This window comes from Microbacterium sp. KRD172 (assembly GCF_017168295.1).
Classification (GTDB): domain Bacteria; phylum Actinomycetota; class Actinomycetes; order Actinomycetales; family Microbacteriaceae; genus Microbacterium; species Microbacterium profundi.
Window position 1 is genome coordinate 1 of record NZ_JABFAS010000022.1, and the last position, 42,444, is coordinate 42,444.

At 67.1% G+C, this 42,444-nt stretch carries 49 protein-coding genes; 35 read left to right on the top strand and 14 right to left on the bottom strand.

The window, feature by feature from the left end; genetic code table 11:
• The 10 genes from J1M43_RS16230 to J1M43_RS16275 form a co-directional block, all read left to right on the top strand.
• A partial coding sequence (locus J1M43_RS16230; RefSeq protein WP_206477494.1) for a hypothetical protein occupies window positions 1-316 on the top strand: 316 nt, incomplete at its 5' end.
• Between the two features lie 377 nt (window positions 317-693).
• Window positions 694-942 (top strand): glutaredoxin domain-containing protein, encoded by a 249-nt coding sequence (locus J1M43_RS16235; protein WP_206477495.1) that lies wholly within the window; start codon window positions 694-696, stop codon window positions 940-942.
• A gap of 59 nt (window positions 943-1,001) precedes the next feature.
• A complete protein-coding gene (locus J1M43_RS16240; protein ID WP_068483738.1) occupies window positions 1,002-1,418 on the top strand; it encodes a hypothetical protein in 417 nt (138 codons plus the stop codon).
• A gap of 49 nt (window positions 1,419-1,467) precedes the next feature.
• Entirely contained in the window at window positions 1,468-1,725 is a 258-nt protein-coding gene (locus J1M43_RS16245) for a hypothetical protein (protein WP_124093347.1), read from the top strand.
• 48 nt (window positions 1,726-1,773) lie between these two features.
• On the top strand, window positions 1,774-2,004 hold the full coding sequence (locus J1M43_RS16250) for a hypothetical protein (protein ID WP_206477496.1): 231 nt from the start codon (window positions 1,774-1,776) through the stop codon (window positions 2,002-2,004).
• Between the two features lie 52 nt (window positions 2,005-2,056).
• Window positions 2,057-2,440: a single-stranded DNA-binding protein gene (locus J1M43_RS16255; protein WP_206477497.1), complete on the top strand. Its 384-nt coding sequence runs from the start codon at window positions 2,057-2,059 to the stop codon at window positions 2,438-2,440.
• Window positions 2,441-2,539: 99 nt separating this feature from the next.
• Window positions 2,540-3,337 carry a ParA family protein gene (locus tag J1M43_RS16260; protein ID WP_206477498.1) on the top strand — a complete coding sequence of 266 codons (798 nt, stop codon included), beginning with the start codon at window positions 2,540-2,542 and terminating at the stop codon, window positions 3,335-3,337.
• Entirely contained in the window at window positions 3,334-3,738 is a 405-nt protein-coding gene (locus J1M43_RS16265) for a hypothetical protein (RefSeq protein WP_206477499.1), read from the top strand. The genes J1M43_RS16260 and J1M43_RS16265 overlap by 4 nt, the downstream gene beginning before the upstream one ends.
• 1 nt (window position 3,739) lies before the next feature.
• On the top strand, window positions 3,740-3,982 hold the full coding sequence (locus J1M43_RS16270) for a hypothetical protein (protein WP_206477500.1): 243 nt from the start codon (window positions 3,740-3,742) through the stop codon (window positions 3,980-3,982).
• Between the two features lie 16 nt (window positions 3,983-3,998).
• Window positions 3,999-4,376 (top strand): hypothetical protein, encoded by a 378-nt coding sequence (locus J1M43_RS16275; RefSeq protein ID WP_206477501.1) that lies wholly within the window; start codon window positions 3,999-4,001, stop codon window positions 4,374-4,376.
• On the opposite strand, the gene J1M43_RS16280 is transcribed toward J1M43_RS16275, so the two are convergent.
• Window positions 4,377-4,652, bottom strand: a complete 276-nt coding sequence (locus J1M43_RS16280; RefSeq protein ID WP_206477502.1) for a hypothetical protein — start codon at window positions 4,650-4,652, stop codon at window positions 4,377-4,379.
• Window positions 4,653-4,800: 148 nt separating this feature from the next.
• On the opposite strand from J1M43_RS16280, the gene J1M43_RS16285 reads away from it, so the two are divergent.
• Window positions 4,801-5,163 carry a cupin domain-containing protein gene (locus J1M43_RS16285; RefSeq protein ID WP_206477503.1) on the top strand — a complete coding sequence of 121 codons (363 nt, stop codon included), beginning with the start codon at window positions 4,801-4,803 and terminating at the stop codon, window positions 5,161-5,163.
• Window positions 5,164-5,307: 144 nt separating this feature from the next.
• Here J1M43_RS16285 and J1M43_RS16290 read toward each other — a convergent pair whose 3' ends face one another.
• Together J1M43_RS16290 and J1M43_RS16295 are read right to left on the bottom strand one after the other, a co-directional pair.
• Window positions 5,308-6,072 (bottom strand): SDR family NAD(P)-dependent oxidoreductase, encoded by a 765-nt coding sequence (locus J1M43_RS16290; protein WP_206477504.1) that lies wholly within the window; start codon window positions 6,070-6,072, stop codon window positions 5,308-5,310.
• Between the two features lie 57 nt (window positions 6,073-6,129).
• Complete coding sequence (locus J1M43_RS16295; RefSeq protein ID WP_206477505.1) at window positions 6,130-7,602, bottom strand: FAD-binding oxidoreductase; 1,473 nt, start codon at window positions 7,600-7,602, stop codon at window positions 6,130-6,132.
• Between the two features lie 239 nt (window positions 7,603-7,841).
• Between J1M43_RS16295 and J1M43_RS16300 the strand changes: the two genes are divergently transcribed.
• From J1M43_RS16300 to J1M43_RS16355, 12 genes are all read left to right on the top strand, one after another.
• The gene (locus J1M43_RS16300; RefSeq protein WP_206477506.1) at window positions 7,842-9,263 is read left to right on the top strand and encodes a substrate-binding domain-containing protein; all 1,422 of its coding nucleotides are present in this window, start codon (window positions 7,842-7,844) and stop codon (window positions 9,261-9,263) included.
• Window positions 9,264-9,330: 67 nt separating this feature from the next.
• Entirely contained in the window at window positions 9,331-10,311 is a 981-nt protein-coding gene (locus J1M43_RS16305) for an ABC transporter permease (RefSeq protein ID WP_206477507.1), read from the top strand.
• The gene (locus J1M43_RS16310) at window positions 10,308-11,372 is read left to right on the top strand and encodes a hypothetical protein (protein ID WP_206477508.1); all 1,065 of its coding nucleotides are present in this window, start codon (window positions 10,308-10,310) and stop codon (window positions 11,370-11,372) included. Before J1M43_RS16305 ends, J1M43_RS16310 begins: the two co-directional genes overlap by 4 nt.
• Before the next feature lie 46 nt (window positions 11,373-11,418).
• Window positions 11,419-13,002, top strand: coding sequence for a sugar ABC transporter ATP-binding protein (locus tag J1M43_RS16315; RefSeq protein ID WP_206477509.1), 1,584 nt, complete (start codon window positions 11,419-11,421; stop codon window positions 13,000-13,002).
• Entirely contained in the window at window positions 12,999-14,090 is a 1,092-nt protein-coding gene (locus J1M43_RS16320; RefSeq protein ID WP_206477510.1) for a glycerol dehydrogenase, read from the top strand. Before J1M43_RS16315 ends, J1M43_RS16320 begins: the two co-directional genes overlap by 4 nt.
• The gene (locus J1M43_RS16325; RefSeq protein ID WP_206477511.1) at window positions 14,087-14,971 is read left to right on the top strand and encodes a MurR/RpiR family transcriptional regulator; all 885 of its coding nucleotides are present in this window, start codon (window positions 14,087-14,089) and stop codon (window positions 14,969-14,971) included. Before J1M43_RS16320 ends, J1M43_RS16325 begins: the two co-directional genes overlap by 4 nt.
• A gap of 33 nt (window positions 14,972-15,004) precedes the next feature.
• A complete protein-coding gene (locus tag J1M43_RS16330; RefSeq protein WP_206477512.1) occupies window positions 15,005-16,003 on the top strand; it encodes an aldose 1-epimerase family protein in 999 nt (332 codons plus the stop codon).
• Window positions 16,004-16,031: 28 nt separating this feature from the next.
• Entirely contained in the window at window positions 16,032-17,510 is a 1,479-nt protein-coding gene (locus tag J1M43_RS16335; RefSeq protein WP_206477513.1) for a xylulokinase, read from the top strand.
• Between the two features lie 598 nt (window positions 17,511-18,108).
• Entirely contained in the window at window positions 18,109-18,351 is a 243-nt protein-coding gene (locus J1M43_RS16340; RefSeq protein ID WP_005053860.1) for an antitoxin VbhA family protein, read from the top strand.
• Window position 18,352: 1 nt separating this feature from the next.
• Complete coding sequence (locus J1M43_RS16345) at window positions 18,353-19,171, top strand: Fic family protein (protein ID WP_206477514.1); 819 nt, start codon at window positions 18,353-18,355, stop codon at window positions 19,169-19,171.
• 9 nt (window positions 19,172-19,180) lie between these two features.
• Window positions 19,181-19,510, top strand: a complete 330-nt coding sequence (locus tag J1M43_RS16350) for a hypothetical protein (RefSeq protein ID WP_206477515.1) — start codon at window positions 19,181-19,183, stop codon at window positions 19,508-19,510.
• Window positions 19,507-20,094, top strand: a complete 588-nt coding sequence (locus J1M43_RS16355; RefSeq protein ID WP_206477516.1) for a recombinase family protein — start codon at window positions 19,507-19,509, stop codon at window positions 20,092-20,094. The genes J1M43_RS16350 and J1M43_RS16355 overlap by 4 nt, the downstream gene beginning before the upstream one ends.
• Here J1M43_RS16355 and J1M43_RS16360 read toward each other — a convergent pair.
• The 3 genes from J1M43_RS16360 to J1M43_RS16370 all read right to left on the bottom strand — a co-directional run bounded on the left by J1M43_RS16360 (window position 20,075) and on the right by J1M43_RS16370 (window position 21,170).
• On the bottom strand, window positions 20,075-20,323 hold the full coding sequence (locus J1M43_RS16360; protein WP_206477517.1) for a helix-turn-helix transcriptional regulator: 249 nt from the start codon (window positions 20,321-20,323) through the stop codon (window positions 20,075-20,077). The genes J1M43_RS16355 and J1M43_RS16360 overlap by 20 nt on opposite strands.
• Window positions 20,320-20,544: a hypothetical protein gene (locus tag J1M43_RS16365; RefSeq protein ID WP_206477518.1), complete on the bottom strand. Its 225-nt coding sequence runs from the start codon at window positions 20,542-20,544 to the stop codon at window positions 20,320-20,322. The genes J1M43_RS16360 and J1M43_RS16365 overlap by 4 nt, the downstream gene beginning before the upstream one ends.
• A gap of 254 nt (window positions 20,545-20,798) precedes the next feature.
• Window positions 20,799-21,170: a hypothetical protein gene (locus J1M43_RS16370; protein WP_206477519.1), complete on the bottom strand. Its 372-nt coding sequence runs from the start codon at window positions 21,168-21,170 to the stop codon at window positions 20,799-20,801.
• A 254-nt stretch (window positions 21,171-21,424) separates the two neighbouring features.
• Between J1M43_RS16370 and mobC the strand changes: the two genes are divergently transcribed.
• The 3 genes from mobC to J1M43_RS16385 are packed head-to-tail and all read left to right on the top strand — an operon-like array spanning window position 21,425 to window position 24,411.
• A complete protein-coding gene (mobC, locus tag J1M43_RS16375) occupies window positions 21,425-21,823 on the top strand; it encodes a plasmid mobilization relaxosome protein MobC (RefSeq protein ID WP_206477520.1) in 399 nt (132 codons plus the stop codon).
• A complete protein-coding gene (locus J1M43_RS16380) occupies window positions 21,820-23,553 on the top strand; it encodes a relaxase/mobilization nuclease domain-containing protein (protein WP_206477521.1) in 1,734 nt (577 codons plus the stop codon). The genes mobC and J1M43_RS16380 overlap by 4 nt, the downstream gene beginning before the upstream one ends.
• 15 nt (window positions 23,554-23,568) lie before the next feature.
• Window positions 23,569-24,411: a hypothetical protein gene (locus J1M43_RS16385; protein WP_137772230.1), complete on the top strand. Its 843-nt coding sequence runs from the start codon at window positions 23,569-23,571 to the stop codon at window positions 24,409-24,411.
• Window positions 24,412-24,475: 64 nt separating this feature from the next.
• Here the strand turns inward: J1M43_RS16385 and J1M43_RS16390 are convergent, their stop codons facing one another.
• The 8 genes from J1M43_RS16390 to J1M43_RS16425 are packed head-to-tail and all read right to left on the bottom strand — an operon-like array spanning window position 24,476 to window position 33,502.
• Window positions 24,476-25,237, bottom strand: a complete 762-nt coding sequence (locus J1M43_RS16390) for a DUF4913 domain-containing protein (protein ID WP_206477522.1) — start codon at window positions 25,235-25,237, stop codon at window positions 24,476-24,478.
• Window positions 25,237-27,024 carry a TraM recognition domain-containing protein gene (locus tag J1M43_RS16395; protein WP_206477527.1) on the bottom strand — a complete coding sequence of 596 codons (1,788 nt, stop codon included), beginning with the start codon at window positions 27,022-27,024 and terminating at the stop codon, window positions 25,237-25,239. Before J1M43_RS16395 ends, J1M43_RS16390 begins: the two co-directional genes overlap by 1 nt.
• Complete coding sequence (locus J1M43_RS16400; RefSeq protein ID WP_206477528.1) at window positions 27,021-28,649, bottom strand: ATP/GTP-binding protein; 1,629 nt, start codon at window positions 28,647-28,649, stop codon at window positions 27,021-27,023. The genes J1M43_RS16395 and J1M43_RS16400 overlap by 4 nt, the downstream gene beginning before the upstream one ends.
• Window positions 28,649-30,160, bottom strand: a complete 1,512-nt coding sequence (locus J1M43_RS16405; RefSeq protein ID WP_171011048.1) for an SCO6880 family protein — start codon at window positions 30,158-30,160, stop codon at window positions 28,649-28,651. Before J1M43_RS16405 ends, J1M43_RS16400 begins: the two co-directional genes overlap by 1 nt.
• Complete coding sequence (locus J1M43_RS16410) at window positions 30,160-31,812, bottom strand: hypothetical protein (protein WP_241245555.1); 1,653 nt, start codon at window positions 31,810-31,812, stop codon at window positions 30,160-30,162. The genes J1M43_RS16405 and J1M43_RS16410 overlap by 1 nt, the downstream gene beginning before the upstream one ends.
• Window positions 31,813-31,815: 3 nt before the next feature.
• The gene (locus J1M43_RS16415) at window positions 31,816-32,568 is read right to left on the bottom strand and encodes a hypothetical protein (protein WP_206477529.1); all 753 of its coding nucleotides are present in this window, start codon (window positions 32,566-32,568) and stop codon (window positions 31,816-31,818) included.
• Between the two features lie 11 nt (window positions 32,569-32,579).
• Window positions 32,580-32,882, bottom strand: a complete 303-nt coding sequence (locus tag J1M43_RS16420; protein ID WP_137772224.1) for a hypothetical protein — start codon at window positions 32,880-32,882, stop codon at window positions 32,580-32,582.
• Between the two features lie 11 nt (window positions 32,883-32,893).
• Window positions 32,894-33,502, bottom strand: coding sequence for a DUF6668 family protein (locus J1M43_RS16425; RefSeq protein ID WP_206477538.1), 609 nt, complete (start codon window positions 33,500-33,502; stop codon window positions 32,894-32,896).
• A 153-nt stretch (window positions 33,503-33,655) separates the two neighbouring features.
• Here J1M43_RS16425 and J1M43_RS16430 point away from each other — a divergent pair, with 153 nt between their 5' ends.
• The 9 genes from J1M43_RS16430 (at window position 33,656) to J1M43_RS16470 (ending at window position 42,295) form a co-directional block, all read left to right on the top strand.
• Complete coding sequence (locus J1M43_RS16430) at window positions 33,656-33,943, top strand: helix-turn-helix domain-containing protein (RefSeq protein ID WP_124093341.1); 288 nt, start codon at window positions 33,656-33,658, stop codon at window positions 33,941-33,943.
• 1 nt (window position 33,944) lies between these two features.
• On the top strand, window positions 33,945-34,484 hold the full coding sequence (locus J1M43_RS16435; protein WP_206477531.1) for a hypothetical protein: 540 nt from the start codon (window positions 33,945-33,947) through the stop codon (window positions 34,482-34,484).
• Window positions 34,484-35,566: a M23 family metallopeptidase gene (locus J1M43_RS16440; protein ID WP_124093360.1), complete on the top strand. Its 1,083-nt coding sequence runs from the start codon at window positions 34,484-34,486 to the stop codon at window positions 35,564-35,566. Before J1M43_RS16435 ends, J1M43_RS16440 begins: the two co-directional genes overlap by 1 nt.
• A gap of 14 nt (window positions 35,567-35,580) precedes the next feature.
• Complete coding sequence (locus J1M43_RS16445) at window positions 35,581-36,942, top strand: AAA family ATPase (protein WP_124093343.1); 1,362 nt, start codon at window positions 35,581-35,583, stop codon at window positions 36,940-36,942.
• A gap of 32 nt (window positions 36,943-36,974) precedes the next feature.
• Window positions 36,975-37,808 (top strand): FHA domain-containing protein, encoded by an 834-nt coding sequence (locus J1M43_RS16450; protein ID WP_206477532.1) that lies wholly within the window; start codon window positions 36,975-36,977, stop codon window positions 37,806-37,808.
• A gap of 62 nt (window positions 37,809-37,870) precedes the next feature.
• Entirely contained in the window at window positions 37,871-38,146 is a 276-nt protein-coding gene (locus J1M43_RS16455) for a hypothetical protein (RefSeq protein ID WP_206477534.1), read from the top strand.
• A gap of 250 nt (window positions 38,147-38,396) precedes the next feature.
• A complete protein-coding gene (locus tag J1M43_RS16460) occupies window positions 38,397-40,406 on the top strand; it encodes a hypothetical protein (RefSeq protein ID WP_307823575.1) in 2,010 nt (669 codons plus the stop codon).
• Between the two features lie 336 nt (window positions 40,407-40,742).
• Entirely contained in the window at window positions 40,743-41,624 is an 882-nt protein-coding gene (locus J1M43_RS16465) for an ArdC-like ssDNA-binding domain-containing protein (protein ID WP_068484200.1), read from the top strand.
• Window positions 41,625-41,671: 47 nt separating this feature from the next.
• Entirely contained in the window at window positions 41,672-42,295 is a 624-nt protein-coding gene (locus J1M43_RS16470; RefSeq protein WP_068484202.1) for a DUF6349 family protein, read from the top strand.
• Window positions 42,296-42,444 lie beyond the last annotated feature (149 nt).

A 42,444-nucleotide genomic window follows, 5' to 3' on the forward strand; every position in this document is an offset into this window, starting at 1 on the left:
CAGCATGGACACCCTCACAGAATCCGACGTCGCCGACCTCCTCGACGACCTCGCGCAGCTCCTCCCCTTCCCCACGACGCTCTACACCGACATGGGCGCGGATAGCTGGGCTCCACAGCTCTACTTCGGCCCCGTCGACCCGTCATCAGACCTCGCAGCCCACCGCGCCGGAATCGACGCCGACACCGTACGCCCGGTGTGGTGGATCGACCTCGACGGCGGAACGCGAACGATCCTCCTCGACGAGGTAACCCCCGACGACGTGTGCAACGTCGCCGCCCGAATCGCGCAGCTCTACCCCGAACACCGGCAATAACTCCAATACCGTTCCGAGCGGCCCCGCAATAGGGTTGGTGGCGTCGGCAGCCCCGGCACCCGCTCCCCGCCGCCATGTCGCCCCCCAGACCGCGCGGCGGGGAGCCTCTACAGCGGCCGACGCCGGACGGAGCCGGCGCCGGCTAACGGACGGCCGGACGGAGCCGGCCGACTGCAGGGGCCTGTCGGCCCGTTCTTTTGCCGTGAAGCCTTCGGCAGCGTACGGTCGGCCAACCTGCGCGCTAGTGCTTTCGCGGCATATCCTCCCTCGCTGCGCTCAGTCCGGTATTCCGCGGTCACTAGCACTCCGGCCGTCCTCCCTAGCGGCGAATGAATTCGCCTTCACGGCAAAAAAACGAGGGGTGGGAGGATTACCAAATGGAAGCGCTAACCGTCTACACGACCGGGCCGCAGTGTGGGAAGTGCCGCATGACGAAGATGATGCTCGACAGCAAGGGCGTCCCCTACATCGAGGTCAACATCACCGAGAACCCCGAAGCGCGCGAGTACGTCACCGAGGAGCTGGGCTACACCGTGGCCCCCGTTGTCGTCGTCGACGATGACGATCATTGGTGCGACCTCCGACCCGACCACATCGAGCGGGTAGCCGCTCACTTTGCCGCCTGACATCAGTAGTAAATAACTCTATTACCGGCTATACTGGTAATACCGACCGAGGAGGAACCATGAACGCTCGCAACCTGACCCCATATGACCGAGGCACCCGCCTAGAGCCGCAGCTCTGGCCGCTCGGGGACGACCCCGACAGCTACGGCCGGGTCGACTTCGACAACGACGAGTCGGCAACCGTGCTGACGGCCTACGTCGAGCGCGAGGGCGACGGCTACGCGATGCACGTCGCAGGGATGGCCGAGCCGCTGAGCCTAGTCGTCGACGGCGGCGGGCGCGTCGTGCCGGTCGACGCCGAGCTGTGCGCGGGAATCGACGAACTGCTGGACATGGCCCGTCGAGGCCGCGAGGACTTCGAGCACCAGGCGAGCTACGGCGACTACACCGCCGAGGATCGCGCGGCCGCCGATCGCCGTTGGCTGCTGGCCCAGAAGGTGGCCGAGCTGCTGCGCGGAGAAGCCGAGAAGGCTTGACGCTAATAGAGTCATTTACTACAATAGAGTTATTACCAAGGAGGACCGCATGACCACTCAGACCATCACCGTTACCCGGCTTGCCGATCTGCGATTCGGTGACCGGATCAAGAGCTGGGACGGCCGCCCCTACAACCCGCCCCGCCGCGTCGTGTCCGAGCTGGGGACGATCACCGCCGGTTCCCCCGTGCAGGGCGTCCGCTTGCAGAACCCCAACCCCACGAGCCCTATCGAGCTGGTGCTGTATCCGTCGCAGATGGACGGCCGCAGATTGGAGGTTGAGCGCGAGACATTCGATCCGGCATAATAACACTATTAGCGGCAACACCAGCACGACCGACCGAAGGAATGGGCTATGAACAGTGACCGCCGCAGACGCATCAACGAGATTCGCGAACAGCTCGACACGCTCCGTGAGCAGATTGACGAGCTGTGCGACGAGGAGCGCGAGGCATTCGACAACATGCCTGAGAGCCTGCAAGGCAGCGAGCGTGGACAGGCGGCCGAGCAGGCGGCCGACGCGCTCGACCAGGCCCGCGACGCCGTCGAGGAGGCGACAAGCTCGCTCGAAGAGGCCACCGGATAGACGGCTGTCCACCCCCGATAAGAACCCAATCAGCAATCGAAAGGAACAGATCATGAGCTACATCACGCGCACCGGCAACCTGGCCGCAACGCCCACCCTCCGCGAGGGGGATAACGGCCCGTACACCTACGCCCGCGTGCTCGTCAGCGACCGCATCCGCCAGGATGACAACAGCTACACCGACGGCCCCACCGTGGCCTACGACGTCGCCGTGAGCGGCAACCAGGCCGTGAACCTCGTCGAGGTCGCGGAGGAGTCGGGCAATGTCCGAGTGACGTTCTCGGGTCGCTACCGCGTCACTGAATACAAGGGGGAGCAGGGCACCCGCTTGCAGCACGAGGTCCGAGCCGATGAGGTCGCGGTGAGCCTGCGCGGGCAGAGCGTCCGCGTCGTCAGCAAGCCCGCAGCCGACCAGGGCGACGACACCCCGTTCTGATCGTTGATCGAGGGGGGCGCGCTGCGCCCCCCTCTCTCGTTCCATCAACACCGGCAATAGCTGTATTAGAGTTGTTCCCGTCAACGGAGGTATTTTCTTATGACCGCTCGAATTCTCGCCCTCTGCAACCAGAAGGGCGGCGTCGGCAAGAGCACGACGCTATTCCAGCTCGCGCGCGCCGCGGTGCTTGCCGGTCGCCGCGTGCTGGCCGTCGACAACGACCCACAGGGCAACCTCACGAGCAACATCACCGCCGAGGAGGTCGACGCCGAGCAGGCGGGCCTGGCCGACGTCCTGAGCGCCCGCGCCGACGACACCATGCGCGACGTCATCGTGCCCGGACTGTGGCCCGGCCTCGACGTCGTGCCGACGTCCGGGGCCTCGCTCGGGAACGTCCGGGATGAACTGGTCATAGCCGGCGCCGGCCGAGAGGTTCGGCTGCGCGAAGCGCTGGCCCAGGTGATCGACGACTACGACCTGATTCTGATCGACTCTGCGCCGTCCCTCGACCAGCTCACGATCAACGCCCTCACCGCGGCCGACGGGGCTGTGATCGTCACCCACACGAAGAAGTGGAGCCTTGACGGGCTCGGGCAGCTCCTCGACACGATCGGGAACGTCCAGAGGTACTACAACCCCGGACTGAGCGTCGCCGGAATCATCGTCAACCAGCACGAGGAGCGCACCGTCGGCGGGGCCGCCTGGCTCGACGAGCTCCGCGCGGCCGCCGAGGGCCGCGGGCTGCGCCTGATCGGTCGACCCATCCCCAAGCGCGTCGTGATCGCAGACGCCACCGAGGCCGCACGCGGCCTCGACGAGTGGGGGAGTGCCGAGGCAACCGCGCTCGGAGCGATCTACGCCGAGCACCTGGCCGCTATCGAAGGAGATCCGTCATGAACCGTCCCGCCCCCCGCAAGTCGAGCCTGTCGAGCGCGAGCCCGTTCGATCACCCCACGGCCCCGGAAGCGGCCCAGGAGGCTCCCGCAGCGGCTCCCGCCTCCACTACGCCCGCCCCGGCCGCACAGAGCGCCACAGAGCCGCTGAGCGCCGCTGAGAAGGGCGAGAAGCCCGGCAAGCCCCCCAAGATCACGATCTACCAGCACCCCGACGACTCCGCCCGCATGCGCGGCGCGATCGTCGCCTACATGCGCAACGTCGGCATGACGAACCTGTCGAAGTTCGCCAATGAGGCGATCATGGAGAAGGTCGAGCGTTTGGAAGCCCAGTACAACGGCGGGAAGCCGTTCGAGCCAGTCGGCCCGGGCGTGCTCACCGTCGGCCGACCGATGGGGGAGTGACATGGTTTCTCGCACTGCAACAGCCGTGATCGTCAAGGCGTCGACCGTCGCCACCGATGGCGTCGAGGCGACGCGCTACTACGGCCCGTTCCTGCCGCACGTCGGGTCGGCCACGACCTGGTTTCTCGAGAACCTAGAGGACGAGCTGCGCGACTCAGGTCGCTACCAGAGCTGGGACGTGTCGGTCGAGGACGTGTTTATCGGCACCGACGAATCCGACTGCGAAGTCCGCGCCACCCGATAGACCCACAGGAGAACGCATGACCACACCCACGCTTCACCAGCTCGTCGACCAGGTGCTCGACACCGCACAGGCCGCGCACCCCGGCGTTGAATTCGGCATCACCTTGTCGCTCGCCAACGCCCTACTGCTGCCGAAAGACTCTGACAAGTTGTGGCGCAAGGACAACGACGGCCGGGATAACTACTACCGGGGGCACGTCTACCGCGATTGCCTCGTCAATGAGGTTCCGAACGTCGACCCAGCGCCGATCGATTTCCTCGTGGCCGTGACGCCCGTCTACGGCACAAGCCCCGAAGCCGAGCACGCGGTGGCCTACTACGGCGATCTACGTACAGGCGCGATCGCGACGACTCTCCCGGATGACCTGGCCGTGCCGCCGGCAGAGCCGGCGTAGCTACGGCCGCCGTACCGGAGTCACCGCGGACGCCCAGACCCAGGCGCGGTACTCGGTGCCGCGGATCGAGAACACCACCCCGACGGCATCCGCTGTCCAGCGCGCCGCTACCGCGTCGACGAGCGCAGGTTTCAACCCGAACCGCACCCAGGCACGCACCGGCTTAGGGCGAGGGTCGACCGTCACGGGCTCGGAGTCCAGGCGCAGCTCCTCCGGAGTGAGCGACTGCAACGGGCCAGCGCTCACCACCGCCTGTTCCAATATGCGTTCACCCATCAGACGGTCGTAGTGCTCGGCATAGCGCTTGTTGCTCCCGATGGCCGACTCCTCTCCGGCCAGGACGAGACTACCGCTATTCGAACATGTGTTCGATTCTGGCCAACGCGAAACGGGCAGGAAATCGCACGACGATAAGGTTCGGGCTATGACCAACGACGTGCGCAATATCCAGACCGCCCTTTCCGCAATTTCCGAGCAGTGGCAGCCCCACCGGCTGGCGAGTGTCAACGATTACGACGTCAAAGTGGTGAAGCTTCAGGGGGAGTTTGTGTGGCACACCCACCCCGACACCGATGAACTCTTCATGGTCGTGGCGGGGGAACTCACGATCCAGCTCCGCGATCGGGATGTCGTTCTCCAGCCCAACGACGTCTTTGTCGTGCCGAAGGGCGTCGAGCACTGCCCGAAGGCCACGGAGGAAGTGCATGCGCTTCTGTTCGAGCCCAAGGGGACGGTCAACACGGGGGATGCTGGGGGCGACATGACGACCGAGCTTCAAGAGTTCTGACGCTATCGCTCCCGAAAACGATCGTTTACGGCGCTTAGCGAATGAAACGCGACGCTGCACCACCACAAACGTCGTTCGGAACCGGCTTTCGGCAGAGGTTCTCGGCGGGCTCAGCAAACCGCGCGATCGGGTGGCGAGTCGGCCCTACCAGGCGGTATAGCCGCCGTCCACAAGGTAATCAGCGCCGGTAACGAAGCTCGCGGCATCTGATGCGAGGAATGCTACGACCGCGGCGACCTCCTCCGTTTCGGCTGCCCGCGCCATTGGCGTCATCCGGAACCACACGTCGGTGATCGCTTCGCGCCCGGCGGTGGTCTTCTCGAACATCTCAGTGCGCGTATAGCTCGGCGAGACCGAGTTGACACGCACGCCCCCGGATGCCCATTCGCTGGCCAGCGACCTGGTGAGACCAAGGATCGCGGCCTTAGACGAATTGTACGCCGCGCCCGGGTGAGGCGTGTTGGCGATGTGCGCCGAGATGGAAGCGATGTTCACGATCGAGCCGGAGCCCTGCTTAAGCATCTGCCGGCCAGCCGCACGTGCGCTGAAGTAGGTGCCGAACACGTTCACCTCGTAGACACGCATGAAGTCGAGGTCGGACATGTCCAAGGCAGGCACTTCGATGACAATGCCGGCGTTATTGACCCAAATGTCAAGCCGCCCGTGATCGGTAATGATGCGTTCGACGGCCGCGTCGACTTGTCCAGAGTCAGTGACGTCAGCCTGAATCCAGTGGCCGCCCCACCGCTGTGCCTCACTCCGCGTGTTCTCGGGATCGCGGTCGATAACGATCGGAACGGCACCGGAATCGTGTAGCGCCCGGCAGATCGCGCTGCCGATGCCCTGGGCACCACCAGTGACGGCGGCGATCTTTCCGTCCAGCCCGCCGATCGGATACGAGCGGTCCATACGTTCCTCCTATAGAGAGATAGGTGGGCGGTGGCCTTCGAGCCACCGCCCACCTATTCAGGCTTCCAGCGCGTCCTCGGGAATGAGCGTGCCCGGGTTCATGGTGTTCTTCGGGTCGAAGAGTTTCTTCAGCCCCACAAGGATCGGGAACGCCGAACCCAGCTCATCGGCGATCCGCGCCACGCGCATCTTGCCCACGCCGTGGTGGTGCACCATTCCACCGCTGGGCTGCTTGAGCACCTGAGTGGCGACGACGTCCTTGACCGCGCGGTCGGACTCCCACATCTTCAAGGGATCACCATCTTCGATGGCCAGCTGGTAGACGAAGTAGATGTTCGTGCCGTTCTGGTAGCTGTGCGAGACGTGCCCACCAATCATGGTGAGGTTATCAATGTGTTGGGGCACGGCGTCGAGTACATCGCGGTATATCTTCCTGATATCGCTCCAGCTCGCCGAAATCTCGATCGTGGTGTTGAACCGTCGGCTCTCGCGGTACTTGTCGCGGTTGGGCTCGGTGCCGAGCACCGCGTTGACGGCGTTGCGCGTGTCCATCCAGTTGTCAACGACAGCGGTGCCGATCGCGCGGCCACCGAACCCGTCCGCGACGCGATCTATCTTCGCGCCGATCGCCTGCGCGATCTCCGGTGGGGCTTCGGCGACGAAGAACATGCAGGCCTCGTCTTCGCCCAACTCGACTGAGCCGTAGTGCGCATCCATGTCGGCCTTGTCATACAAGCGCACGACAGCGGGGCGGTACCCCGAGGTGATAATGTCACGGATCGCCTCGAGGCCCCTCTCGAAGCTCGGCATGACGAAGGCGCCCCGCCACTGTTCCTTGGAGTAATCGACGAAGATCTTAACGGTCACCTCGGTGATCGCCGCCCAGGCACCTTCGCTACCCATGATGGTGTGGCGCAGGTCTGGACCAGCGGCGGCGCGTGGAACCGAACGCATCCGTACAATCTCACCATTGGGCAGGACGGCCTCCATGCCTGTGAGCATGTCCTCGATACCACCGTAGTAGGTGCTCAACTGACCGATGCTGCGCGTGGACACGAGCCCACCCATACACGCCAGGGGCTGGGACTGAGGCCAGTGCCCTGTCGTCAAGCCCTTCTCGTTCAGGATGCGCTCCAGTTCTTGCAGGCCCATGCCACCTTGCGTGGTGACTTGCATGTTCTCCTCGTCGAGCGAGATCAGCTTGTCCATGCCGCGCATGTCAACGACAACGGTCTTGTCGTTGATGACGAGCAGCTGGTCCTCGCTGCTCGAGGCACCCGACTGCAGCATCACGCTCAGATCATGGTCGTCGCAGTACTTCATAACCTCCGCAACCTGACCGGTGCTGTAGACACGAACGATGCACAGCGGAAGGAATTCGGGTTCGTAGCCGAAGGCCTTCTCAAACTGTCGCACGAGCACGCCCTCCGGGCGCAACAGTGCGTCCCGGTCGGTCAGTACCTCGGCATCGCCAACGATGCCTTTCAAGTCGCCAATGGTGTGACTTGCCAATGCTTCGATAGATGGCACGCGGCCTCCTCTGTCCCGCCCGAGGAATCGGGCTCTTGTAGTAATCTTTCACCAAGATAGAGTGTTAGGACGCCAATTTGCAAGGTTCTCCCTGATTTTCAGGGGACTGTCTTGCGGAGGTCTACGGATTTGTGTAGGTTTCTTTCAACCGTCGTGGGCCTCCACGGTCGTCACAGTCCACTTTTGTTCGCCCGACTCGACGGGGGGACGTCACAGTATCCAATGAAGGGTGCAAACACATGAAACTAGCCGCACGTCCTCGCCACCTTGTCGCGGGTCTAGGTATCGCAGCACTGATGGTCGGCATTGCCGGCTGCAGCTCGCCAGCGGACCGTCAAGAAGGGCCGGCGCCCGAGGGCGCGGGGCAGCCGACTACCACGAGTTCGGATCCGGCCATCGCCGCCCTCCTCGAGGAGGTTCAGGGCAAGTCGGACCTCGAAGCGCTCGCGTTCTTCGAATCTCTCGATGATATGGATCTTTCCGATGCGCAAGTGATCGACTTCTTTGTGAACCTCCCCCTATCGGACGCTAACCAGGAGATCTACGACCTGTACAACTCGCGCGGCTTCGCCAACGGCGCGGAGGCGTATCCGCGCGCCGAGATGGTCGACGGGTTCGAGTGGCAGTCAGGAATGGGCACGCAGATCACTGGCCCGTTCACAAACCAGGCGCTGAAGCTGCCGTTCTCGGACGAGTACATCCCTCTTCCGGAAGGACCCATCGGCGACCCGGACGAGACCTACACGATCGGTCTGCTCTCTGGTGGGCTGTCGGACGCGTGGATCGCAAACTACCAAGACAGCGTCGGCTACGAAGCCGCGAGGCACGAAAACGTAACGCTGGACGTGCGAGATTACAACTTCGATATGGCCAAGTATTCGACCGAGATGGATGCGTTGATCGCCCAGCAGGTCGACGCGATCGTGACCTGGCCGATGGTCGAGTCTTCGTCGGCCGCGCCTGTACAGCGTGCTGAAGAGGCCGGCATCCCGGTGATCACCGCCGACCGCACGAGCGGCTACAAAGATGTCACATCGCGAGTCACCGGTAACTTCCCGGCCAACGGCGCACAGAACGCGATGTACCTCGTCTGGAAGCTCGCTCAAGAAGGTGGCGGCGAAGCCGTTGACGGTAACGTCGTAGTGCTCGGCAAGCCCGCCGGAAGCACCGCGGACAACACCCGCGGTGGCTTCTTTCTAAAGGTGCTGAGCTACTTCCCCGGCATCGAGATCCTCAAGTACGAGAACATCGATGACAACCGGCAGGCATCGGCCGAAGCAGCCCAGAACGCTTTCGCGACCTACGACAACATCGACGCAATCTTCGGTGCAGACTCAAACAAGGCCGCCGTCGCCGCTCAGGCCGCAGAGCAAGCCGGACGTATGACGCGTGCCAACGGCGAGCCCCTGATCATTATGTCGACCGACGACGCGAAGGAGATCTTCACGCTGCTCGACAACGGACAGGTATCGGTCAACACCCCCTACACTCCGCTGATCGGCGATGTGCAGATGCGTGTGGCTCTCAACGTTCTGGCTGGCAACGAGGTTCCTCGGGATGTCGCAACGCCGAACATCCCCATGGTGACCAAGGACGGAGTGAAGATCTTCGGGCTACAGACCCTGACGCCCGAAGCGTGGTTTGAGTATACCTTCGGATGAGTTGGGCCTCCCCGTTTCACTGTGAGTCGGGGTCGGTCGGTCAATACGCCGGCCGTCCCCGCCGAGAATGGAGTTCCTGACTATGCCGACCGCCAAGACGCGGGTATCGCCGGCGGCGAGTACGCTGCTTCTCTCCCTCGCGATTCTTGCGATATTCGTCGTCATCGCGGCGATATTCATCCCCAACTTCTTCGCGTCGACGAACCTGGCCAACATCGCGCGGCTGTACGCTCCGGCGGGACTCATGGCTGTCGGCCTTTCGATGGTCTTGCTGACCGGCGAGATCGATGTGTCGGTCGGCGCGATCGCCTCGCTGGCGGTTATGACCTCAGCGCGGTTTGTCGACATCAGCCAGCCGCTGGCAATCGTGGTCGCCCTATCGGTCGGCGTGCTCTGCGGCCTGTTCAACGGGTTCGTCGTAACGAAGCTGCGAGTGCCCTCGCTTATCGTTACCATCGGAACTCTCAGCCTGTTCGGCGGGCTAGCGGCCATCGTCAACGCACAGACGAAGTTCTTCGAGAACCACTACCCCATATACTCAGCACCGGCTCGAGCGAATCTATTCGGCGTCCCAGTCTCGTTCCTGATCTTCGTGGCGATCACCGCGGTGCTGTGGTGGGTCACGGCGCGAACAGTGTTCGGACGCCGGATGTACGCCGTCGGAACCAACCGTCGCGCAGCCTGGGCGAGCGGTGTACGCGTCGACCGCATCCGCATCATCGCGTTCATCATCTCGGGCTTTTGCGCAGCCCTGTCGGGCTATCTGCTCAGCACGCAGATCGGCAGCGCGGCCATCGATATCGGCACGGGCCAAGAGCTCACCGCAATCGCGATCGCCGTACTAAGTGGTGTGTCCCTTTTCGGCGGGCGGGGATCGATCGGTGCGGTGCTGGTCGGTACCCTGACGCTCGGTGTGTTCATCAACATGTTGGCGCTGTTCCGCCTGGGTAGCTACTTCAGTCTCGCCATGCAGGGCGTGCTCGTGATCGCCGTCGTGTTCTTGTTCGGCATACTTAATCGCCGTGCGATGAAGGAGGATGCGTCATGACCACCGTTGCGGGGCCCGAACGGGTCCTCCGCTCCCGCCGATCGATCCCCGGGTGGCTTGCGCTCGACCTCATGCTCGTGGGGGTCATCGTTGTGCTGCTGATCGTCGGCCAGTTGTCGGTCAGGGGGTTCCTGCAGCCAGCGAACGTCCGAGTCGTCCTCATGGCGTGCGTGGTGACAGGATTGCTCGCCCTTGCGCAGGCGCTCGCGCTCATCGTGCGCGAGATCGATCTCGCTCTCGGCGCCACCCTCGTCGCCGCGCCCCTACTCGCAGTGCACTCGGCCGACCAAATAACCTATGCGCTAACGGGGCGCGGGCTACTCGTCGGCCTGACAGGGGGGGTGACCGGCGGATGGTGGATGATCATCGGGCTCACCGTGATGCTCTCAGTCGGAATCGGTGTCGTGATGGGAGTGATCATCGCATACCTGAACGTGCCCTCGTTCGTGGTCACCATCGGCATGAGCTTCATCTTGATCGGCACGGGCTACGTGATCTCGCAGGGCACCCCGATTTCGTTCCAAACCGTCGAAGAGTCGCAATTCGTCGGCAACACGTTCATCGCCAACCTCGTGCCGTGGAGCTTCATCTGCTTCCTGATGGTGGCCCTAGTGCTCTCGTTCTTCATAAACTGGACCAAGCTCGGGCCACGCCTGTACGCAACCGGAGGGAACACCCGGGCAGCCGCGCTGTCCGGCGTGGACACCAGGCTGTGGTGTGTCTTCGCCTATGCGATAGCCGGTGCTATCGTCGCCATCGCCGCGATCCTCAACATGTCGCGCATGCAGGGGGTGGACGTGGGTCAGAATGCGAACTTCGCCCTCCAGAGCATCGTCATCGCGATTCTCGGGGGTGTGGGCGTGCGCGGAGGCGAGGGTCGGGTCTCGGGTGTAGTGCTGGCGACGATCGCGTTCACCCTTTTGCTTCAGATCCTCAGCTCGTTCGGGTTTAATTACTACGCCCAAATGGCTGTGACCGGCTTCGTGGTGCTCGTTTTCACCGCCGTCAGCAAGCGCGCCGACAGTCAGCGACTGCGCCACATGAAGAAGATCGAGGTTTGACGATGGATACGATTCGCCTGACCGCAATGCTGCGAAGGGACCTGCGATGACAGTTCCACTGCTCCGGCTGGACGGCATCAACAAGTCGTTCTTCGGCAACGCTGTCCTGACCGATGTGAGTTTCGAAATCACTCGCGGCGAGATCGTGTCCCTAGTGGGCACGAACGGCGCCGGAAAGTCAACGCTGTCGTCGGTGATCGCTGGTATCCACCCCCCGAATAGCGGTGTCGTCCAAATCGACGGCGAGAGAGTGCAGCTACGCACACCGCGTGACGCGGAGCGGCACGGCATCGGCATGGTCCACCAAGAGCCCACGCTCGTGGATCAACTGACCGTGCATGAGAACATTTTCCTCAACCGCGAGCTACTCACGCCTGCGAGAACGCTTCGGCGGGGCGCGATGATCGACGAGAGCCGTGCGGTCCTGGAGTCCCTCGGATATCAAGTCGATCCGGAGGCGCTGGTGCGTAACCTCCCGCTCATCGAGCGGGGTGTTGTCGCCATTGCGCGCGCGATGCTCGCGCGGCCCCGTATTCTCATTCTCGACGAGGTCACCGCGACCCTCAACGCGAAAGAGGTCGAGCATCTTTTCACCGTCATCCGGCAGATCGCCGGCAGCGGTGTCGGGGTCATCTTCATCGGGCATGACATGCGCGAGGTCGTGGAGATCTCGAATCGTGTCGTCGTGGTCCGTGACGGCCAGATCGGCGGCGTGCTCAGCACCGGCGACGGCCTCAACGAGGCGACAATCATCAGGATCATGCTCGGCGCCACTGGCGAGATGCAGGACGACCTCGCGAAGGACACTGACCCTACCCTGTCCGACCCGACGACGCGCACGCCGTTACTGAGCACGCGATGGCTGTCTCTCGACGAGGTCTACGATGACGTGTCGTTCGAGGTTTGCGCGGGCGAGGTTGTCGGACTGGCTGGGCTCAAGGGCGCGGGGATTACCGAACTGCTGTTCACGCTCTTCGGTGCCTACCGGCCGACAAGCGGCGAGATCATGCGTGCTGACGTGGAAATCCACCCCCGCAACCCGCGCGAGGCGATCATGCATGGAATCGGAATGGTAACCAACGACCGGCAGGCCGAGGGCCTGGCCCTGGGGTTGTCCATCGCCGACAATGTCGTCCTCGCAACGTTGCGACGCTTCGCCCGGTGGCTCGGGACCGCTTCGGGTCGCGACATCGATGCTGCCGCGCGGGAGTCGATCAATCGGCTGAGCATCAAGACCACCGGTCCCTATCAGAAGGCGCAGTTTCTCTCCGGCGGCAACCAGCAGAAGGTTGTCGTGGCCAAGTGGCTGCAACGCGACGTGGATGTTCTGCTCGTCGACGAGCCCACGCGCGGTGTTGATGTGCGCGCCAAGCGCGAGATTTATGACCTGCTGCTCGAAGAGAGAGAGCGCGGCAAAGGCATAGTCGTCTATTCGCCGGAGATCCGGGAGCTGCTCACGCTCGCCGATCGCATCCTCGTGTTCGCCCACGGGAAAATGGTCGACGAGATTGTGCGGGGGGATGCCGCGTTCACCGAGCAAGGACTCCTCGAAGTGGTTCACTCAGGGCGCTCGGCCTCCACGGCGGTGGCGCTAGATCTTGATGCTCCCGTGAGGATGGAGGAACGATGACGTCGCGAATCTTCATCGCCCCGCAGCGCTACGTCCAAGGGCCTGGCGAGCTCGACCGCTTCGGCGAGCACGTCGCGCGCCTCGGGACGAAACCACTGGTCGTCGCTCTCGCGCCCGACTTCGACCGGGTGGCTGACACAATCACCGCGTCGGTGGAGCGCTCCGGCCATCAGTTGGCCGTCGCCGAGTTCGGCGGCGAGCTGACGCGTGCCGAGGCCAACCGGCTGCGCGCTGCTGCCGAGGCTGAGGGTAGCGACGTCATCGTCGGTCTTGGCGGGGGCAAGGCGTGCGACGCGGCCAAGGCTGTCGCTGAGGTGCTCAATCTACCGTGCGTGACGGTACCGACAGTGGCTTCAACCGATGCCCCCTGCTCGGCACTGGCCGTCTTCTATACCGAGGAAGGGGCGTTCGAGTCGGGAGACCTGTTGCGACGCAACCCCGACCTCGTGCTCGTTGATTCCCAGGTCATCGCGCAAGCCCCCACGCGCTTTCTCATCTCTGGCTTCGGCGATGCTTTCGCCACCTATTTCGAAGCTCGCGCCGTTCAGCGCTCGGGCGCGACGAACATGCCCGGCGGCACTCCGACAACCGCCGCGTTGGCAATTGCCGAGGCCTGCGTCGGTGTGCTGCGCCGGAGATCGCTCGAAGCGATCAGCGCCTCTGACACCAACACCGTCAACGATGCGCTCGAAGACGTGATCGAGGCGAACGTGTTGCTCAGTGGCATCGGCTTCGAAAGCGGCGGGCTCGCCGTGGCACACTCGATCCACAACGCACTCACCGAATTGGAACAGACGCACGGCTTACTGCACGGTGAGAAGGTCGCTTTCGGTATTCTCGTGCAGCTCGTTTTGGAAGAGTCGGACGAGTTCGCCGCTGCGTTCGACTATCTCCGCTCTGTTGGGTTGCCGACGACCCTCGCCGATCTCGGGCTGCCACCGAACGAAGCGACGTTGCGCTCCCTTGCGTTTGCCGCCGTGGCACCGGGGGAGACGCTTCACAACATGCCAATATCGATTGACGAAGATGCCGTGTTGCATGCAGTGATCGAGGCCGATCGGCGCGCCTCTGAAATGAGGTTCTCATGACGACTCTTGACCACAGTGTCGAAGCAGACCCCCGACCACGGTCTCTTCTGGAAAAGATCAGCGAGCGCCGCGAGAATATGCGCGCGTCGGAGCAGTGTGTGGGCGATTGGGTGCTAGCGAACCCGGTCGATACCTCGATGATGAACCTCGCAGGCCTCGCCGACGCTGCCGGGGTAAGCGAACCGACCGTCGTACGGTTTTGTACGGCGATCGGGCTTAGCGGCTTTCGCGCTTTCAAGATCGAGCTCGTGCGCTCGCTCGCGCTCGGCGACCCCGGAGCCGTGGCGGCAGTAGCGCGCGATGACGGCATCGAGGCTGTCGTGTCGAAGACCGTGGATCGCACGATCAGCACGCTCGACCGAGTTCGGCGGCGCATCTCGACCGAAGCACTCGAAGAGGCCGCCGATATGTTGACGCAGGCTCGCGAGATCGTGTTCATCGGCGCGGGCACAAGCGGCATCGTCGCGCTCGATGCGCAACAGAAGTTTCCCGTGCTCGGAGTGCCCTGCTCGGCCCCGCTCGACTTCCACGAACAGTACATGGCCGCGTCCATGTCAGTCGAAGAAACCGTGGTGGTGACGATCTCCAACAGCGCCCGCACGCGAACCGTTGTCGACGTAGCCAAAGCCGCGAAGTCGGCGGGGGGGCGAGTCATCGCGATCGTAGGCGACGACGGACCGCTGGCCCAGATCGCAGATGTCACTCTGCATACCAGTGCGTTCGAAGACACCGAGATGTATACGCCGACGGTGAGCCGTATCGCCGGGCTCGTCGTCATCGACATCCTCACCAGTCTCGTCGCCCTTCGCAGGCCGTCATCGCATGCTAAACGTGTCACGGCTATGAAACAGGCGCTGTCCGAGATCGCACGGCACGTCTAAACAGTCCGTACCGCTGACCTGGAGAAAACCATCATGAGGTTCACCGACACCGATCCCGCGACCACGTTGGCCCGTCGATCAGCCGCGCGGATCGACCGCTTCAACGAAGCGGACGGAGCGGCGCACGGTACACGACGGCTGCGGATGATCACCGGCGGTGGGCTCGAGATCGACATCCACCCGGATCGAGCGCTCGACGTCGGCGCGGTCACGCTCGACGGCATGCCGATGGCGTTCCTCGAGCCCGGTGGCGTTCCGGCTCCCGAGCGGCACGCCACCGGCGCCGGTGGGTGGCTGCGGACCTTCGGTGGCGGCCTGCTGGTCACGTGCGGGCTGGATAGCTACGGGGCACCCAGCATCGACGAGGACACCGCCTACCCGCAGCACGGCAGTATCAGCAAGGTGCCGGCGTCGGTGAACGTCATCACGGATGATGACGGTGTGCTTGCAGTCGAGGGAACCATCAGACAGTTCGAGTTCGGATCGACGAGGCTGCTGCTGCGGCGGCGGATCGAGAGCCGGATCGGCGGCATATCCTTCAGCATCCACGACCGCATCGTCAACGAGTCGCACACAACACCGGCGGTGCTGATGGTGTTGTACCACGTCAATATCGGCATGCCCCTGCTGGGCAGCGGAGCCGAACTCGTCATCCCCAAATCGGCGGTCGAGCCACGCGACGAGGTGAGCAATGCGCGGAGGGATGCCTGCCGCGTGATCGAGGATCCGGCAGCGGATGCCGAGGCAGTAGTCTTCCTGCACGACTTCGAAGGCGAGGGTCCGACGAGTGTAGGGGTGCGCAATCTCGACCTGGGGGCGTCGTTCTTCCTCGATTTCGACACGACACAGCTGCCGTACTTGTGCGAGTGGAAGCACCTCACGCTAGACGCTTGCGTCTTAGGTTTGGAACCGATGAACACACGCACCGTGACCAGCCGTGCGCACGCGCGAGAGACCGGGGTGCTGCGGATGCTCAGACCCAGAGAATCCGCGGCGTTCGATCTGACGTTCCGATTCGAGCGGACAGCGTGAGCCGGTCGCTCTGACAAGAGGAGTTGAGATGTCCTACGTGCTCGGAATTGACATCGGAACCAGCGGATGCAAGGTCACCGCTCTCGACGAGTCGGGCGATGCGGTTGCCACCGTTTCTCGTGAATGGTTCCCGATTGTGCGCCCCAATGGGACGAGCGAGCAAGATCCACAGGAGTGGATCGACGGAGTCCGCGAGGCGATTAGCGAACTCTCTGCAGGCCTGGATGACTCGTTCGGGGTCAAAGCCATCGGCGTGACCGGTCAGATGCAGGGCGCGACCTTTGTGGATGAAGCGGGTACGCCCGTGCGGCCCTCCATCCTGTGGAACGATACCAGGTCGTCGCCGCAGACCCGCGAGATTATCAAGGGGGATCGCAAGAGGATCGAGGGAATCATCGGCGCGCCCTTCTCGGACGGCCTCACGCTGGGCAAGCTGCTGTGGGTACGCGCGAACGAGCCCGAGAACTGGGCACGGTTAGCAACGGTGCTGCACGCTCCAGAGTTCATCGTGCAGGCGATCACCGGTCAGCGCCTGGCCGACGTGAACAACCTCGGCCAGAGTGGGATGAATGACGTCGCAGCTAACGACTGGTCCTACGACCTGCTTGACGAGTTCGACATCCCGCGCACGATGGTTCCGCCCGTCGTCGCCTGCGACGAGGTCGCGGCCACGACCACCGAGACGGCCGCGGTGATCGGCCTTCCGGCAGGCATTCCCGTCGTCTGCGCTGGGGGCGACTCCGGGGCCGAGGGGTTTTCGCTGGGCTTAGCCGGTTTGCCACGCTTGAAGGTGCGCCTCGGCACGGCCGCCGACCTCAACCTCGTTCGCCCGTACGACCCCAACCGCGGCGGCTTTCGCGATGTGGTTCCAGGACACGTGCTCGTGGGCGCTTACACAAAGTCCTGCGCGTCTTCAGTTCGCTGGGTGCGCGAGATGTTCTTCACCGACCGCCCCCAGACGACCGATACCTTCGCGTTCATGGACGCGTGTACCGTCGATGTGCCGGCGGGCTCGGACGGCCTGATCTTTCACCCTTACCTCATGGGCGAGGCTACCCCGTATTTCAATTCGGCGATGTCGGGGATGCTGCACGGATTGAGAGCAGGGATGGGACGAGGCCACGTCACCCGAGCCATGTACGAAGGGATCGCGATGTCGATCCGTGACATTTTAGACCACACACCCGACTTCGCACACACGAAGGAGATCGTCGTGCTCGGCGGCGGTGCCAAGTCAGAGGTCTTCGTGTCCAGCCTCGTTGATGTTCTTGGGCGCGACGGCATCGTGCCGCCGCACGGCGACGCCGCCTACGGCGCGGCTCTGCTCGCGGGGCATACCATCGGCGTTTGGGACGGCTTTGAGCGGGCCGCGGCGAACGTCGCGGCGGGACGGCGGGTCGCGCCCGACTCCGAACGACATGCGGTGCTGTCCGAGAACTACGCACGCTATCTCGCCGACGCCCAGCGCGAAGACGCGCGCACGGCAGTGGACAGTGAGGGCTCGTGACGCGCCGCCGGCCCGCATGACCGCCAGGGACGTGCGAGCGGACACTACGCGCTTTGTAGTGAACGGATGCCGTACGCGCGCGTACCTTTGTCACACCCCTGTCGCTTGCCGCCTGCGTCCGCACGTGCATCTGGGCGAAGACAATGCCATACCTGTCTGCCTGGCTGATCGACCCTGACGTTAGATCCTGGCACTTGCCGACGTCCCTCGCGGTCGCCCTGATCTTCTGTTGGTCTGCTCATTGAGCGGTTACCGTCGACGACTTTCTCCGCGATCAATGCGACGACGGCAGCGGTGTTCTTGGACATGGTTCTCCTTGCGACGGATGAGAACAGAGTACGACGGGGGTCGCCCTGGCATCCTGCACGGATCCTCCCTACGACGTAGCGAAGCGCAGGAGGTCTGAGTATCGGAGCGCCGGGAGCTATGGACTCGATCGCGCCAGAAACGATCGATTCCGGCACGGCCGCGAGCTGCACCGCGGCGACGTCGACACGCCGTGCCGAAACGCCGTGCCGAAACCCTGTTGTGCCGAAACTTCTTCTAGACCGTTTTCGGGAAAACCGGTAGACTGGTAGGACGACGAAGGGAGCCCATCGTGGCTGAGGCATTCACGGTCGAGCAGGAGTGGCCGGAGCTGTTCGCGCAGCTCGACGCGACGCAGCGCGACAGCGTGCGCCAGGCCCTCGCCGCCGGATGGCACGAAGGGTTCACCCCGACCCGCGAGGACGTCGAGAACGTGACCGACTACACCCGCGGGGCGATCGACCTCGCGGAGTACCGTCGACGCGGCCACGCTGCCGCTCGCCGCGCTGCCGGCGTCGTCGGCGCCGGCCGCTGACGTGGCATCCCAGTTCGATAGCTGGGAGTCGTACTTCTACCCCGACACGATCGACCCGGATACCGGGATCGGGACGCTGCGCAACCTCTACGAGGAGCACGACGCGCGGGTGCTGTCTCGGATGGAGTACACCGACACCACCGTGCGCGCCGTGCAGCTCGGTAACGGCGAGGTCGAGATACCTCGCACGTTCGACGGGGCGCACCTACGCGCGATCCACGGGCACCTGTTCCAGGACGTCTACGAGTGGGCGGGGGAGTACCGCACTGTCGAAATGTCGAAGGGTCCGGGTCGCGGATTCGGTGAGGTCGGGTCGGGCGAGGTCGATCGGTATCTGTCCGACGCGCGCCAGCTCGTGACGTCGACCGACTGGGCCAAGATCGGTCGTAACGACTTCATCGCCACGGCCTCGACCGTGTTCGCCTACGTCAACCAGGCGCACCCCTTCCGCGAGGGCAACGGCCGCACGTCGAAGGTGTTCATGGCGCACGTGGCCGAGCAGTCGCCGTACCGGTTTGACTTTGCCCGCGTGAGCCCGGAGCAGTGGAACGGGGGGTCGGCCATGAGCCGGCCCGACATGTTCGCCTACGCTCCCGAGCCCGCCTCTCTCGTCCCGGTGTTCGCCGCGGTGACCGTCGAGCGCACGGCACCGCAGGCCGGCCCTGACCGGGCCGCTCAGGTGCGTTCAGCGCTCAGCGCCTCCTACCCGCGGCCCGCGGCCGAGGCGACCAAGCAGACGCCGCAGCGGGGCACACAGGCCCGCCCGCCGAGTGCCGGCTACCGCGCCAACCGCGGACCCGACGTCAGTCGTGACCGATAGGAAGATCCCATGTTCGATTCACTTCTCCCAAACGTCGTCGGCGGGGCCGGCGTGGTTCTGTTCGTCGTCGGCTCGATCGCGCTGCTTACCTCGCGCGATCGCTTCGCCCGCACCAGCGGCGGTGTCAGTCGACTCCTCTGGTCGCTCGGCGTGTGCGAGGTCGCCGTAGTGCTCTGGATCGCCGCACTCTGGATCGACGGGACCGCATGGCTTCCCGGCCGGATCATCGCCACCGTCGCTGTGCTCGCCGGGCTCGCGTTCGTCGTCCCGCGCATGCGCCGCATCGCGCGCGCGCCGCGCAGCGCACCGGCCGCGGACGTCGAGCAGGTTCAGCAGTGACGAACGTCGTCGGTTACGCCCGAGTGTCGAAGCGGGAGCAGAACCCCGCCGCTCAGGAGGCCGAGCTGCGCGCGGCCGGCGCTTCTCGAGTATTCGTTGACCACGGCGAGTCGAGTCGCATCGCAGACCGCCCGCAGTGGCTCGCCTGCCTCGATTACCTCCGCGAGGGCGACACCCTCCTGGTGCGTCGCCTCGACCGGCTCGGAGGGTCGGAGCGGATCATCATCGAGACGCTGCACGACCTCGACCGCCGAGGCGTGAACATCAAGAGCCTCACGGAGCCGATGATCGACACCACAACCCCGATGGGCCGCGCCCTGTTCGGCATGGTCGCCGTGTTCGCGCAGCTCCGCGTCGACACCATCCGGGACAACACCCTGCGTGGCCTCGCGCACGCCAAGGCGCAGGGTCGAGTCGGTGGCCGGCCGTCGAAGATGACGCCGGAGAAGATCGCACAGGCGCAGCGGATGCGCGCCGAGAACCGCAGCCTCGACCACATCGCCGGAGTGCTCAGCGTCGGCAAGTCGACCGTTGCCCGTGCGCTGAGCAAGGCCGATCAGGAACTCACCGAGTCGCGCCGGTAGCCCCGTCCTGGTCATCGTGAAGCAGGACGCCCGGAGCCACATCGAGCGCGCCGGCTATCGCGTTCAGCTCATCGACCGTGAGGCCCGCCGGCCTTCTCAGATGCAGCCGCCGAGCCAGGGTGCGCGGCTTGATCCCGGTCGCGTCGGCCAGCCACTCGACCGTTAGACCGCGGGTGTCGAGCACGCGCCGGATGCGCTGCGCGACCTGCACAGCTATGGATCGCGTCATCGGCCATCGCCCCCCAACTCACCCTCACGAGTGAGCGTGTCGATCACCGTCACGACGTCGTTCCCCGGCACCGTCACGGACGCCGCCAGCCGGTAGCCGGAGCGACCGTAATCGTAGAGCTGCTGGTCACGCTCGCTCACGTTCCGCATCAGCCGGCCGCGCTCCTCGTCCGACGTCGGCAGCGTCGTTGTCAGCGTTGCGAAACTCACGGGTCCACTCATCGTTCGATCCCATTCCCTTGTTGTGTGTCCGATGAAAGTAGGCAGTTCGGCGGTACGCCGAGGTGCCGGCTTTCTCGGAACACTTGCCGCCTTGCACGCAGCGGAGAGCCGGTCAAGGGGAGCCCGGAGGGCTCTCCCGAAGGGACGCGAAGCGCCCTTGACGGGATCGGGAGCGGAGTGCAACCCCGCAGCGCGGGGACACACGAAAGCCCCACGCCGCAGAGCGGAACGTGGGGCCGGAACCGTGCCAGCGATCAACCCTCCGTAGAAGGCTCCGACTGCGCATCGTCAGCCGAACCAGGGGCCGAGCTGGACGCAGGCTTGCGCGTCGATCGACGCCGGGTGCGCGCCTTCTTGTCGGGCTCAGCGAACCCGATTTTGCGCAGCTCGTCCGCAGACCATCCGGCGCTTAGCGCAGCCGAGTAGGCGCGCACGTCCTCGCGCTCCGCGGTCGCGATCCGCTCAGCGATTCGTGCTTGTAGGTCGGCCAGCTCGCGGGCCGTCTCGTCCCGCACATCACTGAGCGACTGCCGCGCCTCCGCGACCGTACGAACCGCTGTCAGGCGGTCATCCTGTAGACGTCGCGCGCGTTCGATTGCTTCCTCTGGTGTCAGTTGCGTAGCCATGCACCAATCGTACGGATCGCGCCGTTCGAAGTCGACGCCTGTCGACACATCAAAAGCACGCCGAGGCGAAGCCTCGACCACTCCCGTCTGTCGACGTGAGTGAACCCAAATGGAGTCCCAGACGGAGCAAGCTAAACACTTAGCAGGGCTAAGTGGGCTTGACCCCTCGACAGCCGTCGACGGGTGCGGCACACTGGACGTGTGGTCCCCGCACGGGGCGGGGTCGCTGCGCTGGGCCGAAGGAAGGGGATCGCATGTCAGATGAGACGGCAGCCGAGCCCCAGACCGAGCGGCGTCGGCGCGCGAATGCTCCGGGCGGTCGGAAGCACAAGCATGAAGTGAAGGTGACTCCCGAGGAGGAGGGCCGGCTGCTGCACCTCGCGCTCGCTCAGCGGGTGACCATCCCGCGGCTGCTGGTCGAGACGACCCTTGCATCCGAGACGGGGGAGACGGTCACCGAGCGGCGCAACGCGATCGGGAAGCTGTTCGAGCTGCACCGGCTGTTGGCCGCGGTGTCGAACAACGTCAACCAGATCGCGAAGGCCACCAACGCCACCGGTCAGCGTCAGGCAGAGACGGACGCCACGCTCGCCGCCGTGCGCCGAGTCGCGGAGCGCATCGACGCCGCCGTGGATGAGCTGAGCCTGTCATGATGCCGAACGTTACGCGCGGCGATCGGATGCCCGGCCTCGTGTCCTACCTCGTCGGCGGCGGTCGCCACAACGAGCACACGGAGCCGCACCTGGTGGCCGGCGATCACGCGCTCATGGCGTGGTACGACGATGCGGAGCTGAGCGGCGACAACGCGAAGGCGATCGCGCGTCACCTTGACCGACCGCGCACCGCTATGGGCGTCGAGGTCAAGGGCGGTCACGTGTGGCACGCCTCACTGTCGCTGCGCGCCGAGGAGGGCATTCGCACCGACCAGGAGTGGGCGGCGATCGCGCAAGACTTTGTGTCCGCGATGGGGTTCGACGACAACGACGGGACCAAGGCCCCGTGTCGTTGGGTCGCGATCCGTCACGGCCTCTCACAGGCCGGCAACGACCACGTGCACATCGCCGTGAACCTGGTTCGCGAGGACGGCACGAAGGCGTCGACGCACCTGGACTACCAGCGTGCACAGAACGCTGCGCGCGCCCTCGAAGTGAAGTACGGCTTGGAGCAGTTGGAGTCGACGAAGGGGGAGCGTGCGACGCGCGGCTACAGCCCCGCGGAGCAGTCCCGCGTCGAGGAGCGTTCGGCGCTCATGGCGCAGCGCAAGTACGAGCAGCACACCGCGCGCATCGGGGGAGAGCAGCCCGAATGGCACCGCCTCGACCCGAAGGAACGCCAGGCACGCATCACGGCTGAGGTTCGACTGAACGCCCCCCGGAACGACCTCGCGCGCAGCGTCCGAGCGGCAGCCGGCGCGAGCGAGAACGAAGCCGAGTTCGTGCGCCGGCTGCGCCGCTCCGGCGTCCTCGTCCGCCCCCGGTTCGCGGAGGGCACGACGGACGTCATCACCGGCTACTCGGTCGCGACCAGGCCCACGAAGGGTGAGCGTCCGATCTGGTACGGGGGCGGTCAGATGGGCCGCGACCTCACCCTGCCGAGGCTCCGCGAAGGTTGGCCCGACACACCCACCGGAGCGACCGACGCGGCCGCCGAGTGGCAGGCAGCGGGACGGGGCCGGCGGCCCGTTGCACCTGGTCGCGAAATGCGCGAACCAGACCCCGAGCTGTGGCAGCGCCACACCGAGGAAATCGGCCAGCTCCGCGAGCAGCTTCGGTCGATCCCGCTCGACGACCGCGACACCTGGTCGACAGTCGCACGTCAGACCGCGGCCGCGTTCGCAGCCTGGTCGAACGCCGTCGAGGAGACACCCGGCGACCTGGCTGAGGCATCCGACGCACTCGCCAAGTCGGCACAGACCTACCGTCGCCCGGTGAAGCCCCAGCGCGCCGGCCGGGTGGCAATGTCGGGCGCGACGATGCTCCTCGCCAGTGTCGCCCGCGGCGGCCAGGGAACGGCCGCGCAGCTCGCCATGCTGCGACAGCTCATGAACCTCTCCCAGGCCGTCTACGACGCCGCGAAGGCCGCAGGGGAGGCCCGGCAGGCAGCGAACGTCGAGGCCGCCGTGCGGGAGCGCGTGATGAACGTTCGGCGTCAGCTCGAAGGCGTGCCGGCCACCGCGGCCACGACGTCGACCGTCACGGCGACCGCGCCGAGGGTCGACCGCTCCGCGATCGTCGACGCATCCGTGCAGGAAGCGCTCGACAAGATGCAGCGCGCCGAGGAGCAGCGCAACAAGACCACCGGCTCGCCGGTTCCGCCACAGGTGGAGCCCGCGCGGCCGCGCACCACGACGAAGCCGGGCGCAGATCGCGGCCCGGAGCGATGAGAAGGGAGTCAGATTATGGCCGATGAGAGCGACGGCATCGAGGAAGCATTCGAAGGGCAGCTCCGCATCGCCGTCACCGCGGCGGGCCGGGTAGGCGAAGCACTCGCCCGCGCCCGCGAGGAGGCGGCACGACGTGCGCAGGCACAGAGCGAGCAGGCAGCCCGCGAACTGTCGTCACGGTTCGAGGCAGAGAAGCGCGCAGCTCGCGTCGAGCTGGGAAGCGTTCACCGCTCCGATTGGTGGGACAAGGCGACGCCGCAGCAGATCGGCGGCGCACTCACCACGGCGCGCGCGTGGGGCTCGGAAGACCCCGAGGCTCAGCGCGCGGAGGGCCGCATCCGCGACGAGCTCCGCACCCGCTACGGCGTCGACGTCGACAACACCGGCGCCGACCCCGCGGCCGTCCAGGCGGCCGTCGAGGCCGAGCAGCTGCGCCGGCAGTCCGACACCGAGCGGCAGCGCAGCGCTACCGAGCAGGCCGAGGCGGTCGCGCTCTCGCGTCAGGCCGACGAAATCGACCGCGCGGCCGAGGCGTCACGAGACACCGCCGACACGGCTCCCGACGAGGCAGAGCGCGAGCAGGCCCAGGTGCAGGCCGAGCGCGAGCAGAACCGAGCCGAGGCCACCCGCGAGAAGGCCGAGCCGCTGTATGACTCGTCCGAGCGGCGCGAGCGCGACGCCGACAAGCTCGAACAGCGAGGCGTCGGCAAGGAGGCCGTCAGCGCGAAGATGGCGGCCGACGTCAGCCAGGGCAAGCCGGCCACCGAGGCGGTCAAGGCGCAGCAGCTACAGAGCGCCAAGGCGCGGCCGAACAGGTCGCGATCGTCGAAGGTGCAGCGCACCGAGATTGGTCGCTGAGCGACAGCCTGAGCCCACGAGAGAGGGACCGACCCACTGGGCCGGTCCCTCTCTCGTTGTGCGCTCAGACGCCCGTAGGCGGCTCCTCGCGCAGGTCCGGGTACAAACCCTCCGGCGGTGCCGTGTACGGCAGCTCAGCGCCCTTGTCGCTGTCGTTCGTGTTGACCCGGTTCTCTCCCATGCCGGCGGCCGCGAACGGGCCGTGAGGGTCGAGCAGGACGCTCATGTGGTGCTCGGCGTGATCGCGGAACCAGACGCTCATCCCCGTTGTCGGATCGAGGCGCAGATGCTCCCACGCCCGCCACAGAGCGTCGAGGCGGATCACGGCCTCCGGGTAGTTCCACCAGTCGGCCGCCCACACGCTGCGCTCCCCGTCGACGCGGCGACGGTAGTTCTTCACCAGGTACTCGCGCACGAACTCGTCGACCGAGCCGTAGTACAGCGCCGGCTCCTCGTCGGCCGGCTCCTCCTCGTCGAGAGCATCCATCGCCGCGGTGACAGCACGACGGGCGGCCGTGGCCGCCTGCGCTTGCAGCTCCTCGACCACCGTCGGGTCCAGCGCCTCGTCTACCTCAGCCGCGACGGCATCCTTCACCGCGCCCGTGATCGCCTTCTGCACCACGGCGCGAATCGCCGGAGCGGCGAGGTTCGTCGCGACGTCGGCAATGTCGATCCCGAACAGCCGGCCGGGCTCACGCTCCGGCAGCTCCGGCAACTCGGCGTCGTCGGGGACGTCGCGCGGGTCGGGCTCGTCGCCCTCGTCCAGCTCGAACGGCTGCGCGTCGATCCCCTCGTCAGCGGGAGCGTCGCCCCAGTTGTCACTCATCAGGCAGCGCCCCGATCGTCAACGGCGGCCGCGACCTCGCGCACCGACTCCTGCGCCTCGACGATCGTCCGCGACGCCTGCGGGTCGTGAGCTGCGATCGACGCCTTGACCTTCTCCGCGTGCGGGCCGGTCATCCACGGCTGCGTGCGAATGAGCGTCGGTCGGTTCCCCGAGGAGAGCACCACGGCGCGACCCTTCGGCATCGCGGCCAGGTCGGCCACGTCCAGGATGCGCTCACGGTGGAGCTGCTGATTCACGCTGCGCCCGCCACGGCCGGAGGACACCGACGACGCCTGACGGTCGTAGTCACCGATCAGCTTGGAGAGGCTTTCCAGGAACGCATCTTCGGAGACACCGCCGCCGTAGACCTTCACGTTCGAGGCGCTCCACAGCTTCCGCATCCCCGAATCGCCCCACACGTCGACGCCCTGCGACCACGACTGCAGGATAGTCATCAGCACGATTCCGCGCGAGCCGTAGTGGCTGTAGAGGTTCGGCAGCTCACGCCACCGGCACACGTTCGCGGCCTCGTCGAGAACGCCCAGGAGAGGCACCGACAGGCGGCCGCCGGCAGACCCGGCGGCCAGCTCCTCCGCGGCCTCCACCACGGCGACCGTCAGCGCCGTCACCAGCGGGCCGGCGGTCCCGCGGCCCTCCTTGGAGAGCGAGTACAGGGTGCCGCCGTCACGCACGAACGAGGCCGGGTCGAACTGCGGACGCAGATCGGGCTCACCCTGCGGGTTCACCCACGCGGCCACCTGGCGGTTCGTCAGGCACGACGCCATTTGCTGCGCCGTGCCGTAGATGCCGCCGCGCTGCTTCTCGGGAGCCATGATGACCCCGCGCACCTGGTCGGCCGTCAGGTCGTACCCACCACGGCGAAGGATGCCGATCGGCTCCTCCTCCGTGGGGCGCGTCAGCCAGCCGTACACGTCCGTGATCGGACGCGAGTCGAGCGCGGCCGCGAGCAGGAGCCCCGCAAGGAGATCCTGCCCCGCGGGGTCAAAGTAGGCATCCGTCTTAGCTCCGGGATCGCGTGAACCGGACGCGAAGTGATCGGCCAGCTTGGCCGCGCGCACCTCGTCGGTGACGTAGCTGAGCGGGTTCCACCACCACGTAGGGTTCTCGAGCGCGATCCCCTGCGGATCGAACACCCAGACCGCGCCGGCCTCCGCGCGCACGTCGCGCGTCGCGTCGACCACATCGCGCTTGTTCGAGGTCACGAGAACGCCCCCAGGAGCCTCCAGAATGGCCGGCACCGCCCGAGAGGTCGTCTTACCGGTGCGCGGCCCCCAGATGTCGATATGCATGTCCTCCCAGGTGCCGTAGAGCGGCATCTGGCCGAGCGTCTTACCGATCGGCACACCGAGGGAGCCAGTCACGCCGAGCCGGGTCGCCTGAGCCTGCGCGTTGCGCTTGCTCAGACCCTCGACGTCCTTCCCTCGACCCATGTACGAGCTGGCCCGGTCGACGCGCGTCCGCCCCTTCCGGTAGCGCACGACGCCGACGATCGCGAGCACCACGAGCGCGAGGACGATCGCCAACAGGACGATGACGATCCACGTCGCGGATGCCGGCCACGGCACCCGCCCTAGAATCACCCCGAGGGTGAACGCGAACGGGTCGGAGGGCAGCTCGACGCCGGTCCCGTCGAGCTGGTGGCCAAGGCGCACCGCGACGTTGAGAACGACGATCGCCGCCACCGCCCCGAGAACGACGATCAGCAGCAGCAGCGTCTCACCGCCGAGGCCGCCGGGATCGCGGCGGCGGTTGTTGGGAGTGCTCATGACACCCTCTCCTCGTGCTCCTCGACCAGCTCCTCGACGACGTGCAGCGCGCGCCGTCCGGTGCGGGACTGCTCGTACCAGCGCTGATTCGTGTCACGGATCGAGCGCTCAGCCTCCGTCAACCGAACCTCGACGGGGATGCCCGGTCGCGTGCCGACCTTGACGAGGAACTTCCCGCGGCCGGGAGGGTCGACCTCGCGGCCCGATGCGGCGTCCCACGCGGGCGGGTCCTGCCAACCGGTCAGAAGCTCTTGCTCGGCCTCCGAGAACGGGATGACCGACGTCAGCTCCGGCATTTCGGTGTACGGCAGGCCCGCGCACATGACCATGCCGGCGCGCTCGACGAAGCCCTTCGCCTTCAAGCGGTCCTCCTCCGGGAGGGCGCTCAGGTCGGCCATCGTGTGCGAAATCATGGCCGTACCGACGCCCACCTGACGGTTCAGGCGGGTGAGGAAGTCGACGCGATCGACGATGCCGTTACCGGCGCGCAGCGCACGCCACAGCTCATCCATGATGACGAAGTAGTGCCGGCGGGGTTCCAGGCCGGCATCCGCGAGGACGTTCGCGATGTTCACCGTCGCGAATCCGTTCGACCAGCAGGCGAGCAGGGTCGCCGCGCGCAGATCGCCCTCAGCCTCACCAATGGCCGAAATGTCGTAGACCACCGGGCGGTCGAGGCGCATCGGGTTGTCGGTCGGCTGGGAGAACATTTCGCCCAGGCGGCCACCGCGGGAGAGGCTGATAAGCGACGCTTCCAGCCCGCGGGTGATCCGCTGATACTCCGCGAAGTCGCCGCGGTCGACGGCCACCTGGCGCAGCTCCTCCGGCCCTTGCTGCACGACGTTCAGCAGATCGCCCAGGACCGGCACACCGTCGAAGTTCCGATCGAGGTAGCGCAGCGCCTGGTCGACGATGGATTCCTCGACGTCGCTCGGAGGCGACTTGCGGAGGATCGTCAGCAGGGACGACACCATAGCCAGGCGGCGGCCGTGGGCATCCTCCAAGACCTCGCCGGCCTCCTTCGGGAAACCGGCCTCAGTGAGCCGCTGTGCGGCCTCCTTCGCCTCGCCGGGGTCGAGCACGTTCAGGTGCCCGCGGCCACGGCCGAGGGTGATGACCTGGCCGCCGAGCGCGCGAATGACCTCCACGTAGTCGGGTCGAAGATCGCCCAGCACGAGCGGCTGCACGCCGTAGCCGGCGAGGCCGATCGCCATCCGAGCGACGGCCGTCGACTTGCCGAGGCCGGGCTTGCCGAGCACGAACAGCGACGGGTTGCTGATGAGCTTCGCGCGCTGGAACCACGAAATCGGGTCGCAGCAGAGCGTCGCCCCGGTGTGAATGTGGCGGCCGAGCGGGACGCCCACCATCGGCGTGCCGGCACCGATCGCGTAGGGCCACAGGCCGCACACTTGCAGCGTCGTCCCGCGCCACTCAGCCGGCGGCTGGATGAAGTTCGACATGCCGCCGCCAGGTCCGCTGTAGCCACGAGAGGACAGCGCGCCGGCAGACGTCGACGAGCCCGCGTCGGTGCTCTTGCGCCCAAGGCGCACGAACAGGAGTGAGCCGACGGCCACGACAACGACGAGGCCGCCGAGGGCCGCGAGGGCAATCTGATCCGGGGTCATCACACACGCTCCCTCAGTGCCGCGGGGACGGCCACGTGCTTGGTCAGCACCAGGCCCAGGGGCAGGGCGGCGGCGAATGCGCTGTCCTGGGAGCCGTAGACGGGACGGAGACGGAGACGTGCGGTCGCGCCGAGGTTGTCGACAGCGGCGCGCGCTTCGGCTTCCTTCACCGGGTCGATCACCGTCGCGGTGACGAGGATGCCGAAGTTGACCAGGCCAGCGCCCGATGCCTCCTCCGATTCCGTCGCCTGAGCCGAGCGCAGCGCGAGGGTGTCGCGCGCCGCCGGCTTGTTGGTCGACGTGGCCTTGAACTCCGCAGCTCGCACGTCCGACTGGACGAGCGTCGCGGCCCGTGCCGGGTCGATCGGCTTGTACAGCAGCGTCACGCGCTTACGGGCGATATCCCGGTGCGGAGCGAGCAGCCGGGCGAGGACTCCCGACTGCACGAGCCCGCGGGGCGCTTGCGTCATCGCCCAGGTGACCGACTTGGCCGAGTCGTGACGGTAGCTGTCCCATCCGGCCTGAGCCGCCGTCGGGCCGACGTCGCTCCACCGGAGGTCGGGCACGTCGCCGTCCGCGTGCGCGTCGTCGATCAGCGTCGCGGCCGCCGGGTCGTAGGCGACCCGGATCGTCTCGCACAGCTCTTGGGCCGAGAGCGGGTGAGCAGCGCCCGCGCCCGTCGCCTGCAATCCGGCCGTGAGGCCAGGCAGGCGAGCCGCGAGCTCGCGCGCCATTTCGTCCGGCTTGCGCACCTTGGCACCCTTCCGAGGAGCAGCAGCGAACGTGAGCGTGACGTACGCCTTCACCGTCGACGAGCCGGCGGGGTAGCTCAACACAACCTCACCCAGCATCGCCTTGGCGAAATCGGGGCCGTCGGGGTCGGTGTTCGTCTCGACCTCACGGCGCAGCCGGCGTCCCGAGTCGGGAGCCGTCTCGATCGTCACCGCGGCAGCTTCCATGTTCGGCTCATCACCGAGGTTGCGCAGCCAGTGACCCCAGTCGGCCACCCACAGGTCGACTTGCTCCTGGTCGACGAGAGCCGCGCCGTCAGGCTCGGTCCCGATCACGATCGAATACGTCTTGGCGTGCGGGGAGTAGATCATCGCGAACGGCCGCGCGTAGGAGTCCTCATGTTCGGAGAGCTGAGTCTGCGCGCCGAGGCCGGGAAGCTGGTTCGTTCCCCAGTCGGAACGCCCCAGCGGGCCGGAGCGGTAGATGTTCGCCTTCCTCCGCTTGGTCGACGTCCACGCGACGCGGTTCGCGGCGCGCGAGAGGACGCTACGCCCGTCACCGTCGCGGATCGTCAGCAGCAAGATCAGCCCGCCGAACACCGCGGCCGTGACGAATGCCTCGATGATGCCCGTGGTCATCAGAACGACGATCACGATCAGCAACGCAACGAACATCAGGCCGGTGCCGACCGTGCCGAGCCCGAGGAGGCCCGGCGACGTCGGCTGACGCCAGTTCCCGTAGGTGCGGACGCCCCTACGGCTTGTCTCTACGGTTGCCATCAGCTCCCGCTCCCTTCACCTGTTGCTTGGTTACCAACGTCTCGGGCGGCCCCAGCGGCCGCCTGTCCTGCTTGTTTTGCAGCGCCGATCGCGACGCCGGCAGCCATGCCGATAGGCCCGCCAGCGGCGCCGGCCGCTGCACCCGCAGCAGCTCCACCACCGGCAGCCGCTCCGCCGGCCGCAGCGCCACCCGCGGCAGCTCCACCGCCCGCAGACGCCGCAGCAGCACCCGTGCCGCCACCAGCAGCACCCGAGGACGCCGCGGCCCCTGACGTGGCCCCACCGCCGCCACCAGCGCCGCTAGAAGCCTGCGCGGCCTGTGGTGCCGACTGACCGCCACCGCTGGCCCCAGACGGGCCGGTAGAGCCCGTGGAGCCAGACGAGCCGGTCGACCCGGAACCGCCCGACGAGCCGCCACCGGAACCGGTCGCGAGGCGACCCATCGAGGCCGCTCCGGTCGGGAGCGAGGCGAGAGCTGCGACGCCGAGAGCGCCGCCGGCACCGGCCGACATGGCCCCGACGAGCGGGGTCACGAACCGCATCAGAGCCGGCATCGCGAACAGCGCGAGCACCATCAGAATGAGGCCCGTCAGAACGGCGATGAAGCCCGATCCGTCGTCTTGGAACACGTTCGTTCCCGCGAGCTGGAACGCCGCGGCGTAAACGATCGCGGCCGCCGGCTTGTAGAGGATGAAGGCGACCAGCCAGCCCACGTTCTTCTTGAACCAGCCCTTACCCATTTCGGTGTTGGTGGCCGCAGCCGACAGCGGCAGGATGCCCGTCAAGATGACGAGCATGCCGCCACGCGCGATCATCAGCACGATTTGGAAGGCCGTCGCAAGGATCGCGATCAGTCCCAAGATGATGATGAGCAGTGCCCCGAGGCCACCAGCCGCGGGGTTCGTCGTGAGCGCGAGCAGCGTCGCGATGTTGTTCCCGAAGCAGGCCGTATCCGTGCCGACGTCGCAGTTCAGCGCTCCGTTGAGGATCCACACGGAGAACGAGTCGAACGCCGCTACCAACAAGCCGACGATGGTCACGCCGGCACCAGCGACCACGATCAGAGTCAGGAGACTCTTGATCGTGTCTTTGCCCGGCTCCGCGCGCTGTTCCCACGCCATCCGAACGCCGCCGACAATGACGGACACCACCGCGGCCGCGCCCATGTACCACCAGAGCGACGACTGCAGAAACAGCACCGCACCGCCCGCGCCTTGCGGCCCGTTCGGCAGGAGGCCCGACACGAGGGCTGTCGCACCGCTGATGAGGAAGATCGCGCCGAGCACGATGCCCATTCGGCCAGCGGCCTGGAAGCCCTCACCGTTGCGCATTCGCGTGGCGATGAGCGCCCCGAGAAGGATGATCGAGATTGCCGCGAGGGCGATCGCAATCCAGGTCACCCAGCCGAGCACCGTAATGATGCCGTCTGAGTTCGGAGCGGTGGCACCCGCGGCGATCGACGAGCCGCCGCCGGTCCCCGTCAGGTTCGGAGTCCCGACGTTCACCCACAGGGTGCCGAGCGAGGCCACGGCCTTGCCGAACGCTTCCATGACCGCATCGGCCATGTTCTGGATCGCGTCACCAACGACGCTGTTCGCCCATTCCCCCGCCTTGCAGCTCAGGTCGAGCGGCGCGCATTCACTCGCGGCCATGATCTATTCCTCCGTCCAGCTCACGTAGCCCGACAGGTCGGGCAGTTGGGCGACGCGCGCCGGCTCCGACTTCGTGGCGTCGAGCTTCCAGTCACCATCGGCCCACACGAGTTCGTAGACCGCCGAACCGGTCACGCTCTGCCCGTTGCTGCTACCGCGGAACGCGATATCCACACGGGCGCTGTCGCCGTCGTACGCGAGCACCCGGAAGCCCGCGATGGATGCGCGCACATCAGAGGGTGCAGCCGCTCCATCAGCACTCAGGAGGGTGTCCCGGTAGGGGCCGTCCGTGAGCGCGTACTCGAGGAACGCCTGCCGCTGGTCGGCGGGCCCAAAGCCGATGATCGTCACGTTCGCTGCTGCGAACAGTGCGCCCTCCGGTGAGTGCTGGAAGCAGTACGGGTAGCCCTCCGTGGCCGTCTTGCCTGGGCCGAACGTCGTCGACGTCGGGTAGGCGTAGACGTCCTGGAATTTCCATTCCGCAGCGGGCGCGGTCGTGACCGTGCCCGATAGCTTCTCGCCTCCCAGGCCACAGACACTAGCGCCGCCCGCAACCCCGGAAGGCTCCGGGGTTGGGGCGGCGCTGGTCGTGGCGCTGGACGACGGATCGGGCGCGGGCGGGCCGGCCTCGTTCCCGCGGTTCAGGTTGAGAACCGTCAAGACGATGGCCGTCACGATGAGCGCGGCCACCACCACCGCCCCGACGATGAAGCCGGGGCGGGTGAAGGGGTTCTGCTGGGTGTCGTCCTCAGCCATGACGGCTCCTTTCAGGCTCCGGCGAGGATGCCGATCAGGGCGGCACCACCGCCGATCACGATCGCTCCGGCCATCGGCCAGATGATCTTTGTGATGGCGTCCTGGCCCTCGCCGCGACGGAAGTTGACGGCGATGAGGATGCCGCCGACGATGATCGCGCCGCCGACGACGACGTAGCCGATCCACTTCAACCAGGAGAGGATCGTCGTCACGCCTTCGGTGCCGGGAGGCTGTACGGGGTCGGGGTCGGGGATGACGCCGGCGATGTGGACGGCGGTGTCTGCCGCCGCGTGGAACACGTCGATAACGGACATGCGTCTGCCTTTCAGTTGGTGGTGCCGGCGGCACCGAGGATTGCGGTCAGTTCGTCGACGAGTCGTTGAACTTCGCGCGGGGAAGAGGAGAGAGCCGGCGGCTCTCCCACGCGCCATGCTTCGACCCACGGCACCGACCAGGTGCGCGGGACGCCTCCGCTGACGACCTGCAAGAGGTCGCGCAGCGAACGAGGTACACGACCTGGTGCGTCAGCCATGACGACCAGGCCCAAAACTTCAACCGAAGGGACGAGGCCCGCGGCCCACTGCCGCATCGCGTCCTGCGCAGCACGCAACCCGCGAGCGTCACCCCGTGCGACGAGAACCGTCCGTGCGGGCGTCTGCGATGGGGTGCGCGGCCAGGCGTGGCCCGCCGCCTGCGTCCCTGGCATGAGAGCTGCCAGCGTCGACTCCCCCGACCCGCCGTGTGCGCCGACCCACCAGAGCGCCGCGCTAGCGCCGCGGTCGTGGACCGGGAGCTGGTCGACGCGATCGGGGGCAGGAATGCCCCGCTGCGGAGCCACAGGACCGACCGCATCCGGCACGGACGCCACGGGCGCGGCCTGCGACGGCGGCGGTGTCGTCGGCCGAGAAAGCCACGGATTAAGCGGTTCGCTCATCTTGTCTCCTAGGTACAGTGAGATTCACCCTTACAGGGAAACACTAACCCCCAATACCCCGAACAAGGAAGGGTCAACCCGAATGAACCCGAACCTGTACATCTGCCCCCGAATGAGTAAGCTGGTCGCGTGGCCCCACCAGGAGGAATCCCGATGACCAGCGATGACGACAGCGAGGCGATCAACCGCGATGCGGTCGACCGCCTATTTGACCAGAGCCCTCCGACGCTCGGCGCGACCGAAGTCGCGGAACGACTCGGAGTCTCTGCGAAGAGTGTCTACACGTGGCTCAAAGACGGGCTAATCCCCGGCTACAAGATCGGCACGACCTGGTTCGTCATCCGTGACGAGCTGAAAGACACCCTGCGCAAGGGTGCGAACACGAAGCGGGATACCGGCCCCGTGCTGGTCATCCGAACGGAAACCAAGCAAGGAGACTGACATGCGGAAGATCGGGCCGGCACTACTCATCGTGGTCACGGCGGCGACCCTGACAGCCTGCACGGCACCGAACGATGCGCCAGCGCCTACCCCCAGCGCCAGCAGTTCCGGCCCGATCTATCCCGACCTCGATCAGTTCACCCCCGCGCCGACCGGCGCTATCGACGCTGATAGCGGCGAGACGCACGGCCCGCGGCCCGTGCCGACGTGGGACGAGGAATCGCGCGAGAGCGCCACCGCGGCCGCCGTGGCCGTGATGACCGCCTACGCCCGTCCCGATCTTCCGTTCGACCAGTGGTGGGCCGGCTTGCAGCCGCTCCTGGACGGCAAAGCCACCCAGGACTACGCCTACATGGACCCCGCCCGCATCGTCGCGAGCAGCGTCACCGGCCCCGCCGTCATCACCGACGACACCAGCGCTTACGTCGCGTTCGTCGACGTCCCCACGAACGCCGGCACCTACGGCGTCGTGCTCAGCCGGGCCGACGCTGACTCGCCGTGGCTCGCCTCCCGGTTCATCCTTCCTGAGGGCGTGAACTGATGGCAGGCCCAAAGGGCAGCGGCGTCTACGCGATCGCCGCTGTCCCGCTCCTCGTCATCGGGTCGCTGTTCGGGCTCCTCCTCGTTGGGGATGACAACTGCGGCCCGACCGCCGGAGGCGGCGGATCGGGCGTCTCCGTCAACCCCGACTCGGTGCCACAGACCGAAATCGCCGGCTATGGCCACGAGCAGCTTGTGAACGCCGCCAACGTCATCAAGGCGGGCGCAGACCAAGGGCTGAACGTCCGCGATCAGACCATCGGCGTCATGACCGCGATGGGCGAATCCAGCCTCCGAAACATCGACTACGGCGACTGGGAAACCGGCGGCGTCACCAACCCCGACGGCACCCGCACGACCTCGATCGGCCTGTTCCAGCAGCAGGACGGATGGGGCACCCGCGAGGAGCGCCTCGACCCCTACATCTCGTCGACGAAGTTCTTCCAGGCGATGGTGGCGAAGGTTCCCGACCGCGAGTCGCTGGAACCGACTATCGTCGCCCACCGCACGCAGGTGAACGCCGACCCGTACCACTACACCCAGTTCTGGGATGGCGCGGTGCAGATCGTCGAAGGGCTCTCCGGTAAGACCACCGGACTGAACCCCGGCGACGGCAGCGCCAGCGGCGGCAAGTGCGACCCAGGCGTTCCCGGCAGCGTCAACCCCCAGGGCTGGGCCGCGCCCGGCGCCGGCCCCATCACTGACCCCTACGGGATGCGCCTGCACCCCATCGACCAGGTGTGGCGGCTGCACGCCGGAACCGACCTCGCCGGAGGCGGCTGCGACGGCCCTATCTGGGCCGCTCAGTCGGGCGTCGTCACGTTCCGCGGCTTCGACAGCGGCGGCAACGGCGTCATCGCGATCGACCACGGCGGCGGCGTCACCACCCGCTACCTGCACATGTACGACTCCGGGATGCTCGTCCAGGTTGGCGACAAGGTGAAGGGCGGTCAGCAGATCGCCCGTGTCGGCAGCAGCGGACAATCCACCGGATGCCACCTGCACTTTGAGGTCCAGGTGAACGGCGAAAACACTGACCCGGCCCCCTTCATGGCTGCGGTCGGAATCCAGCTCGGACAGTAGATCAGGAGACGACCATGAGCAGCATCGAAGTACCCACATTCCCCAAGATCGAGGCGCGCACGCACGCGAACGGATCGGGAGAGGTCACGATCAACGGGACGTCGTACCCGATCGAGACGACCACTCTCGAGGATGCTCGCGCAGCGATCCTCGCCCGCGTCGCTGAGACGGCCGGGAAGATGCAGCGCCCCGTCCGCGTGACCACGACCGGCCCCGACGGGGAGTGGCCGCTGATCGTCCACCCCGACGGCAGCGTGGAGGCTGACGACAGCCTGCCGGCCCACCCCGCGCCCGTCGAGGAGGTCGCGCCGGAGCCTGAGCCCCTGCCGGAACCGACGCCCGCGCCGATCGACAGCGTGCCCGCTCATGCGGCCCCTCCGGCCGCTCCTGCCGTCGCTGAGGGGAACGCATGGGTGCGGCAGGCTCCGACCCCCGCGCCGGAGTTCCCGAGCCGTCGTGAGGCCCGGCAGTCGTTCCTCACGCAGGAACAGATCGAGGAGCCGGCTACCCAGGGATGGCGCGGCACTCTGACCCGCTTCGGTATCCGCATGAGCCCCAGCGAGTCCGAGCGCGCCGAGCGCTCCGACGTCCTCGCCGTCTCGCAGCACTGGCCCGGCCCTCGCACGATCGCCGTCGTGAACGGCAAGGGCGGCGCGGGCAAGACTCCGACGACCGTCCTCCTGGCGGCAGTGTTCGCCCGCCACGGCGGCGCGGGCGTGCTCACGTGGGACAACAACCAGACCCGCGGCACGCTCGGTTGGCGCACCGAGCAGGGGCCGCACGAGGCGACGTTGCTGGACCTCCTCCCCCAGGTCGACCGGCTCCTGAGCACCGGGGCGCAGTCGGCCGACCTCGCCCACTTCGTGCACCACCAGACGCGCGACCGGTTCGACGTCCTGCGCAGCAAGCCGATGGCGCTCGCGCACGAGCAGCGTGTGGAGCCGAGCGACGTCGACGCGATCCACGCCGTGGCCGCGAAGTATTACCGGCTGATCTTCATCGACTCCGGCAACGACGAGTCGGACCCGATGTGGCTGCGCATGATCGACCACACCGACCAGCTCGTGGTCGCCACCACGACCCGCGACGACCACGCCGAGGCCGGCGCGCTCCTCCTCGAAGCTCTCGCAGAGCGTGACGCCGGATCGGCCGAGCTGGCCCGCGATGCCGTGGTGATCGTCAACCAAGCCGACCCCAAGTCGACCCCGGCCGAGCTGGCGCGCGTAGCCGAGGGCTACCGCTCGCTCGCTCGTGAGGCCGTCACCGTGCCTCACGACCCGGCAATGGTCGACGGCGTGCTGCGCTTCGGCTCTCTGCGCCCTGAAACGCAGCGGGCATGGCTCGCAGCCGGCGCGGCGGTCGCACGCGGGCTGTGAACGCCACACAGCCCGTCCCAGGGCTCCATCGTGTGCCCGAGTGGCCCCGGCTCGCCGCCGAGGTCACAGCCGACGGCACAGGGACGCTCACGGTCAACGGCCAACGGCGCGCGTGCGCGGCCGAGTCCGTCGCCGCGCTCCGAACGGGCATGATCGCGCGCGCCGTGGCGATCGCCACGCAGCTACGCCGCCCGATCCGTCTCGACGTCACCGAGGACGGCCGCACCCACGCCCTCGCGGTGCGGCCCGAGGGCTACGTGCAGCTCGTCGGCGCCGACGGCACGATTCCGGCCGCTGACGGCCTCAGCATCGACGAGGGCCGATGCCGTATCTGCCGCCGCCTACAGCCGGTGACGTCGACGACGTGCGTCCAGTGCGCCGTCGACGAGCCGCTGCGCGTTGAGGTCGCTCCCCTGGCCGAACCGAACACCATCACGCCGCCCGCAGCCGCCGCGATCACGCGGCCGAATCCCGTTGAGCTCCGCGAGCTCGACGAGCTGCACGACGTCGAGCAGACCCGCGTCACGCGCCGCGCGACTCCCGCTCGCCCAGCGCTGCGCCTCGCGTTCAACACACAGCGCAGCGTCGCCGCCGGCCCCCGCGTCGTCATCGGCCGCAACCCCGAGCCGGTCGCCGGCCACGAACCGCTCAGCATCGCCACACCAGGCCGGATGCTCTCGCGCACACACGCGACGATCGCCGTCGACGACGCCGGCCACATCGTCGTGACCGACCTCGATTCCGCGAACGGCATCGAACTGCAGTCGACCCCGCCGCGGTGGCTGACGCCCGGAGAGCCGACCACGATCCCCGACGGATCGACGATCCTTCTCGGTGACGTCGAGTGCGTCGTGACCCTCGCATGACCCGACACGCCGCGGCGGGCGAATTACCTAGGACTAGGAAACGCCGCCCTAGTGTGGACCTCATGAGCAGCCCCGGAGGACGTAAGCGCGGCTCAGCCGCCGTGCGTCGCACACGAGGCACCCCCACAGTCGGGGTGCAGGTTGATATCGACCCCGACGTGAAGGCAATCCTGGACGGCTACCACGCCGCCACAGGCCTTCCCCAGTGGGCGCTTATCGAGGCCGCGATCCGGGCCGGCAAGCCTGGCCCGAACGGCTACCCCGAGAACTGGGAGCTGCCCGTCAGCCCACAGACTCCGCTCGACCTCCCCCAGGAGGCATCGACGAGAGCCGCATAGAACGAGCGAACCCCCCGCCTCTACGAGACGGGGGGCCGAAGCTAAGTGCCTGATCTTCTGAGTTTGGCGACAGAGGCAGATCGAGGCAGTTCCAGAGAAAACCGGTAGGGAACCGGACCTTCGCTGTACCCAGCGACCGGAGTCGAAAGGTGGTGCCATCATAGCGCGGCAAGTTGAAAAGCGATATCGCTTTGCCGACGGCGAGTCCTGGATTCTCACCGCCGCGGTGAGTCCGCGCCCTCGTGTGCGCGTGGCCGTCGTCGACGCCTACGGCACCGTCCTGAACGACTACCGCGATCGCGCGATCGGCAGGGCCGCGCCGGAGCGTCCGTGGGCGGTCTACCTGGCCGGCGCCGATCGCCGGTTCCGGCTCTTGGCGTTCGACCTCGACGCCCACGGCGACCCCGCGGCCGCAGCTCGCGATGCCGACGTGCTCGGCGGCCTCCTCCGCGACGTCGGCCTGCCCTACGTCCTCTGCGAGTCCGGGCCGACCGGAGGCCGGCACCTGTGGGTCGCCCTGGCCGAGTCCGTCGACGCCGAAACCGTCGCCACCCTCGCCCGCCTCACCAAGCACCTGTGCCCCACCCTCGACCTCTCGCCGCTCAGCAACGCCGTAACCGGCTGTGTGCGGCCCCCAGGAGCGCCCCACCGTGCCGGCGGGCACTCCACAGTCCTCAGCGGCGACGTGGACGCGCTCAGCGCCCCCACGGCCACCGCAGCCCAGGTGCGCGCGCTCGTGAGCCTCGTCGCCGGCCTCGTCGACGACACCGAGCCCGCACGGCCCATCGACCCCCGCTCACCGCTCCCGCTCGACTCCCACGGCCGCCTGCACCTGGCCGGCCCACGCCGGCAGCTCCCCGCCAACAGCGCCGCAGCGCTGCGCGAGACGCCCCTCGACGCCTCAGCGACGCTCTGGCGCGTCCTGATCGGCGCAGCGGCCGCCAGGTGGCGGCACGCCGACGTCGCCGCCCTCGTCGACACCGAGCCCGGCCTAGAGCACGTCCGCAGCCGCGTCACGACCCGCGGCCGCGCAGCTCGCCCGCGAGGCGAGCAGGCCGCCGTGCTCGGCCGGCAGTGGGACAAGGCCGTGCGCTACGTCGCCGCGAGTGACCGCCAGATCGGGGACGATCCCACGTTCGACCGCCGCGCCGACGTCATGGCCGCGCACGTCCGCGACGTGCAGCAGCGCGCCGACGCGGCCGCCGGCCGCTGGACCCGCGGAGGCGGCCCAGCCGATCGCCGCATCCTCGACGTGCTGAGCTTCCTCGCCCTGCACGCCCTCAGCGGCTCCGTGGAGGCCGACACCCGCCGCCTGGCCCTGTCGGCCGGGGTCGGCCGCGAGACAGCCAGAACGGCGCTCCTGCGCCTCGCGGAGGACGGATGGATCGCCCAGACAACGGCCGCCGACGGCACCCGCGCCGCTCACTGGACGATCGACCCACAGAGCGTTCTCCACAGCAGCCTGGTTCGTGCCCGGTCACAAGCGGACCCACGCCCCCCCGGGGCTGGGGCCGCTGAGAGAACGACCCTCCTCGCAACGCTGCGCACACGAACGACGGATGCCGCGCACGACCTGTTCACCGCTACCCGCCCTGCGCTCGGTCACCTGGCCGGGAACCTCTACGCACGGATCGACACCACAGCTCGCACCCTCGACGAACTCTCCCCCACCATCGGCGCCGATCCTCTCCGAACCCGTCGACTCCTCGACCGCCTCACCTACGCCGGCATCGTCGAGCGCAGCCGCGAAGGATGGCAGCGCGTCGACGCCCACTCTCCCGACGCCGCCGCCGAGCGCGCCGGAGTCGCCGGCCGACTCGACGCCCGCGCAGACCGCTACCGCGTCGAGCGCGAAGCATGGGCCTGGTGGAAGGCCGAGGAGGCGTGGATGCACGCACCACGTCGACCCGACGCGCGACGTCGACCGAGCCGCGGTCAACTCTCCCTCGTCCCCGAGGACGGCACCCACGCCTACGGCCCGCACCCGCGCCGAGCCAATGGCCGGCTGGACTACGCCGCAGCTCGACGGATCATCATCGAGGAGCGCGAGGGAACAGCCGTACGCCCCTACGAGCGCGACGCCGACGGAGATCTCCGCTCGAGAACCCTCGTCGACGAGAGCCCCGCGATCGACGCCGCCGAGGGCGAGTGGATCGACCCCGGCTATTGCTCCCACGGAATGACCGTCGGCATCCGGTGCCGATACTGCGACGGCCCGGCCACGAAGCAGCTCGACACCCCGCAGCGCCGCGTCGCGTAGAGCCGATCCGCTGCGCGGAGGCGAGCCCACGGGCTCGCTGGTCGAGCCGGCGTCGCCGGCACTGTCAGGGCCTACGGCCCGTTCTTTTGCCGTGAAGCCTTCGGCAGCATACGGTCGTCAACCCTCCACCCAAGCGGCTGCGCCGCCGGCTCCTCCGAGACTTTCGGCACGCGGTCGCTGCGCTCCCTTATTTCGCGCCGAAACTCTCTCCCCCACCGCCCTACGGGTTGTGCTCCGGGCATCCTCCCTAGCGGCGGTAAACCGCCTTCACGGCAAAAAAACGTGGAGGGGATGAGCAGGGAAATAACCCTATTACCGGCACGGAAGGTTCCGAACATGGCACGCAACGTCAAGACCACCAAGACCCCCGAGCAGCGTCGCGCCGAGGCCGAGGAGCTGCAAGCCACGATCGCGGAGCAGGTCGAGGCGCTGCGCGAGTCGGAGGCGTGGGCGCGGTTCCTGGACTTCACGAAGGCATTCCACCGCTACAGCATCAACAACCTGTTGTTGATCTTCGGCCAGTGCCCCGAGGCGTCCCACGTCGCCGGTTACCGGACGTGGCAGAAGCTCAACCGCCAGGTGCGCAAGGGTGAGCGCGGAATCCGCATCTTCGGCGGCCGCGACGTGCGCGAGACGGTCGAGAACCCCAAGACCGGCGAGGACGAGGAGCAGCGCCGAACGCTGTTCTTCCCGGTGTCCGTGTTCGACATGGGACAGACCGACCTCATCGACCCCGAGGCGGGCGACCCGACCGACATCGCGCGGCCGCTGACCGGAGACGACCCCGCGGGCATCTTCGACGCCGTGGCCGACTACCTCACCGGCAAGGGCTGGACCGTCGAGCGCGAGAGCATCCCCGGAGGCGCACACGGCTACACCGACCCCGAGGGCCGTCGCGTCGTGCTCGATTCCGACCTCTCCCCCGCCCAGGCCGCAAAGACCGGACTTCACGAGGCCGCGCACGTCATCCTGCACGCCGAGGAAGATCACGCCGAGTACGTCGAGCACCGCGGCACCAAGGAAACCGAGGCCGAGAGCGTCGCCTACGTCGTCGCCGGGATTCTCGGACTCGACACCAGCGCCTACAGCGTCGGCTACGTCGCCGGGTGGAGCAACTGCGACGCCGAGACGATCAAGGCCACCGCGGCAAACGTGCTGCGCGCAGCTCACGCCCTGGCCGACGCGCTCACCGAGCAGCCCGAGACCGTCGCCGCCTGAGCGGCAATAACTCTATTGCCGTCAAGACCGTTAGAGGAGAAGGAACGATGACCGCGGAAACCCTGTTCGACCTGGCCGAGTTCGAGCGCGAGGCCGTCGCCGCGACCGCATGGGACGGCGCGCCCCTGGCCTACACGACGAGCTACTACAGCCCCGCCGAGCTGGATGCAGCATTCGACCGCTACCGCGCCGAGTTCGGCGGCTTCGGATGCATCCCCCGCTCCCACATGTGGCACCGCAATAGCTACAACCAAGGCGAGCGCGCCGCGACCGACGACGGCCACGAGCTGCACATGTTCTACGCCGACGCCTGGTGCAAAGAATCCGACCACGACCACACCGCCGACCCGCTCCCCGGCGGCGGCCGCTATCAGGCCGTGTGCCCCGGCTGCGCCTGGCACATCATCACCGAGCGCGAGAACGACGCCGTAGAGGCGTGGCACGACCACGCCCTGCCCGGCTGGCGATCACTGCCGATCATGCCCCGCCCCGCCGCAGCGGCCACCGACGAGAAGAAGGCGCGAGCCGCCGCCGCCAAGTGGTGCGCGGCCAACTACCCCGCCGAGTGGCAGCGTCCCGGCTCCCCCGTCCGCACCATCCGAGGGCCGCACGGCGGCCGACACGTCGAATCCCGATCCCCCTTCGGCGGCTACGACCTCGCGGCCGACTGACCACCCCACCAGACAGGAGAACCAGCATGGACACCCTCACAGAATCCGACGTCGCCGACCTCCTCGACGACCTCGCGCAGCTCCTCCCCTTCCCCACGACGCTCTACACCGACATGGGCGCGGATAGCTGGGCTCCACAGCTCTACTTC

Coding starts and splice junctions, on each gene's coding strand:
- J1M43_RS16235 (WP_206477495.1), top strand. CDS start 694: ATGGAAGCGCTAACCGTCTACACGACCGGGCCGCAGTGTGGGAAGTGC.
- J1M43_RS16240 (WP_068483738.1), top strand. CDS start 1,002: ATGAACGCTCGCAACCTGACCCCATATGACCGAGGCACCCGCCTAGAG.
- J1M43_RS16245 (WP_124093347.1), top strand. CDS start 1,468: ATGACCACTCAGACCATCACCGTTACCCGGCTTGCCGATCTGCGATTC.
- J1M43_RS16250 (WP_206477496.1), top strand. CDS start 1,774: ATGAACAGTGACCGCCGCAGACGCATCAACGAGATTCGCGAACAGCTC.
- J1M43_RS16255 (WP_206477497.1), top strand. CDS start 2,057: ATGAGCTACATCACGCGCACCGGCAACCTGGCCGCAACGCCCACCCTC.
- J1M43_RS16260 (WP_206477498.1), top strand. CDS start 2,540: ATGACCGCTCGAATTCTCGCCCTCTGCAACCAGAAGGGCGGCGTCGGC.
- J1M43_RS16265 (WP_206477499.1), top strand. CDS start 3,334: ATGAACCGTCCCGCCCCCCGCAAGTCGAGCCTGTCGAGCGCGAGCCCG.
- J1M43_RS16270 (WP_206477500.1), top strand. CDS start 3,740: ATGGTTTCTCGCACTGCAACAGCCGTGATCGTCAAGGCGTCGACCGTC.
- J1M43_RS16275 (WP_206477501.1), top strand. CDS start 3,999: ATGACCACACCCACGCTTCACCAGCTCGTCGACCAGGTGCTCGACACC.
- J1M43_RS16280 (WP_206477502.1), bottom strand. CDS start 4,652: ATGGGTGAACGCATATTGGAACAGGCGGTGGTGAGCGCTGGCCCGTTG.
- J1M43_RS16285 (WP_206477503.1), top strand. CDS start 4,801: ATGACCAACGACGTGCGCAATATCCAGACCGCCCTTTCCGCAATTTCC.
- J1M43_RS16290 (WP_206477504.1), bottom strand. CDS start 6,072: ATGGACCGCTCGTATCCGATCGGCGGGCTGGACGGAAAGATCGCCGCC.
- J1M43_RS16300 (WP_206477506.1), top strand. CDS start 7,842: ATGAAACTAGCCGCACGTCCTCGCCACCTTGTCGCGGGTCTAGGTATC.
- J1M43_RS16305 (WP_206477507.1), top strand. CDS start 9,331: ATGGAGTTCCTGACTATGCCGACCGCCAAGACGCGGGTATCGCCGGCG.
- J1M43_RS16310 (WP_206477508.1), top strand. CDS start 10,308: ATGACCACCGTTGCGGGGCCCGAACGGGTCCTCCGCTCCCGCCGATCG.
- J1M43_RS16315 (WP_206477509.1), top strand. CDS start 11,419: ATGACAGTTCCACTGCTCCGGCTGGACGGCATCAACAAGTCGTTCTTC.
- J1M43_RS16320 (WP_206477510.1), top strand. CDS start 12,999: ATGACGTCGCGAATCTTCATCGCCCCGCAGCGCTACGTCCAAGGGCCT.
- J1M43_RS16325 (WP_206477511.1), top strand. CDS start 14,087: ATGACGACTCTTGACCACAGTGTCGAAGCAGACCCCCGACCACGGTCT.
- J1M43_RS16330 (WP_206477512.1), top strand. CDS start 15,005: ATGAGGTTCACCGACACCGATCCCGCGACCACGTTGGCCCGTCGATCA.
- J1M43_RS16335 (WP_206477513.1), top strand. CDS start 16,032: ATGTCCTACGTGCTCGGAATTGACATCGGAACCAGCGGATGCAAGGTC.
- J1M43_RS16350 (WP_206477515.1), top strand. CDS start 19,181: ATGTTCGATTCACTTCTCCCAAACGTCGTCGGCGGGGCCGGCGTGGTT.
- J1M43_RS16360 (WP_206477517.1), bottom strand. CDS start 20,323: ATGACGCGATCCATAGCTGTGCAGGTCGCGCAGCGCATCCGGCGCGTG.
- J1M43_RS16365 (WP_206477518.1), bottom strand. CDS start 20,544: ATGAGTGGACCCGTGAGTTTCGCAACGCTGACAACGACGCTGCCGACG.
- J1M43_RS16370 (WP_206477519.1), bottom strand. CDS start 21,170: ATGGCTACGCAACTGACACCAGAGGAAGCAATCGAACGCGCGCGACGT.
- mobC (WP_206477520.1), top strand. CDS start 21,425: ATGTCAGATGAGACGGCAGCCGAGCCCCAGACCGAGCGGCGTCGGCGC.
- J1M43_RS16380 (WP_206477521.1), top strand. CDS start 21,820: ATGATGCCGAACGTTACGCGCGGCGATCGGATGCCCGGCCTCGTGTCC.
- J1M43_RS16385 (WP_137772230.1), top strand. CDS start 23,569: ATGGCCGATGAGAGCGACGGCATCGAGGAAGCATTCGAAGGGCAGCTC.
- J1M43_RS16390 (WP_206477522.1), bottom strand. CDS start 25,237: ATGAGTGACAACTGGGGCGACGCTCCCGCTGACGAGGGGATCGACGCG.
- J1M43_RS16395 (WP_206477527.1), bottom strand. CDS start 27,024: ATGAGCACTCCCAACAACCGCCGCCGCGATCCCGGCGGCCTCGGCGGT.
- J1M43_RS16400 (WP_206477528.1), bottom strand. CDS start 28,649: ATGACCCCGGATCAGATTGCCCTCGCGGCCCTCGGCGGCCTCGTCGTT.
- J1M43_RS16405 (WP_171011048.1), bottom strand. CDS start 30,160: ATGGCAACCGTAGAGACAAGCCGTAGGGGCGTCCGCACCTACGGGAAC.
- J1M43_RS16410 (WP_241245555.1), bottom strand. CDS start 31,812: ATGGCCGCGAGTGAATGCGCGCCGCTCGACCTGAGCTGCAAGGCGGGG.
- J1M43_RS16415 (WP_206477529.1), bottom strand. CDS start 32,568: ATGGCTGAGGACGACACCCAGCAGAACCCCTTCACCCGCCCCGGCTTC.
- J1M43_RS16420 (WP_137772224.1), bottom strand. CDS start 32,882: ATGTCCGTTATCGACGTGTTCCACGCGGCGGCAGACACCGCCGTCCAC.
- J1M43_RS16425 (WP_206477538.1), bottom strand. CDS start 33,502: ATGAGCGAACCGCTTAATCCGTGGCTTTCTCGGCCGACGACACCGCCG.
- J1M43_RS16430 (WP_124093341.1), top strand. CDS start 33,656: ATGACCAGCGATGACGACAGCGAGGCGATCAACCGCGATGCGGTCGAC.
- J1M43_RS16435 (WP_206477531.1), top strand. CDS start 33,945: ATGCGGAAGATCGGGCCGGCACTACTCATCGTGGTCACGGCGGCGACC.
- J1M43_RS16440 (WP_124093360.1), top strand. CDS start 34,484: ATGGCAGGCCCAAAGGGCAGCGGCGTCTACGCGATCGCCGCTGTCCCG.
- J1M43_RS16445 (WP_124093343.1), top strand. CDS start 35,581: ATGAGCAGCATCGAAGTACCCACATTCCCCAAGATCGAGGCGCGCACG.
- J1M43_RS16455 (WP_206477534.1), top strand. CDS start 37,871: ATGAGCAGCCCCGGAGGACGTAAGCGCGGCTCAGCCGCCGTGCGTCGC.
- J1M43_RS16465 (WP_068484200.1), top strand. CDS start 40,743: ATGGCACGCAACGTCAAGACCACCAAGACCCCCGAGCAGCGTCGCGCC.
- J1M43_RS16470 (WP_068484202.1), top strand. CDS start 41,672: ATGACCGCGGAAACCCTGTTCGACCTGGCCGAGTTCGAGCGCGAGGCC.